This window comes from Enterobacter cloacae complex sp. SHL001 (genome assembly GCF_049236825.1).
GTDB lineage: Bacteria > Pseudomonadota > Gammaproteobacteria > Enterobacterales > Enterobacteriaceae > Enterobacter > Enterobacter hormaechei_C.
On the sequence record NZ_JBMKIP010000011.1, the window covers coordinates 1 to 56382 of the forward strand.

General features: G+C 51.1%; 56 protein-coding genes and 2 tRNA genes (1 of these 58 only partly in view). 39 read left to right on the forward strand and 19 right to left on the reverse strand.

The genetic code is table 11. The annotated features are described in order from the left end of the window. The first annotated feature begins 223 nt into the window (after window positions 1-223). Window positions 224-1027, forward strand: a complete 804-nt coding sequence (gene dkgB, locus ACOTYH_RS20280; RefSeq protein WP_058689024.1) for a 2,5-didehydrogluconate reductase DkgB — start codon at window positions 224-226, stop codon at window positions 1025-1027. Window positions 1028-1057: 30 nt separating this feature from the next. On the opposite strand, the gene yafC is transcribed toward dkgB, so the two are convergent. Beyond that, entirely contained in the window at window positions 1058-1963 is a 906-nt protein-coding gene (yafC, locus tag ACOTYH_RS20285; protein WP_015571393.1) for a DNA-binding transcriptional regulator YafC, read from the reverse strand. 103 nt (window positions 1964-2066) lie between these two features. Here yafC and ACOTYH_RS20290 point away from each other — a divergent pair, with 103 nt between their 5' ends. From ACOTYH_RS20290 to ACOTYH_RS20300, 3 genes are all read left to right on the forward strand, one after another. Beyond that, window positions 2067-3242 carry an MFS transporter gene (locus ACOTYH_RS20290; RefSeq protein ID WP_047735164.1) on the forward strand — a complete coding sequence of 392 codons (1176 nt, stop codon included), beginning with the start codon at window positions 2067-2069 and terminating at the stop codon, window positions 3240-3242. A 137-nt stretch (window positions 3243-3379) separates the two neighbouring features. Further along, window positions 3380-4180, forward strand: a complete 801-nt coding sequence (locus ACOTYH_RS20295; protein ID WP_058689031.1) for an endonuclease/exonuclease/phosphatase family protein — start codon at window positions 3380-3382, stop codon at window positions 4178-4180. Window positions 4181-4257: 77 nt separating this feature from the next. Then, complete coding sequence (locus ACOTYH_RS20300) at window positions 4258-5031, forward strand: class I SAM-dependent methyltransferase (RefSeq protein ID WP_015571390.1); 774 nt, start codon at window positions 4258-4260, stop codon at window positions 5029-5031. Window positions 5032-5083: 52 nt separating this feature from the next. Here the strand turns inward: ACOTYH_RS20300 and mltD are convergent, their stop codons facing one another. Together mltD and gloB are read right to left on the reverse strand one after the other, a co-directional pair. Then, entirely contained in the window at window positions 5084-6448 is a 1365-nt protein-coding gene (gene mltD / locus ACOTYH_RS20305) for a murein transglycosylase D (RefSeq protein WP_032671409.1), read from the reverse strand. Window positions 6449-6516: 68 nt separating this feature from the next. Further along, window positions 6517-7275, reverse strand: a complete 759-nt coding sequence (gloB, locus tag ACOTYH_RS20310) for a hydroxyacylglutathione hydrolase (RefSeq protein WP_058689026.1) — start codon at window positions 7273-7275, stop codon at window positions 6517-6519. A 32-nt stretch (window positions 7276-7307) separates the two neighbouring features. Here gloB and ACOTYH_RS20315 point away from each other — a divergent pair, with 32 nt between their 5' ends. After that, window positions 7308-8024, forward strand: coding sequence for a class I SAM-dependent methyltransferase (locus tag ACOTYH_RS20315; protein WP_017383714.1), 717 nt, complete (start codon window positions 7308-7310; stop codon window positions 8022-8024). Here the strand turns inward: ACOTYH_RS20315 and rnhA are convergent, their stop codons facing one another. Then, window positions 8025-8603 carry a ribonuclease HI gene (rnhA, locus tag ACOTYH_RS20320; RefSeq protein WP_160840538.1) on the reverse strand — a complete coding sequence of 193 codons (579 nt, stop codon included), beginning with the start codon at window positions 8601-8603 and terminating at the stop codon, window positions 8025-8027. On the opposite strand from rnhA, the gene dnaQ reads away from it, so the two are divergent. The 9 genes from dnaQ to ACOTYH_RS20365 all read left to right on the forward strand — a co-directional run bounded on the left by dnaQ (window position 8557) and on the right by ACOTYH_RS20365 (window position 17659). Further along, window positions 8557-9288, forward strand: a complete 732-nt coding sequence (gene dnaQ, locus ACOTYH_RS20325; protein ID WP_003863237.1) for a DNA polymerase III subunit epsilon — start codon at window positions 8557-8559, stop codon at window positions 9286-9288. The genes rnhA and dnaQ overlap by 47 nt on opposite strands. Before the next feature lie 132 nt (window positions 9289-9420). Beyond that, window positions 9421-9497, forward strand: a tRNA-Asp gene (locus tag ACOTYH_RS20330). A gap of 387 nt (window positions 9498-9884) precedes the next feature. Continuing rightward, window positions 9885-10604 carry a FadR/GntR family transcriptional regulator gene (locus ACOTYH_RS20335; RefSeq protein WP_109937688.1) on the forward strand — a complete coding sequence of 240 codons (720 nt, stop codon included), beginning with the start codon at window positions 9885-9887 and terminating at the stop codon, window positions 10602-10604. Next, window positions 10601-11614, forward strand: coding sequence for an ABC transporter ATP-binding protein (locus tag ACOTYH_RS20340; RefSeq protein WP_109937687.1), 1014 nt, complete (start codon window positions 10601-10603; stop codon window positions 11612-11614). Before ACOTYH_RS20335 ends, ACOTYH_RS20340 begins: the two co-directional genes overlap by 4 nt. Beyond that, complete coding sequence (locus ACOTYH_RS20345) at window positions 11611-12693, forward strand: ABC transporter ATP-binding protein (RefSeq protein WP_032652644.1); 1083 nt, start codon at window positions 11611-11613, stop codon at window positions 12691-12693. Before ACOTYH_RS20340 ends, ACOTYH_RS20345 begins: the two co-directional genes overlap by 4 nt. Window positions 12694-12695: 2 nt before the next feature. Continuing rightward, window positions 12696-14210 carry an ABC transporter substrate-binding protein gene (locus tag ACOTYH_RS20350; RefSeq protein ID WP_421637877.1) on the forward strand — a complete coding sequence of 505 codons (1515 nt, stop codon included), beginning with the start codon at window positions 12696-12698 and terminating at the stop codon, window positions 14208-14210. An 18-nt stretch (window positions 14211-14228) separates the two neighbouring features. After that, the gene (locus ACOTYH_RS20355) at window positions 14229-15170 is read left to right on the forward strand and encodes an ABC transporter permease (protein ID WP_111962041.1); all 942 of its coding nucleotides are present in this window, start codon (window positions 14229-14231) and stop codon (window positions 15168-15170) included. Window positions 15171-15172: 2 nt separating this feature from the next. Beyond that, window positions 15173-16048: an ABC transporter permease gene (locus ACOTYH_RS20360; RefSeq protein WP_032671407.1), complete on the forward strand. Its 876-nt coding sequence runs from the start codon at window positions 15173-15175 to the stop codon at window positions 16046-16048. Between the two features lie 9 nt (window positions 16049-16057). Beyond that, window positions 16058-17659: a gamma-glutamyltransferase family protein gene (locus ACOTYH_RS20365; RefSeq protein ID WP_023295960.1), complete on the forward strand. Its 1602-nt coding sequence runs from the start codon at window positions 16058-16060 to the stop codon at window positions 17657-17659. 85 nt (window positions 17660-17744) lie between these two features. Here ACOTYH_RS20365 and ACOTYH_RS20370 read toward each other — a convergent pair whose 3' ends face one another. Beyond that, window positions 17745-18515, reverse strand: coding sequence for an amidohydrolase (locus tag ACOTYH_RS20370; RefSeq protein WP_032671406.1), 771 nt, complete (start codon window positions 18513-18515; stop codon window positions 17745-17747). 107 nt (window positions 18516-18622) lie between these two features. Beyond that, a complete protein-coding gene (gene fadE, locus ACOTYH_RS20375) occupies window positions 18623-21067 on the reverse strand; it encodes an acyl-CoA dehydrogenase FadE (protein WP_015571378.1) in 2445 nt (814 codons plus the stop codon). 239 nt (window positions 21068-21306) lie between these two features. On the opposite strand from fadE, the gene lpcA reads away from it, so the two are divergent. Together lpcA and ACOTYH_RS20385 are read left to right on the forward strand one after the other, a co-directional pair. After that, a complete protein-coding gene (lpcA, locus tag ACOTYH_RS20380; RefSeq protein ID WP_003863232.1) occupies window positions 21307-21885 on the forward strand; it encodes a D-sedoheptulose 7-phosphate isomerase in 579 nt (192 codons plus the stop codon). Between the two features lie 48 nt (window positions 21886-21933). Continuing rightward, window positions 21934-22701, forward strand: coding sequence for a class II glutamine amidotransferase (locus ACOTYH_RS20385; protein ID WP_017383120.1), 768 nt, complete (start codon window positions 21934-21936; stop codon window positions 22699-22701). Here ACOTYH_RS20385 and dpaA read toward each other — a convergent pair. Next, window positions 22672-23412 (reverse strand): peptidoglycan meso-diaminopimelic acid protein amidase, encoded by a 741-nt coding sequence (dpaA, locus tag ACOTYH_RS20390; RefSeq protein ID WP_006810008.1) that lies wholly within the window; start codon window positions 23410-23412, stop codon window positions 22672-22674. The genes ACOTYH_RS20385 and dpaA overlap by 30 nt on opposite strands. 300 nt (window positions 23413-23712) lie before the next feature. Between dpaA and ACOTYH_RS20395 the strand changes: the two genes are divergently transcribed. The 8 genes from ACOTYH_RS20395 (at window position 23713) to dinB (ending at window position 30918) form a co-directional block, all read left to right on the forward strand. Then, window positions 23713-25056 (forward strand): Na(+)-translocating NADH-quinone reductase subunit A, encoded by a 1344-nt coding sequence (locus ACOTYH_RS20395; RefSeq protein WP_368740807.1) that lies wholly within the window; start codon window positions 23713-23715, stop codon window positions 25054-25056. Between the two features lie 2 nt (window positions 25057-25058). After that, on the forward strand, window positions 25059-26294 hold the full coding sequence (locus ACOTYH_RS20400) for an NADH:ubiquinone reductase (Na(+)-transporting) subunit B (RefSeq protein ID WP_047057928.1): 1236 nt from the start codon (window positions 25059-25061) through the stop codon (window positions 26292-26294). Beyond that, entirely contained in the window at window positions 26287-27081 is a 795-nt protein-coding gene (locus ACOTYH_RS20405) for a Na(+)-translocating NADH-quinone reductase subunit C (protein WP_017383124.1), read from the forward strand. The genes ACOTYH_RS20400 and ACOTYH_RS20405 overlap by 8 nt, the downstream gene beginning before the upstream one ends. After that, window positions 27074-27712, forward strand: coding sequence for an NADH:ubiquinone reductase (Na(+)-transporting) subunit D (locus ACOTYH_RS20410; protein ID WP_003863219.1), 639 nt, complete (start codon window positions 27074-27076; stop codon window positions 27710-27712). The genes ACOTYH_RS20405 and ACOTYH_RS20410 overlap by 8 nt, the downstream gene beginning before the upstream one ends. 6 nt (window positions 27713-27718) lie before the next feature. Then, window positions 27719-28315: an NADH:ubiquinone reductase (Na(+)-transporting) subunit E gene (gene nqrE, locus ACOTYH_RS20415; protein WP_003863217.1), complete on the forward strand. Its 597-nt coding sequence runs from the start codon at window positions 27719-27721 to the stop codon at window positions 28313-28315. 10 nt (window positions 28316-28325) lie between these two features. Then, complete coding sequence (gene nqrF / locus ACOTYH_RS20420; protein WP_015571374.1) at window positions 28326-29549, forward strand: NADH:ubiquinone reductase (Na(+)-transporting) subunit F; 1224 nt, start codon at window positions 28326-28328, stop codon at window positions 29547-29549. 2 nt (window positions 29550-29551) lie between these two features. Then, the gene (nqrM, locus tag ACOTYH_RS20425; protein ID WP_032647342.1) at window positions 29552-29752 is read left to right on the forward strand and encodes a (Na+)-NQR maturation NqrM; all 201 of its coding nucleotides are present in this window, start codon (window positions 29552-29554) and stop codon (window positions 29750-29752) included. A 107-nt stretch (window positions 29753-29859) separates the two neighbouring features. After that, a complete protein-coding gene (dinB, locus tag ACOTYH_RS20430) occupies window positions 29860-30918 on the forward strand; it encodes a DNA polymerase IV (RefSeq protein WP_060460079.1) in 1059 nt (352 codons plus the stop codon). Between the two features lie 55 nt (window positions 30919-30973). On the opposite strand, the gene pepD is transcribed toward dinB, so the two are convergent. Further along, the gene (gene pepD, locus ACOTYH_RS20435; protein ID WP_023295966.1) at window positions 30974-32431 is read right to left on the reverse strand and encodes a cytosol nonspecific dipeptidase; all 1458 of its coding nucleotides are present in this window, start codon (window positions 32429-32431) and stop codon (window positions 30974-30976) included. A gap of 258 nt (window positions 32432-32689) precedes the next feature. Here pepD and gpt point away from each other — a divergent pair, with 258 nt between their 5' ends. From gpt to crl, 3 genes are all read left to right on the forward strand, one after another. Beyond that, window positions 32690-33148, forward strand: coding sequence for a xanthine phosphoribosyltransferase (gene gpt, locus ACOTYH_RS20440; protein ID WP_003863205.1), 459 nt, complete (start codon window positions 32690-32692; stop codon window positions 33146-33148). Between the two features lie 104 nt (window positions 33149-33252). Next, window positions 33253-34497: an esterase FrsA gene (gene frsA, locus ACOTYH_RS20445; RefSeq protein WP_032652658.1), complete on the forward strand. Its 1245-nt coding sequence runs from the start codon at window positions 33253-33255 to the stop codon at window positions 34495-34497. Between the two features lie 56 nt (window positions 34498-34553). Next, entirely contained in the window at window positions 34554-34955 is a 402-nt protein-coding gene (gene crl, locus ACOTYH_RS20450) for a sigma factor-binding protein Crl (RefSeq protein ID WP_006809999.1), read from the forward strand. Between the two features lie 131 nt (window positions 34956-35086). Here crl and phoE read toward each other — a convergent pair whose 3' ends face one another. Beyond that, window positions 35087-36139 carry a phosphoporin PhoE gene (gene phoE / locus ACOTYH_RS20455; protein WP_017383128.1) on the reverse strand — a complete coding sequence of 351 codons (1053 nt, stop codon included), beginning with the start codon at window positions 36137-36139 and terminating at the stop codon, window positions 35087-35089. Window positions 36140-36444: 305 nt separating this feature from the next. On the opposite strand from phoE, the gene proB reads away from it, so the two are divergent. The 6 genes from proB (at window position 36445) to ACOTYH_RS20485 (ending at window position 42188) form a co-directional block, all read left to right on the forward strand. Beyond that, complete coding sequence (gene proB, locus ACOTYH_RS20460; protein ID WP_015571369.1) at window positions 36445-37548, forward strand: glutamate 5-kinase; 1104 nt, start codon at window positions 36445-36447, stop codon at window positions 37546-37548. Between the two features lie 11 nt (window positions 37549-37559). Continuing rightward, a complete protein-coding gene (proA, locus tag ACOTYH_RS20465) occupies window positions 37560-38813 on the forward strand; it encodes a glutamate-5-semialdehyde dehydrogenase (protein ID WP_017694463.1) in 1254 nt (417 codons plus the stop codon). Window positions 38814-38924: 111 nt separating this feature from the next. Then, window positions 38925-39000, forward strand: a tRNA-Thr gene (locus ACOTYH_RS20470). A 283-nt stretch (window positions 39001-39283) separates the two neighbouring features. Next, window positions 39284-40402, forward strand: a complete 1119-nt coding sequence (locus ACOTYH_RS20475; RefSeq protein WP_421637878.1) for a hypothetical protein — start codon at window positions 39284-39286, stop codon at window positions 40400-40402. Then, window positions 40399-41511 (forward strand): hypothetical protein, encoded by a 1113-nt coding sequence (locus ACOTYH_RS20480; protein WP_371895285.1) that lies wholly within the window; start codon window positions 40399-40401, stop codon window positions 41509-41511. Before ACOTYH_RS20475 ends, ACOTYH_RS20480 begins: the two co-directional genes overlap by 4 nt. Continuing rightward, window positions 41508-42188 (forward strand): hypothetical protein, encoded by a 681-nt coding sequence (locus ACOTYH_RS20485; protein ID WP_371895283.1) that lies wholly within the window; start codon window positions 41508-41510, stop codon window positions 42186-42188. Before ACOTYH_RS20480 ends, ACOTYH_RS20485 begins: the two co-directional genes overlap by 4 nt. 159 nt (window positions 42189-42347) lie before the next feature. Here the strand turns inward: ACOTYH_RS20485 and ACOTYH_RS20490 are convergent, their stop codons facing one another. After that, the gene (locus ACOTYH_RS20490; RefSeq protein WP_097734174.1) at window positions 42348-42599 is read right to left on the reverse strand and encodes a HigA family addiction module antitoxin; all 252 of its coding nucleotides are present in this window, start codon (window positions 42597-42599) and stop codon (window positions 42348-42350) included. Between the two features lie 739 nt (window positions 42600-43338). Between ACOTYH_RS20490 and ACOTYH_RS20495 the strand changes: the two genes are divergently transcribed. The 6 genes from ACOTYH_RS20495 to ACOTYH_RS20520 all read left to right on the forward strand — a co-directional run bounded on the left by ACOTYH_RS20495 (window position 43339) and on the right by ACOTYH_RS20520 (window position 46997). Then, window positions 43339-43620 carry a hypothetical protein gene (locus ACOTYH_RS20495; RefSeq protein ID WP_371895281.1) on the forward strand — a complete coding sequence of 94 codons (282 nt, stop codon included), beginning with the start codon at window positions 43339-43341 and terminating at the stop codon, window positions 43618-43620. 283 nt (window positions 43621-43903) lie between these two features. Further along, on the forward strand, window positions 43904-44257 hold the full coding sequence (gene traJ, locus ACOTYH_RS20500; protein ID WP_000218774.1) for a conjugal transfer transcriptional regulator TraJ: 354 nt from the start codon (window positions 43904-43906) through the stop codon (window positions 44255-44257). Between the two features lie 81 nt (window positions 44258-44338). Further along, window positions 44339-45133 (forward strand): P-type conjugative transfer protein TrbJ, encoded by a 795-nt coding sequence (gene trbJ, locus ACOTYH_RS20505; RefSeq protein WP_371895279.1) that lies wholly within the window; start codon window positions 44339-44341, stop codon window positions 45131-45133. 11 nt (window positions 45134-45144) lie between these two features. Further along, on the forward strand, window positions 45145-45318 hold the full coding sequence (locus ACOTYH_RS20510; protein ID WP_001575473.1) for a hypothetical protein: 174 nt from the start codon (window positions 45145-45147) through the stop codon (window positions 45316-45318). A 2-nt stretch (window positions 45319-45320) separates the two neighbouring features. Then, entirely contained in the window at window positions 45321-46715 is a 1395-nt protein-coding gene (gene trbL / locus ACOTYH_RS20515) for a P-type conjugative transfer protein TrbL (RefSeq protein WP_371895278.1), read from the forward strand. A gap of 69 nt (window positions 46716-46784) precedes the next feature. Next, the gene (locus tag ACOTYH_RS20520; protein WP_023338107.1) at window positions 46785-46997 is read left to right on the forward strand and encodes a hypothetical protein; all 213 of its coding nucleotides are present in this window, start codon (window positions 46785-46787) and stop codon (window positions 46995-46997) included. A gap of 32 nt (window positions 46998-47029) precedes the next feature. Here ACOTYH_RS20520 and ACOTYH_RS20525 read toward each other — a convergent pair whose 3' ends face one another. The 9 genes from ACOTYH_RS20525 to ACOTYH_RS20565 form a co-directional block, all read right to left on the reverse strand. Then, a complete protein-coding gene (locus tag ACOTYH_RS20525; RefSeq protein WP_421637879.1) occupies window positions 47030-47230 on the reverse strand; it encodes an antitoxin VbhA family protein in 201 nt (66 codons plus the stop codon). A gap of 13 nt (window positions 47231-47243) precedes the next feature. After that, entirely contained in the window at window positions 47244-48191 is a 948-nt protein-coding gene (locus ACOTYH_RS20530; RefSeq protein WP_421637880.1) for a hypothetical protein, read from the reverse strand. Window positions 48192-48201: 10 nt separating this feature from the next. Further along, window positions 48202-49275, reverse strand: a complete 1074-nt coding sequence (locus tag ACOTYH_RS20535) for a site-specific integrase (protein ID WP_000201381.1) — start codon at window positions 49273-49275, stop codon at window positions 48202-48204. Window positions 49276-49567: 292 nt separating this feature from the next. Then, window positions 49568-50314, reverse strand: a complete 747-nt coding sequence (locus tag ACOTYH_RS20540) for an SAM-dependent methyltransferase (protein ID WP_032670521.1) — start codon at window positions 50312-50314, stop codon at window positions 49568-49570. A 10-nt stretch (window positions 50315-50324) separates the two neighbouring features. Continuing rightward, window positions 50325-50582 (reverse strand): YjhX family toxin, encoded by a 258-nt coding sequence (locus tag ACOTYH_RS20545; RefSeq protein WP_003863178.1) that lies wholly within the window; start codon window positions 50580-50582, stop codon window positions 50325-50327. 259 nt (window positions 50583-50841) lie between these two features. Then, the gene (locus ACOTYH_RS20550; protein WP_032671391.1) at window positions 50842-52779 is read right to left on the reverse strand and encodes a putative bifunctional diguanylate cyclase/phosphodiesterase; all 1938 of its coding nucleotides are present in this window, start codon (window positions 52777-52779) and stop codon (window positions 50842-50844) included. A gap of 17 nt (window positions 52780-52796) precedes the next feature. Then, window positions 52797-53291 (reverse strand): molybdopterin-dependent oxidoreductase, encoded by a 495-nt coding sequence (locus tag ACOTYH_RS20555; protein WP_023303170.1) that lies wholly within the window; start codon window positions 53289-53291, stop codon window positions 52797-52799. Between the two features lie 381 nt (window positions 53292-53672). After that, on the reverse strand, window positions 53673-55457 hold the full coding sequence (locus ACOTYH_RS20560; RefSeq protein ID WP_045334514.1) for a diguanylate cyclase: 1785 nt from the start codon (window positions 55455-55457) through the stop codon (window positions 53673-53675). 114 nt (window positions 55458-55571) lie between these two features. Next, a protein-coding gene (locus ACOTYH_RS20565) for an AI-2E family transporter (RefSeq protein ID WP_017383139.1) crosses the window boundary here: on the reverse strand, window positions 55572-56382 show its 3' portion. It continues 299 nt past the right edge of the window; only the last 811 of its 1110 coding nucleotides appear in the window; its start codon lies off the right edge, out of view — the gene reads right to left on this strand; its stop codon occupies window positions 55572-55574.

Below are 56382 nucleotides of genomic sequence, written 5' to 3' on the forward strand. Positions count from 1 at the left end.
GTCGGTTAGAATACCTGCCTGTCACGCAGGGGGTCGCGGGTTCGAGTCCCGTCCGTTCCGCCACTTATTAAAAGCCCTGAGCTAACGCTCAGGGCTTTTTTCTTATCTGTCGTTTGATTGTTGCGAAATTAGCAAAAATCCTCTGCGTTTCACGATCTTTTTCGTCATAACAACTACAGCGATAATTCTCCTCAGTTTATGAACATAACGATTGAGGAATCATATGACTATCCCTGCACTGGGTCTGGGCACTTTCCGCCTGAAAGACGATGTTGTTATTGCATCTGTTAAAACCGCACTCGAGTTGGGCTATCGTGCTATTGATACGGCGCAGATTTATGATAACGAAGCTGCCGTAGGCCAGGCCATCGAAGAGAGTGGCGTACCGCGCGACGAACTTTTCATCACCACTAAAATCTGGATTGAGAATCTCGGCCAAGACAAGCTGATCCCAAGCCTGAAGGAAAGTCTGAAAAAGCTGCGTACTGACTATGTTGATCTGACGCTGATCCACTGGCCATCACCTGACGATGCCGTCTCTGTGGAGGAGTTCATGCTGGCGCTGCTGGAAGCGAAAGAGCAGGGCTTAACGCGTAAAATTGGCATCTCTAACTTCACCATCCCGTTGATGGAAAGGGCCATTGCCGCAGTGGGTAAAGAAAATATTGCCACCAACCAGATTGAACTCTCTCCTTACCTGCAAAACCACAAAGTCGTGGACTGGGCGAAACAGCATGGTATTCACATCACCTCGTACATGACGCTGGCATATGGTAAGGCGCTGAAAGATGAAGTGATTGCACGCATCGCTGAAAAACACAATGCGACAGCCGCACAGGTGATCCTGGCATGGGCGATGGGTGAGGGCTATGCCGTGATCCCGTCTTCAACCAAACGTGAAAACCTGGCAAGTAACCTGTTAGCGCGGGATCTCCAGCTTGATGATGAAGATAAAAACGCGATCGCTGCACTGGAATGCAACGATCGTCTGGTCAGCCCGGAAGGGTTAGCACCAGACTGGGATTAATAAAAGCCCTTCCTCTGTACCCTTAAACCCTCACACAGCTCCTCCGGGAGCTGTTTTTATATGTTCGCTAAGGAAGTCGATAAAAGCGCGTATGCGCGTACTTACCGCTCTGTCACTGTAATACACTGCGCTAAAAGGCATCTCTACAGGTAAGCGTTTGTCAGCCATCAGTTCTACAAGCTGACCCGCAGCTATTTCCTTATCAATCATATAGTCTGATAAACAGGCGATCCCATTTCCTTCAAGACAAAGCTGTTTCAGCGTTTCTCCGCTATTAGACGAAAGTCCGCAAGTGATCTCATGAAGTTGTCCGTCATGACAGGCCACGGGCCAGGTGTTCAGCGAGACAGGTTCCGTAAAGCCTAGGCACAGGTGCTGCTTCAGCTCCTCAACGGTCTCCGGTTTGCCATGCTCTGCAATATATTGCGGTGACGCGATAATTTTGCGGTAGCTGGTGAACAGTGGGCGAGCGCGTAAACTTGAATCCGTCAGGGTTCCCGCGCGGATCGCCACATCAACTTTACGCTCAATCAGGTTAATAAACGTCTCTGAAGAGACCAGGGACAGAGTCATCTCCGGATAACGTTCCCGGAATGGCTTGATTAACGGCATCAGAAAATGAAGCACGACCGGCGTCGCCGCATCAATGCGTAGCAATCCACGCGGAGTGCTACGCGACTCCATTATTTCCGTCTCAGCTGCCGCCATCTCCTGCAAAACGGATTGTACGCGGCGAAAATAACGTTCACCTTCTTCCGTCAGGCTGAGCTGCCGCGTTGTTCTGTTGAGCAGACTTACCCCGAGCTTCATCTCCAGCTTTTTCACCGAGCGGCTGATGGCGGAGTTCGCCTGCCCGAGCTGTTCGGCCGCACGGCTGAAGCTGCCGCTTTCAACAACGGCAACAAAGATAGTCAGTTCTTCCGATGTGGCTTTCATTATTGCATCATCCGCAAAATTCTATTGAGATTCTAACCATTTTTGTTATTTAAACACTGGCGCATACTGCCTGTCATCTTAATCCTGAAGAGACGGAGTATTTATGCCACTGGCGCTTCTTGCCCTGACGATCAGTGCCTTCGCAATTGGCACGACCGAATTTGTTATTGTAGGACTTGTTCCCACTATTGCTGAACAACTCGCCATTTCGCTGCCTTCTGCCGGGCTGCTGGTATCTATTTACGCGTTAGGCGTCGCTGTTGGGGCGCCTGTGCTGACCGCACTGACTGGACGTTTTCCACGTAAACAACTGTTAGTTGCCCTGATGGTGCTCTTCACCGCCGGCAATATTCTGGCGTGGCAGGCTCCGGACTACACCACTCTGGTCATTGCCCGTTTGCTGACTGGCCTCGCGCACGGTGTCTTCTTCTCCATCGGCTCCACGATTGCAACCAGCCTGGTGCCAAAAGAGAAAGCGGCATCAGCCATTGCGATTATGTTTGGCGGCTTAACCGTCGCGCTGGTCACCGGCGTGCCGTTAGGAACGTTTATTGGGCAACATTTTGGCTGGCGAGAAACCTTCCTCGCGGTATCGCTGTTGGGCGTAATTGCTCTGGTAGCCAGCCTGCTACTGGTGCCCTCCAGTATTCCGGGGCGCGCGAGCGCCAGCCTGAGCGATCAGGTTAAGGTTCTGACACACCCGCGCCTGCTGCTGATCTATGCCGTTACGGCTCTGGGTTATGGAGGTGTGTTCACTGCGTTCACTTTCCTTGCACCGATGATGCAGGAACTGGCTGGTTTTTCTCCGGGCGCAGTGAGCTGGATTTTACTGGGCTACGGTATCTCCGTCGCAATCGGCAATATCTGGGGCGGCAAGCTTGCAGATAAGCATGGTGCGGTACCGGCGCTAAAATTTATCTTCGCCGCGCTGGTTGTCCTGCTGATGATTTTCCAGTTCACCGCGTCGATACAATACGCAGCGCTGGTAACTGTGTTGGTTATGGGAATATTCGCGTTTGGTAACGTACCGGGATTGCAGGTCTATGTTGTACAGAAAGCCGAACGCTTTACGCCCAATGCGGTGGATGTCGCATCCGGCCTGAATATCGCCGCATTCAATATCGGTATCGCACTCGGATCGGTTATCGGCGGGCAGACGGTTGAACACGTTGGATTAACCCAAACGCCATGGATTGGTGCGGTAATTGTGCTTGTCGCTTTCCTGCTTATTGGTCTGAGTGGACGGCTTGATAAATCCGCTCGTATCGCGCTTGGATAAGTATCAGTAAGTGCTTGCTTACAAAACTGGAAAGCGGTTTCTCAGTAATTGCGTTGAAAGTGTGACCTAAAATCCCTATAACATTAGAACCAGTCCGTTTTCCGGGCTGGTTCATGTTACAGAGGTCGTTTCCAAAAGTGCGAAAAAATACCTATGCCATGCGTTATGTTGCCGGAATGCCCGCGGAGAGGATCTTGCCTCCGGGGTCGTTTGCGAGCCTGGGTCAGGCATTACCAGCGGGCACGCCATTAAGCAGTGACGAAAAAATTCGCGTACTGGTGTGGAACATCTTTAAACAACAGCGTGCGGAGTGGTTATCCGTACTTAAAAATTTTGGTAAAGATGCGCATCTGGTTCTGTTACAGGAGGCGCAAACCACGCCTGAGCTGGTCAGGTTTGCAACGACAAACTATCTTGCAGCCGATCAGGTGCCTGCCTTTGTTCTGCCACAGCATCCTTCTGGGGTGATGACCCTTTCAGCCGCACATCCGGTCTATTGCTGCCCGCTGCGTGAACGTGAGCCAATCCTGCGTCTGGCAAAATCGGCGCTGGTCACGGTCTATCCGTTGCCCGACACCCGTCTGCTGATGGTGGTAAACATTCATGCGGTGAACTTCAGCCTGGGTGTTGATGTGTACAGTAAGCAGTTACTACCCATTGGCGATCAGATTGCTCATCACAGTGGGCCGATCATTATGGCCGGGGACTTCAATGCCTGGAGCCGTCCGCGTATGAACGCGTTGTACCGCTTCGCGCGTGAAATGTCGCTGCGTGAAGTTCGTTTTAACGATGACCAGCGCAAGAAAGCGTTTGGTCGTCCTCTCGATTTTGTCTTCTATCGGGGTTTAAGCGTGCACGAAGCCTCCGTTCTGGTGACGCGCGCCTCCGATCATAATCCTCTACTAGTTGAATTCAGTCCCGGCAAACCTGATAAATAATGGTGCGTCAGGTCTGCCGTGGGGCAGGCCTGTGCGGGTGCTGCCCTTTATTTTTTAACCCATAAAAGGACAGCAACATGACAACAACACACTCCCATCATGACAACGTCGAAAAACAGTTTGGTTCTCAGGCAAGTGCCTACCTGAGCAGCGCCGTGCACGCCTCTGGCCGCGATCTGGTACGTCTCGGCGAACGGCTCGCCGCGTTTCCTGACGCGCACGTGCTGGACTTAGGCTGCGGGGCTGGGCACGCCAGTTTTACCGCCGCACAGCAGGTTGCTCAGGTGACGGCATATGACTTATCGAGCCAGATGCTGGATGTGGTTGCTGAAGCGGCGAAAGCGAAAGGGCTGAATAACGTCACGACGCGCCAGGGCTACGCTGAATCTTTACCCTTTGAGGATGCGTCGTTTGAGGTTGTGATTAGCCGTTACTCTGCACACCACTGGCATGATGTGGGGCAGGCATTACGGGAAGTGAAACGCGTGCTCAAACCGGGCGGAATCTTCATCATCATGGACGTGATGTCTCCCGGACATCCAGTACGAAATATCTGGCTCCAGACGGTTGAAGCGCTGCGTGATACCTCGCACGTGCAAAACTACTCCAGTGGAGAGTGGCTTACGTTTATCACCGAAGCCGGCTTGATTTCACGCTCATTGATAACCGACCGTTTGCCGCTGGAGTTCACATCATGGATTGCACGGATGCGCACACCCGAGGCATTGACTCAGGCGATCCGATTGTATCAGGAGAGCGCCTCTGCTGACGTGAAGGCGTACTTTGAACTGCATGATGATGGTTCGTTTACCAGCGACACCATTATGGCTGAAGCGCAAAAAGCGGGATAAATAAAAAAGGCACCGAGGGGAATCGGTGCCTTTTTAACAAGCGATCGTACTATCAGGAATCTGGCGTAGCGCTGTTTTTCACAAACAACGTCAGCTGGTCGCCAGGTTGCAGGTTGTCAGTATCGTTGTTCCAGCGCATCACATCTTTGATGTTTACGCCGTGACGCTTAGCAATACTGGACAGCGAGTCGCCTTTACGTACGCGATAGGTAATGCTATCGCTGTTTTTAGCGAGACGCTGTGCACTGCTACCTGCACCTACGGTCAGCGTTTGACCCACTTTCAGACCAGATCCGCGCAGATTATTCCACTGCTGGAGATCTTTCGCATTCACGCCAAGACGTGATGCAATACCTGAAAGCGTATCACCTGAACGCACCTTATAGCTGCGGCTGCTTACAGGCGACGTATCAGCGATCAGCGTGGACTGAACGGCTGCAATTTCACCCGAAGCTAAAGACTCTCGTAACTGTTCCGCATGTTTCTGCGGAACCATCACATAGCCAGGGCCACTAGCGCCCAGCGTGGAGCCTTTAACACCTGCATTAAAGGTTTTAAGCTTACTTACCGACATACCCGTCATATCGGCAACCTGTTGAATATCAACCGGGCTGCTGAGGCGGACACGCGCCAGTGCACGACTTTCGTCTGGTGTTGGCAGTTGTACACCGTAACGTTTGCTGTTCTTGAGAATATCGCCCAGTGCCAGCATTTTCGGTACGTAAATCTTTGTTTCCTGTGGCAGTGAGAGCGACCAGAAGTCTGTGGATTTTCCACGCGCTTTATTCGCTTTCATTGCCTTCAGTACACGACCTTCACCACTGTTATACGCTGCGACGGTCAATAACCAGTCGCCGTCAAACATCTTGTTCAGACGTTGCATCATGTCGAGAGCGGCTGTCGTTGAAGCGACAACATCACGACGCGCATCGTAGTTGCGGGTCTGCTTTAAACCATAATTTCGCCCTGTGCTCGGAATGATCTGCCAGATGCCTGCTGCATTGGCGCCAGACGTCGCGTGCGGGTCAAAAGCGCTCTCCACTATGGGTAGTAGTACCAGTTCCATAGGCATGTTACGTTTCTTAACTTGCCCGGCTATCCAGTACATATACGGCTCTGCCCGTAATGTTACATCGTGGAGATAGCTCTTATTTCTCAAATACTTCTGTTTCTGTTCGCGAATCCGGCTGTTTTCCGGAATTCCCATCTTTAGCTCGTCGCCAATAGAGGCCCACAAGTCTTGTTCCTGCGCGAAGGATGTCCCATCGTCCAACCATCGCGCCTGACTCGTAAACTTCCCTGCTTCCCCTTGACCAGCCGCAGAAAGGCTCTGTGCGTGCTGTTGTACGTTGCTGCCGTTTTGTGACTGGCAACCTACAAGCAGGACAGAGGCGAGTAATATCGCTTTTGCCTTCATGTGTGTGTCAATAGTTGCTTAAAAGACGAGCGATGATAACGGCGAAATTTTGAAAAGGCAACCCGCAATTATCTGAAGTTATCTTTCTTTGACCTTAACCATGCAAATCGCGCTTCAGGTTGTAACAAATTTGTTTCTTGATTAATTTTATTAATTAAATCAACATCATCAGTTCTTAAAAATAAATTTATTTGTCGCTCTTTTTTCAGAATTACGGGGAGTGTTTTTTGGTTTTTTGCACGTAACTCCTTCACTTTCTGGTAATAATCCTGAATCGCCCGATCCTCAGGCAGCACGCTTGCAGCAAACTTCATATTCCCTAATGTATACTCATGTGCGCAACAAATTACGGTGTCGGCTGGCAGCGCATTAATTTTTTGTAAAGATTGATACATCTGTTCTGGCGTGCCTTCAAACAGCCTTCCACAGCCGCCAGAAAACAGCGTGTCGCCACAAAACAGATAAGGTTTGCTGTAGAAACAGAGATGCCCGGAAGTGTGACCTGGCGTAGCAAATACGGAAAACTCCCACCCGAGGATGAGGATACTTTCGCCTTCTTCGACAACTTGCGTCGTACCCTTATCCTGTGTCTCTGCTGGTCCGTAGACGGGTAGATGGGGATAGCGTGCAAGGAGATCGGGAACACCGCCGACATGATCGTGATGGTGATGGGTAAGGAGGATCGCCTCCGGCTGCCAGCCGTTTTCTTTAATCGCGTGCAGGATCGGTGCGGATTCGCCTGGATCAACAATAATGCATCTGCGATCGTCGTCGACTAAAACCCAGATGTAATTGTCCTGAAAGGCGGAAATACTGATAAGATTCATGCATTACCTCTTATAGCGTGGCGGGTGTTTTGATGAAACCGGCAAGGATACCTCAGACTGTCGCACCACCGGAACGTTGGGCAGAGTTGCCCTGGGGTGAATATTATCGCGAGGCCTTAGAACTTCAGCTTAAACCCTGGCTCGCGAAAATGTATGGTTTTCACCTGCTTAAGATTGGCAATCTGAGCGCAGAAATCAATACCGAAAGCTGCGCTATCTCGCATCAGGTTAGCGTATCGCTTAATGGCTCCCCGGTTCAGGTGAAAGCGGATCCGCTGCATTTGCCGTTTGCGGAAAAATCCATTGATGCCTGTCTGCTCGCCCACACGCTGCCCTGGTGCAGCGATCCCCATCGTCTGCTGCGGGAAGCCGACCGCGTTTTGATTGATGACGGCTGGCTGATCCTGAGCGGTTTTAATCCGCTGAGTCTGATGGGGCTACGTAAACTGACGCCTGTTCTGCGTCGCACGCCGCCTTATAACAGCAGGATGTTTACCATGATGCGCCAGCTGGACTGGCTTTCACTGTTAAATTTCGAAGTGCTAAGCTACGGGGGTTTTCAGGTCATCCCCTGGACGCGTAAAGGCGGGGTCTTATTAAGCACCCATTTACCCGCGCTGGGCTGCATGCAATTTATTGTCGCGCGTAAGAGGACGATCCCCCTTACGCTCAACCCGATGAAGCAAAGCAAATCAAAAACGCGGATCCGCCAGACCGTGGGGGCCACGCGGCAGTACAAAAAACCGTGATCAGGATTCAGGTTGATAACCTGCATCCTCATGGGTCGGGTTGGATGCCGCCGCGCGAGCCAGCTCGTCACAGCGTTCGTTTTCAGGATGACCGGCGTGCCCCTTTACCCACTCCCATTTGATTTCGTGCTGACCGAGGGCGGCATCAAGACGCTTCCAGAGATCGACATTCTTGACGGGTTTTTTCTCTGCCGTTTTCCAGCCCCGCTTTTTCCAGTTGTGGATCCATTGGGTAATGCCCTGGCGGACATACTGGCTGTCGGTACTCAGCACCACGTCACAATGTTCTTTTAACGCTTCCAGCGCCACGATGGCCGCCATCAACTCCATGCGGTTGTTGGTGGTCAGGAAATAGCCTTCACTAAATGTTTTTTCATGCTGGCGATAGCGCATAATGGCGCCATAGCCGCCGGGCCCTGGGTTACCGAGACAAGATCCATCGGTGAAAATTTCTACCTGTTTACGCATCTCTGGTAGACTTCCTGTATTTGAAACGTTCAGTAAAACGATAAGTCTGACATAAATGACCGCTATGAGCACTGCAATTACTCGCCAGATTGTTCTTGATACCGAAACCACCGGTATGAACCAGATTGGCGCCCACTACGAAGGGCACAAAATCATTGAGATTGGTGCCGTTGAAGTGGTGAACCGTCGCCTTACGGGCAACAACTTCCACGTTTACCTTAAACCCGATCGGCTGGTGGACCCGGAAGCGTTCGGCGTTCACGGAATTGCCGATGAGTTTTTGCTGGATAAGCCCACCTTTGCCGACGTCGCAGATGAATTTCTCGACTACATCAGAGGTGCGGAACTTGTCATTCATAACGCGTCGTTCGATATCGGCTTTATGGACTATGAGTTCAGCAAGCTCAACCGTGATATTCCGAAGACGAATACGTTCTGTAAAGTCACGGATAGCCTGGCGCTGGCAAGGAAGATGTTCCCCGGCAAGCGTAACAGCCTTGATGCCCTGTGCTCTCGCTATGAGATAGACAACACCAAGCGAACGCTGCACGGCGCGTTGCTCGATGCCCAGATCCTGGCCGATGTCTACCTGACCATGACCGGCGGGCAAACGTCGATGAAATTCAGTATGGAAAATGAATCCCAGCAGACGCGGGATGAAGGGGGAATTCAGCGCATTGTGCGTCAGGCGAATCGCCTGCGGGTTGTTTTAGCCAGTGATGAAGAACTGATGAACCATGAATCTCGTCTCGATTTAGTGCAGAAGAAGGGCGGAAGCTGTCTGTGGCGCACGTGAAAATGTGCTGAAACGTTTGTTAAATCACCGTTTGGGTGAATTTTGCAGCAAACGATTCAAAACCTGAGAAAAAGCGTTGACGAGTTCAGAGGCAAACCGTAATATTCGCCTCGTTCCCCAAACGGGAACAGTGGAGCGGTAGTTCAGTCGGTTAGAATACCTGCCTGTCACGCAGGGGGTCGCGGGTTCGAGTCCCGTCCGTTCCGCCACTATTCAGAAAGCCTGAGTCAGAAATGATTCAGGCTTTCGTCGTTTTATAGTCCCTCGAATATTGTTTATTCCTCTTTTTATTTCCATTAACAAAAAGTTAATAAGTACGGTGCATTTTATTAACAAATGCATGATTTTAGTGCGTTATTTGCACTGTTTTTGTGCGTTTCTTGCCCATTCTCACCTTCGCGCCCATCTTCTTATGTAATAATTATGTAAAATAATTGGTAGGAAATCATTCGGTTACCGATCATTTTTCAGAAAATTAACGAACCATTACGCTATTGGTTCGTTAATTGCTTAATTACTAGCACGTTAAGTTCTGCGTCATATCAATAACTTATTATTAATAAAAATAAAGCAATGATGAAAGCGAGCGAACCAATATGGAAAAGCCTTCACGGTTTTTAGCTAATTCCAGTACCGCGCTTGAGCAGCTGCGCGGGCTTATCAACCAGCACGAGTCAACACCAGGCATTCCGCTGCCCACTGAACGTGAGCTGTCGGACACTCTCGGCGTAGGCCGACGTGAAGTGCGTCGCGCGCTGGACGTGCTGGAAGAGGAAGGGCGTATCTGGCGCAAGCAGGGCAAGGGTACCTTCATTGGTCCATCTGCCCCGGTTGAGCCGTTGGCGCTTCAGGGATTGGTTCAGCAAACCAACCTGCTGGAAGTCATGGAAGCTCGACTACAGCTCGAACCCGGCTTAGCCCGACTTGCGGCACTGCGTGCCACCAGGGAAAACCTCGCGCTCATGCAGCGTATGCTGGAACGCATTAATAAGGTCAGCCCGGATGACCGCGATCTCAACGAACTGTGGGATAGCGCCTTCCACCGCGCCATTGCGGAGGCAGCAGGTAACCGCCTGATGCTTGGGCTTTTTGATGCGATAGATGCCGTCCGCCGGGAGCCTGGCTGGCAGCATTTACGCGAACTTGCCCGCACCCCTGAACGTGTCGATAGCTACAACGACCACCATCACAAAATCATGTCAGCGATTATTCATCGCCAGCCTAATGAAGCAGCTGCCGCGATGCGCGAGCACCTGCTCAGCCTGCAAACCGCCCTGATTCAGGCGATCCACCTTGAGGACGATTTCACGCTATGACGACCATACCCTTTAAGGACGCCACGCCCGTATTGCGGCTGCAAAACCTCAACGTTAAATTCGCGGGCTCGCCGGTGAGCGTGCTCGACGATATCTCGCTGACGGTCAGGGCGGGAGAAACGCTGGCGCTGGTAGGCGAGTCCGGCTGCGGTAAAAGCATCACTTCCCTGGCGCTGATGGGGTTATTACCTGCCAGCGCCAGGATCGTCAGCGGGGAGATGAATTTCCGCCGCCAGGATCTGCGCAAGCTCTCGCCGCGGGAGTATGCCGATCTGCGCGGCAGCGAGCTGGCGATGATATTCCAGGAGCCCATGACCTCGCTCAACCCGGCCTTCACGCTTGGCGATCAGCTCAGTGAAGCGGTGATGCGCCATCAAACGATCTCCCGGGCTGAGGCGATGACGGTTGCGCTACAGATCCTGGAGAAGGTGCAGATCCCGGCCGCAGAGATGCGCCTTAAGGCTTACCCGCATCAGCTTTCCGGCGGTATGCGCCAGCGCGTGATGATAGCGATGGCGCTGATAAACCATCCCAAACTACTCATTGCTGACGAACCCACTACCGCTCTGGACGTGACCATTCAGGCGCAAATTCTCTCCCTGCTCAATACTTTAAAAGAAGAAACGGGCACGGCGGTGCTGATGATCACCCACGATTTAGGCGTGGTGGCCGAAGTCGCGCAGCAGGTGGCGGTGATGTATGCCGGACAGGTAGTGGAGCAGGGGAGTGTTGAAGCCCTGTTTGCCGATCCGCAGCACCCCTATACCATTGGCCTTATGGGTTCCCTTCCTTCTATGGGCGCGCGTAAAGGCCAGCTATCAACTATTCCCGGATCGGTCCCGCTGCCGGAATCCATGCCTCAAGGCTGCCGCTTTGCTACCCGATGTCCCTTCGCGCAGACGCGCTGTCATGCTGAAAAACCACCGCTCACTACGCTCGGTACGGGCCATCAGGTTGCCTGCTTCCGCGTGCCGCTCGAACATCACATTGCCCTGGGAGAGACCGCATGACCATGCCCATTCTTGAAGCCCGCGATCTGAGCAAGCTTTTCCCCGGCCCGAAAAAACTGTTTACGCCGGCCCGCTTTGTCACCGCTGTCGACCGAGTTTCGATGTCGGTGATGCCTGGCGAAACGCTGGCAATTGTCGGCGAGTCGGGGTCCGGGAAATCCACCCTTGGTCGTCTGCTGCTGCGCCTGCTGGGCGCCAGCGAAGGGCGGGTATTTTATCAGGGTGAGGAGATCACCCACGCCTCGGGCGCCCGTCTGAACCAGCTCCGGCGTGAGCTACAGATCATCTTTCAGGATCCCTTCGCCTCGCTGAACCCGCGCATGACGGTGGAGCAAATTGTCGGTGAGCCGCTGTGGCTGCACCAGAACATGAAAAAAACGGATCGCCAGTACCGCGTTTCCGAGCTACTCAGGACGGTCGGCTTGCCCGCGGCCTGGGCCGGGCGTTATCCACACGAATTTTCCGGCGGGCAGCGTCAGCGTATCGGCATTGCGCGCGCGCTGGCGTCAGGCCCAAAGCTGCTGCTGGGTGATGAGCCGGTTTCTGCGCTGGACGTTTCCGTGCAGGCACAGGTGGTTAATTTACTGGAAAGCCTGAAGCACCAGTTGGGGCTAACGATGGTGATCGTCGCCCACGGGCTGGCGGTTATCCGTCATATGAGCGACCGCGTGGCGGTAATGTATCTTGGGCAAATCGTCGAGCTGGCCACCGTCGACGACATCTTCGACGCACCGTTGCATCCTTATACCCAGGCGTTGATTGCCTCAGCGCCGCAAATGCAGCCAGGCGTAGCGCGGGATACGCCGCTGTTGCAGGGTGATTTACCGAACCCGGCTAACCCGCCGTCCGGCTGCCGTTTCCACACCCGTTGCCCCTACGTTACAGATGAATGCCGCCAGATCGAGCCGATTAATCAGGTGCTCGACGGCGGACGTCAGGTTGCCTGCCATCGCTGGCAGGAGATCAATCGCGATCGCAGCGTTATCCAGATCGCACCGCCATCCGCCGCTTTTCTGCGCCGCCGCGCGCTGTTTGAACACGCGGCCACTCACTCCTCCCTTCCTTCAAGGAACTCATGATAATGACAATGCGTAATTCTCTTTTGACCGTACTGGGAAGTGTTATGTTGCTTGGCGCGGCGCTGCCCGCCCATTCTGAAAGCGTGCTGCGAATCGGTCTGGGCGCTGACCCTGACATGCTCGACCCGCATCTGGCGCGCACCTACTATGGCCGTTTCGTGTTTGCCTCTCTCTGCGACAGGCTGGTGGACGTTGATGAGCATTTAAAGGTGGTGCCGGGGCTGGCAAAAGACTGGGCCTGGAGCGAAGACGGTAAAACCCTGACGCTCAACCTGCGTGAAGGCGTGACCTTCCACGACGGTGAAAAATTTGATGCGGCGGCGGCAAAGTACAACCTCGACCGCGCCCTGACTTTAAAAGGCTCCCTGCGTAAAAGTGAAATCTCGTCCGTAGAGTCCGTGGAAGTTACTGGCCCGATGCAGATCGCCCTGCACCTGAAGACCCCCGATGCCGCGTTGCTGATGCAGCTCACCGACCGCGCCGGGGCGATGATGGCTCCGGAAGCGGCGAAAAAGCCCGACTTTGCCGCCCATCCGGTCTGCTCTGGCCCCTATAAGTTCGACAGCCGCGTCTCGCAGGACCGCATCGTTCTGACCCGCTTCGACAACTACTGGAACAAAGACGCCTACCACTTCGACAAAATTATCTACCTGCCGATCCCGGATGCCTCCGTGCGCCTGGCGAACCTGCGCGCGGGCGATCTCGACCTGACCGAAGGCATTGCCGCCAGCGACGTCAAAACCGTCGAAGCCGACAGCAAGCTGGCGCTGGCGAAGGTCACCGGTCTGGGCTATCAGGGGATCACCTTCAATATTAACAATGGCAAGGTGCCGGCCAACGATCCGTTTAAAGATGCCCGCGTGCGCGAGGCGTTTTCTCAGGCAATCGATCGCGATGCGTTAAACCAGGTGGTCTTTGAAGGGCTCTACACCCCGGCAAATCAGGCGTTTTCACCGGTCAGCCCGTACCACGTTAACCTGCCGGTCCCGCCGCGCGACGTCGATAAAGCCAAAGCGCTGCTGAAAGCCGCCGGTGTGACCACGCCGCTGAGCGTCAATCTGCTGGTGCCGAACAACCCAACCTCGCAGCAGGTGGGACAGGTATTGCAGGCGATGGTGGCAGAGGCGGGCTTTAACCTGAACCTGCAAATGACCGAGTTCGCCACGCTGCTGGATCGCCAGCAGAGCGGTGACTACCAGTTGAGCTTCTCCGGCTGGTCGGGGCGCCCGGATCCGGACGGCAGCATTTACGGCTTTATCCACAGTAAAGGCACGCTGAACGACGGTCGCTACAGCAACGCGCAGGTTGATGAATGGCTGACCCAGGCGCGTCAGAGCACCGACCAGGCCGCACGCCAGCCGCTGTACGACAAGGTGGTGAAGCAGCTCCAGACCGACATGCCGATTGCCTACCTCTACTTCGAGCCGCGCATTTTTGGACTGAACAAGAACGTGCAGGGCTTTAAGCCGTACCCGGACGGCATCGTGCGTCTGGCCGGTTTGACGCTGGCAAAATAAACGTCCTGAGGAGAACCCATGCTGGAACTGATTTGCAAACGTCTGCTGCTGGCCGTCCCGACGCTATTGCTGGTGAGCATGATGGTGTTCGGGCTGCAAAAGCTGCTGCCCGGCGACCCGCTGATCGCCATGGCCGGGGAGGAGCGCGATCCGGCGGTCATTGCCCAACTGCGTGCTGAGCTTAATCTGGATGCGCCGATCCCCGTGCAGTATGTCCATTGGCTGACGCGCGCGCTGCAGGGCGATCTGGGCGTCTCCTTGCGCACGCATGAACCGGTTACGCAGCTGATTGCCAGCAAGCTGCCGGTCACGCTGGAGCTCTCTCTGCTGGCGATGATCATCGCGCTGGTGTTTGGCATCAGCATGGGGATCCTTGCGGCGGTGAATAAAAACAGCTGGGTCGATCACGGGGCGAACTTTGTGGCGATCTCGGGGATATCAATTCCGCACTTCTGGCTGGGGATCCTGCTGATTCTGGTCTTTTCGGTGAACTTGCAATGGTTACCTGCGTCCGGTTATGTGCCATTCAGTGAAGATCCGATCCAGAACCTGCGCACGCTGCTGCTGCCCGCGTCCGTGCTCGGAACCGGACTGGCGGCGACGCTGATGCGCCATACCCGTGCGTCGATGATTGCAGTGCTGAAAGCGGATTACATCCGCACCGCGCGCGCTAAGGGGCTGCTGCCGAAAGCAGTGATCCTGAAGCACGCCTTTCGCAACGCGCTGGTGCCTGTAATCACCCTCACTACGCTTCTGTTCGGCGAGCTACTGGGCGGCGCGGTGCTGACCGAGCAGGTCTTCACCATTCCGGGCTTTGGCAAAATGATCGTCGACTCGGTGTTCAATCGTGACTATGCGGTGGTGCAGGGCGTGGTGCTGATCGTGGCGATCGGCTTCCTGATGCTCAATCTGCTGGCCGACGTGCTCTACGTCCTTATCAACCCGAAAATGCGAGGTTAACCATGGCGGAACTGACGACGCAAACCGTTGCCCCCACGCTGCCGCGCGCGCAGAACCGGGTGCTGAAGAAATTCCTCGGCAATAAAAGCGCGGTGATTGGCGCGCTTGTGGTGGGCTTTTTTGTCCTGGTGGCGCTGCTGGCGCCGTGGATCGCCCCTTTCGACCCGGTCAAAGCCAACTTCCTGGCGGTGCGCAAAGCGCCGTCGGCGATGTACTGGTTCGGCACCGACGAGCTGGGGCGTGACATATTATCCCGCATTATTTGGGGGGCGCGCACCTCGCTGATGGCGGGCTGTATGTCGGTCATTATTGCCGTGGTCATCGGCGTGCCGCTGGGGCTGGTGGCGGGCTACTTCCAGAAGATGTGGGACGGCGTGATCTCGCGCTTTATTGAGGCCTTGCTGGCCTGTCCGTTCCTGATCATGGCGATCGCGCTGGGGGCATTTTTGGGCCCAAGCCTGACGAATGCGATGATCGCCATTGGTCTCTCGGCAATGCCGATTTTCGCCCGGCTGACGCGCGGCCAGGTGATCGCCATTCGCAACGAAGAGTATATCGACGGCGCGCGGGCGATTGGCCTGCCGGATCGCTGGATCATCATTAAATATGTCCTGCCAAACGTGATGTCGCCGATCCTCGTGCAGGCCACGCTGGCGATCGCCTCGGCGATTATCGCCGAAGCCAGCCTGTCGTTTTTGGGGCTGGGACAGCAGCCGCCAAATCCGTCCTGGGGCTCCATGCTCAACACCGCGAAAGGGTTTCTGGAGCAGGCTCCGTGGATGTCCATTTTCCCCGGCGTGGCGATTTTCCTTGCCGTGCAGGGCTTTAATCTACTCGGCGACGGGCTGCGCGATGCGCTCGATCCGCGCCACGACTAAGGAGTCATGATGACCAAAGCGCTTGATTTTACGTCCGGTTACGATTCACGCCGCCCGCCGATGCTGGGCCATAACGCGGTTGCCACGTCGCAGCCGCTGGCGGCGCAGGCGGGGATGAAGATGCTGCAACTGGGCGGCAATGCCGTCGATGCAGCCATTGCCACCGCGATGGCGCTGACGGTGGTTGAGCCGACCGGCAACGGGATCGGCAGCGACGCCTTTGCCATCGTCTGGGACGGTGAAAAGCTTCACGGCCTCAACGCATCAGGCCGCTCGCCGGCCAGCTGGCATGCGGATCTGTTTGCCGGAAAAAGCGCAGTGCCGGAAATTGGCTGGGACGCGGTGACCGTGCCGGGAGCGGTATCCGGCTGGGTCGCGCTGGCGGAGCGCTTCGGCACGCTGCCGCTGACCACGCTGGCGCAGCCTGCCATTGACTACGCGCGCAACGGCTTTCCCGTCTCGCCGCTGATTGGTCATCTCTGGCAGCGAGGCTATAGCAAGCTGAAAGATCAGCCGGGCTTCAGCGCCTGCTTCGCGCCGGAAGGCCGCGCCCCGCGCGTGGGGGAAATCTTCCGTAACCCGGCGCAGGCGAACTCGCTGGAGCTGATTGCGAAAACCAACGGCGACGCGTTTTACCGCGGCGAGCTGGCGCAGAAAATTGCCGCCTTTGCCAAAGAACACGGTGCGCATCTGACGGCAGAGGATCTGGCAAACCACCGCGTGGACTGGGTTGACCTGCTGTCGCGCGACTTCGCGGGCGGCTCGGTTCAGGAATTGCCGCCAAACGGTCAGGGGATCGCCACGCTGATTGCGCTCGGCATTCTTGAGCAGTGCGGCATTGAGAAGCACCACCCGGACTCCGTGCAGTCTCTTCATCTCTCCATTGAGGCGATGAAGCTGGCGCTGGCGGATCTCGATCGCTACGTGGCGGACGAAGAACACATGGCCTTCGCGGCGAAAGAACTGCTGAGCGACCATTACCTGAAGTCGCGCGCGGCGCTTATCAACCACGATAAAGCTTCTGATTTTGTGTACGGATCGCCGACGCAGAGCGGGACGGTTTACGTCAGCACCGCGGATGCGAGTGGGATGATGGTCTCGTTTATTCAGTCCAACTATATGGGATTCGGTTCAGGGATCGTGGTGCCGGATACCGGGATCAGCCTGCAAAACCGGGGCTGCGGCTTTGTGCTGGATCCTGCGCACCCGAACGCGCTGGCGGGCAGCAAGCGCCCGTTCCACACCATCATTCCGGGATTTGCGATGGACGGCAACGGCAAGCCGCTGATGTCCTTCGGCGTGATGGGCGGCCCGATGCAGGCGCAGGGGCACATGCAGATGGCGCTGCGCATTATGCTGCACGGGCAAAACCCGCAGGCGGCAATCGATGCACCGCGCTGGCGCGTGGTGCAGGGCAGGGAGGTGATCGTCGAATCAACGTTCGATCGCAATACTATCGCGGCGCTGCGCGAGCGCGGGCATCAGATCGTGGTGGAAGATCCGCTTCAGGATTATAACTTCGGCGGTGCGCAGGTGATTTACCGTATGCCGGAAGGGCACTACGTGGCCGCGACGGAAAGCCGCAAAGACGGGCAGGCGCTGGTGAGTTAATTAACGCCCGGTGGCGCTGCGCTTACCGTGCCTACGCTGTGCTTTTTGTAGGTCGGGTAAGGCGCAGCCGTCACCCGGCTTTTTTTCAACCAATGCTAAACGGATCTGCATCCTGCCAGGCCGGAAACTTCTCCCGATACTCCTTTAACGCCATTAACGAGATCTCAGCGTCAATTCGTGTTGCCTGATGCGGCTCGGCGGTGGCAATAATCTCACCCTGCGGACTTATCACCCGGCTGTCACCGCGATAGTGATGCCCGTTGCCGTCCGTTCCCACGCGGTTACAGCCAACGACATAAGCCTGATTTTCAATCGCGCGCGCGGTCAGTAAAGCCTGCCAGTGCAGGGAGCGTGGGGCGGGCCAGTTGGCGACGTACAACGCCAGGTCATAATCGTTGCGGTTGCGCGACCACACCGGGAAGCGCAGGTCATAGCAGACCAGCGGCAGAATACGCCAGCCGCGCCATTCAAATACCACGCGTTCGCTTCCGGCTTCATAATGTTGATGTTCATCCGCCATGCGGAACAGGTGGCGCTTATCGTAGAAATGGACTTTTCCTTCCGGCTCGACCAGCAGGAAGCGGTTGACCGGTCCGCGCCCGGTCTGGAGTGCGACGCTACCGGCAATCAGCGCATTTGTTTCCTGCGCCCTGGCGTGCATCCAGGCCACCACCTCGTCCTGCGGCATGGACTGTTTTGCTGCCTCCATCGCGAAACCTGTGGTAAACATCTCCGGCAGGACAATCACATCGCGTCCGGTAATCTCTTCCAGCTGGCGATCAAAATGGCGAAGGTTGGCGGGGCCGTCCATCCACACTAAAGGTTGCTGCAAAACAGAAATCTTTAAACCAGGCACGATACAGGCTCCTTAAAAAACACTTTTTGACACTGTAGCACGTCATTACCAGAAAATGTGGCAATAAAAAACCCCGCGCAGGGCGGGGTTTGTGGGAGCAAAAGGCCTTATGCCGCTTCAGGTTTGCGGTGCTTCTCTGGCAGCTTTACCGGCTGTGTCGCCAGCTCTTCAGGTTCGAAATCATCCACATTAATACTGCGCAGACGGCTCTCTTCGGCTTTCACCAGAATCGCAGCTTCGCTGTTGTCGATGATGCCACCCGCCAGCGCCTGTTTTGCCAGCTCATCCAGTCGTGTAAACGGCAGGTTTTTGCCCAGCTGTTTGCAGATCTTCTGGTGAATCGGGTCGGCGGCCATCACGTCAAGCAGCGCCTCTTCCAGCAAACCTACCGGGTTATGCGGGGTAGGTGCCAGATATTGACCCCGACCAATACGAGAGCGGGTTGCGCTTGGTACCTGGAGGATTTTTGCCACTTTGTGATCCAGCTTGTCGGACGGCGCCAGGTGATGACGACCGGTCGGGAAGATCACCGCGCGCAGGGCACCCGCTACGAAGCGGTTCGGGAAGTTCGCCAGCAGATCGTCAATCGCCTGTTCGGCCTGATACATCGCATCCTGCACGCCCCAGTGCACCAGCGGCAGATCCGCTTCCTGACGGCCTTCATCGTCGTAGCGTTTCAGCACCGCAGAGGCCAGGAAGATCTGGCTCAGCACATCACCCAGACGGGCGGAGATGCGTTCGCGACGCTTCAGGCTACCGCCCAGCACCGCCATGGAAACGTCAGACAGCAGAGCCAGGTTGGCGCTCAGACGGTTCAGGTGCTGGTAGTAACGTTTGGTCGCATCGCCGGTTGGCGTCGCGCTGGTCAGCCCGCGCGTCAGGCCCAGCCAGAAGCTGCGCACCTTGTTGCTGCCGACGTGACCGATATGTTTGAACAGCAGTTTGTCGAAGGCATCCACATCATTATTCTGCGCGGCAGCCATCTCTTCCAGCACGTAAGGATGGCAACGAATCGCACCCTGGCCGAAGATCATCATGCTGCGGGTCAGGATGTTTGCCCCTTCCACGGTGATGGCAATCGGCGCACCCTGATAGCCGCGCGCCAGGAAGTTGCCTTCGCCGAGCATGATACCTTTACCGCCTGCGATATCCATTGCATCAATAATTGACTGCTGTGCGCGGTGGGTACAGTGATACTTCACAATCGCTGACAGCACGGCGGGTTTTTCGCCCAGCATAATGCCGTAGGTAATCAGCGAGGCTGCGGCGTCCATCACGTAGGCATTGCCCGCAATACGCGCCAGCGGCTCTTCGATACCTTCCATCTTGCCGATGGAGATTTTGAACTGACGGCGGATATGCGCGTAAGCCCCAATCCCCATCGCCACCGATTTCAGACCGCCTGTTGAGTTCGACGGCAGGGTAATGCCGCGGCCCACAGACAGACATTCCACCAGCATACGCCAGCCCTGCCCGGCCATTTTCGGGCCACCGATGATGTAGTCAATCGGAACAAAGATATCCTGACCGCGGGTAGGACCGTTCTGGAACGGTACGTTCAGCGGGAAGTGACGGCGACCAATTTCAACGCCCGGAGTCGAGGTTGGGATCAGCGCACAGGTAATACCCAGCTCTTCTTCACCGCCCAGCAGTTTTTCCGGGTCAGAGAGTTTGAACGCCAGGCCCAGCACCGTGGCGATAGGTGCTAGGGTGATATAACGTTTGTTCCAGGTCAGGCGCATGCCCAGCACCTGCTGGCCCTGCCATTCGCCCATGCAAACCACGCCGGTATCAGGAATTGCGCCGGCATCGGAGCCTGCCTCCGGGCTGGTCAGCGCGAAGCACGGAATTTCCTGACCACGCGCCAGACGCGGCAGGTAGTGATCTTTCTGCTCTTCTGTACCGTAATGCTGTAACAGCTCGCCCGGGCCTAAGGAGTTTGGCACGCCAACGGTGATCGCCAGGATCCCGGAGACACCCGCCAGTTTTTGCAGTACGCGAGCCTGAGCGTAAGCGGAGAATTCCAGACCGCCGTACTCTTTCTTAATGATCATCGCGAAGAAGCGATGCTCTTTCAGGTATGCCCACAGCTCAGGCGGCAGGTCGGCCATTTCGTGAGTGATGGCAAAGTCGTTTGCCATGCGGCACGCTTCTTCTACCGGACCATCAATAAAGGCTTGTTCTTCGGCGGTCAGACGCGGCTGCGGATAGTTGTGAAGCTTTTTCCAGTCGGGGTTGCCCTGGAACAGATCGCCTTCCCACCAGGTCGTACCGGCGTCAATCGCTTCTTTCTCTGTACGCGACATCGGCGGCATCACTTTACGGAATCCCCTGAACACCGGCGCAGAGATCATTGACTTACGCATCGGCGTCAGGTTGAACGGCAGCAAAATGATGGCCAGGGGAACAAGGACCCAGATATTCCACAGGCCAGCGACGCCAAGTGCAGCCGTCCAGGCCAGAAGAATCAGGCTACTCAGGAATAAACTGACACGGTGATAGAACAACACACCGAGCAGCACAACGGTTGCGAAAATGCTCAAAATCATCATAAAGAAAAGCTCCCTTGCTTGTAGGAGGTCTGACCACTTGTGATGATATGGTTGTAGTTGATGTCATTTCCTTTAGCAATGTGTTTACAAAATAATTACAACCTGGTTCACATTGTTCGCGTTTTAGCCGGCACAAAAAATCAAAACGCCGGACGATTCGCATGGCTTTAGCTTCTCGCTTTTACTGCTATCCGGTACACTCCACTGTGTTATTTCATCAATACTGAAGGATTATCCTCATGTACCAGGATCTTATTCGTAACGAACTGAACGAAGCGGCGGAAACGCTGGCGAATTTTCTGAAAGATGATGCCAATATTCACGCTATTCAGCGCGCGGCGGTCCTGCTTGCCGACAGCTTCAAAGCCGGCGGTAAAGTGCTCTCCTGCGGTAACGGCGGTTCCCACTGTGACGCCATGCACTTCGCCGAAGAGCTGACCGGACGCTATCGCGAAAACCGTCCGGGCTACCCGGCGATTGCGATTTCCGACGTGAGCCACATCTCCTGTGTAGGCAACGACTTCGGTTACGACCATATCTTTTCCCGCTACGTTGAAGCCGTAGGCCGTGAAGGCGACGTGCTGCTGGGTATCTCCACGTCCGGTAACTCTGCTAACGTGATCAAAGCGATCGCCGCCGCGCGTGAGAAGGGCATGAAAGTGATCACCCTTACCGGGAAAGATGGCGGTAAGATGGACGGTACAGCGGACATTGAAATCCGTGTACCACACTTCGGTTATGCGGATCGCGTTCAGGAAATTCACATCAAAGTGATCCACATCCTGATCCAACTGATCGAAAAAGAGATGGTTAAGTAAGACTTCGCTGGGGGGCGCCGGTGCCCCCCGCTGTTGTGGAGGTGATCTATGTGCGAACTGCTCGGGATGAGCGCCAATGTGCCAACCGATATCTGCTTTAGTTTTACCGGGCTGGTTCAGCGCGGTGGAGGAACCGGGCCGCATAAAGACGGCTGGGGTATTACCTTCTACGAAGGCAAAGGATGTCGCACGTTTAAAGATCCACAACCCAGCTTTAACTCACCCATTGCCAGACTGGTGCAGGACTATCCTATTAAATCCTGTTCGGTGATCGCCCATATCCGCCAGGCCAATCGCGGCGAAGTGGCGCTGGAAAATACCCATCCGTTTACCCGTGAACTGTGGGGCCGTAACTGGACCTATGCGCACAACGGGCAGCTTTCGGGCTATAAGTCGCTGGAAACCGGCAATTTCCGTCCTGTCGGTGAAACGGACAGCGAAAAAGCATTTTGCTGGCTGCTGCACAAGCTGACCGAGCGCTACCCCCGTACGCCCGGCAACATGACCGCCGTTTTTAAGTACATAGCGTCACTGGCGTCTGAGTTACGCGAGAAGGGCGTCTTTAATATGCTGCTGTCTGACGGGCGCTACGTGATGGCGTTCTGCTCGACGAATCTGTTCTGGATCACCCGACGTGCGCCGTTTGGCGTCGCCACGCTGCTCGATCAGGATGTGGAAATTGATTTTCAGAAGGAGACCACACCGAACGATGTGGTCACTGTCATTGCAACGCAGCCGCTGACCGGCAACGAAACCTGGCAAAAGATCATGCCAGGCGAGTGGGCGCTATTTTGTCTCGGGGACCGCGTAATTTGACGCCAGCTGCGGCTGAACCACTTCATGGCTGAGCGGTTTACTCACCACGTAACGGCCATTGACGATGGACACCACCGGCGGCTTATGGGTCTGCTCGAAGTAGTCATAGCCCGGTTTTAGCTGTTTCCAGAAATCTGTGTAAACAGAGTACTTATGGCGCGCCATGTTCGCATCCGTCATACGGAACGGATAGATGCTGACCTGAACATTCGGCTGGCCGAAGACCAGTGCGCCCGTGACAAACTGGAAGATTTCATCAATGCCGGAATCCGTCATCGCATAACAACCGACTGACACGCAGGCACCGTGAATCATCAGGTATTTCCCTTCGTAACCGTGCGCACGGTCGAAGGCATTGGGGAAACCGATGTTAATCGCTTTATAGAACCGGCTGTCCGGTTTTAGCTGGTTACGCTGAACGTTGTAAAACCCTTCCGGACTTTTGAAGTCACCCTGGCGCTGTTTCGGCCCCAGCCCGCCAGAATAGTTACAGATTTTGTAGCTATCGAGCAGCTGATACGTCTCGCCCATTTTGACAAACAGATCGAGTGTGCGCTCTTCCTTGAAGATTTGAATATAAACCGGGGATCCCATCAACTGCTGTTTATACTCTTTGCTGACCGGCGTCGTTGAACTATTACTGCCAAGCAGCCCGGCAAACGACATGCACGGTATCAGAAGCATCGCAATGAACAATGCGATTTTACGCATACTACTGGTTCCTTGATAAAACAATGACCAACTTGCCAGAACGGCAAAAGACACCCGAAATCAGACTAATCTGGACAGGAGCGCTCACATTAGCACCGATGGAGATTTTCGCAAGAGCCAACCTTTGCGTTTACAAATTAGTTTTACTTTATAACCCATTCATAATGTCCTGACTCCAGGAACTTTGCGCAATAGCTCGCATTTCGGCGCGCCAGACGGCGGATTTGCTGCCCCTGGCAGGGCCGAAAATGGTACACTCCGGCCTCTCTGGATTGTTGTTCATGGATACCTGCTAACCACATGTTTAGAATCAGAAAAGGACTCGATCTACCAATCTCTGGCGTGCCTGAACAGCACGTCACCACCGGCGCCAGTATTCATCATGTCGCTATTGTAGGTGATGATTACGTGGGCATGCGTCCCGCGATGCTGGTAAAGGAAGGCGATCGCGTAATAAAAGGCCAGGCGCTCTTCGAGGATAAAAAAAATCCTGGCGTTATGTTTACAGCCCCAGCCAGCGGCACCGTTGTCGCCATCCATCGTGGTGAGCGTCGCGTCCTGCAATCGGTTGTTATTCAAATTGAAGGCGATGAGAAACGCGAATTTGCGCGTTTTGACGCCGCCGATCTTGCCACCCTCAGCCACGACGCGGTGCAGACGCAACTGCTGGAGTCGGGACTGTGGACGGCGCTTCGCACGCGCCCCTATAGCAAAACGCCCGTGCCTGGCACTGTGCCGGCCGCTATCTTCGTCACGGCCATCGACACCAACCCGCTCAGCGCAGATCCGCAGCCTCTTATCCTGGCGGAACGCAAAGCTTTCGATGCCGGCCTCACCGTGTTAACGCGCCTGACGCCGGGCAAAGTGCATGTCTGCCAGGCCAGCGGCGGTAAGCTGGGCGGTCATCCGCAAGGGCAGGTAGCCTTTAATGAATTTTCCGGCCCGCATCCTGCCGGGCTGGTGGGAACGCATATTCATTTCCTGGAGCCGGTAAGCCTGACGAAACAGGTCTGGCATCTTAATTATCAGGACGTGATCGCTATCGGTAAGCTGTTCACCACGGGTGAGCTGTGCGCAGAACGCATTATTGCCATCGGCGGCCCTCAGGCAACCCAACCGCGTCTGGTTCGCACGCTGCTTGGGGCGGACCTGACGGCGCTGTTGGCTGGCGAAACGAAAGAGGGTGAAAACCGTATTATTTCCGGTTCGGTGCTGAGCGGCAGGCACGCGACAGGCCCGATGGCCTGGCTGGGTCGTTTCCATCTTCAGGTGAGCGTTGTGCTTGAAGGACGCGAGAAAGAGCTGTTCGGCTGGGTACTGCCTGGCGCAGAAAAATACTCGGTAACACGCACCACGCTCGGCCACTTCCTGCGTCGTAAGCTGTTTAACTTCTCCACCAGCACCAACGGCGGTGAGCGCGCCATGGTTCCGATTGGCAACTACGAACGCGTGATGCCGCTGGATATTCTGCCCACCGTGCTGCTGCGCGATCTCCTGGCCGGCGATACCGACGGTGCCCAGGCTTTGGGCTGTCTGGAGCTGGACGAAGAAGATCTGGCGCTGTGTACCTACGTGTGTCCAGGTAAATACGAATATGGACCCGTATTGCGCGAGGTGTTAACCCGCATTGAGCAGGAAGGATAACCATGGGCTTAAAACACCTCTTTGAAAAAATTGAGCCGCACTTTACCGAAGGGAAGCTCAAAAAGTACTACCCGCTGTATGAAGCGACAACGACCATTTTCTACACGCCGGGTCTGGTGACGAAAGGCGCGGCGCACGTTCGCGACGCCATCGACCTCAAGCGAATGATGATTCTGGTCTGGTTTGCGGTCTTCCCGGCCATGTTCTGGGGGATGTATAACGTTGGGTTGCAAACTATTCCGGCGCTGCACCATATGTACGATGCAGAGCAGCTGGCGCAGGTGATTCAGTCTGACTGGCACTATCGTCTGGCGCAGTCGCTGGGGGTGAGCTTTGCGGCAGATGCCGGCTGGGTCAGCATGATGACGCTGGGCGCTGTCTTTTTCCTCCCTATCTATATGACTGTCTTTATCGTCGGCGGTTTCTGGGAGGTGCTGTTCGCTATTATTCGCAAACATGAGATCAACGAGGGCTTCTTTGTTACCTCTATTCTGTTCGCGCTGATTGTTCCGCCAACGCTGCCGCTCTGGCAGGCGGCGATGGGGATCAGCTTTGGCGTGGTGATTGCCAAGGAGATCTTCGGCGGGACCGGACGCAACTTCCTCAATCCGGCGCTGGCAGGGCGCGCGTTCCTGTTCTTTGCTTATCCGGCGCAAATCTCGGGCGACCTGGTGTGGACGGCAGCAGACGGATTCTCCGGCGCGACGCCACTTTCACAGTGGGCGGCTGGCGGCGGCGAAACGCTGATCAATAATGCAACCGGACAGCCTGTCACCTGGTTTGATGCGTTTATCGGCAATATTCCGGGCTCCATCGGTGAAGTGTCTACCCTGATGATTTTGATCGGCGGGGCCATCATCCTCTTTGGCCGCGTGGCGTCCTGGCGCATTGTCGCAGGCGTCATGCTCGGGATGGTACTCACCGCCACGCTTTTCAACTTCATTGGTTCAGACACAAACCCGATGTTCTCCATGCCGTGGTACTGGCACCTTGTGCTGGGAGGCTTTGCGTTTGGCATGATGTTCATGGCCACCGATCCGGTCTCGGCTTCGTTTACCGACAGAGGTAAATGGTGTTACGGCGCGCTCATTGGGGTGATGTGTGTACTGATTCGCGTGGTCAACCCGGCTTATCCGGAAGGGATGATGTTGGCCATTCTGTTTGCCAATCTGTTTGCGCCGCTGTTCGACTACCTGGTCGTGCGCGCCAACATTAAGCGGAGGAAGGCGCGTGGCTGAGATCAAAAATAACGACAGCATCAGCAAAACGCTGCTGGTGGTGCTGGTACTGTGTCTGGTCTGTTCCATCGTGGTAGCCGGTTCTGCCGTAGGGTTAAAGCCGCTACAGCAGGAGCAACGAGCGCTGGATAAACAGCGTAACATCCTGGCCGTGGCCGGGCTGATGCAGGAAGGCATGACGAAGGATGACGTCGCAGCGGTGTTTGCCGAACGTATTACCGCACGGCTGGTGGATTTAAAAACCGGGGAGTTAATGGATAAAGACCCGGCGAAATACAACCAGGCGCTGGCGCTAAAAGATCCGCAGATGAGCACCACGCTTGACGCCTCGCAGGATCCGGCAGGCATTAAGCGCCGCAGCAATGTCGCGGAGATTTACCTCGTCCGTGACGAGCAAAAGCGCATCCAGGAAATCGTGTTGCCCATCTATGGCAACGGTTTATGGTCAATGATGTACGCCTTTGTGGCGTTGGAAACCGATGGTCGTACGGTGAAAGGCATTACTTATTACGATCAGGGCGAAACACCAGGGCTGGGGGGCGAAGTTGAGAACCCTAACTGGCGGGCACAGTTTGTTGGTAAAAAAGTGCTCGACGACAACGGCCAGCCTGCGCTGAAGGTGGTGAAAGGGGGCGCGCGTCCCGGCGATGAATTTGCCGTTGATGGCCTTTCCGGTGCCACGCTCACCTCTAACGGTGTGCAGCACAGCTTTGATTTCTGGATGGGTGAACTGGGCTTTGGTCCCTTCCTGAAGAATGTACGTGAAGGAGCGCTGAATAATGGCTGATACGGGTGAACTGAAAGAAGTTAAAAAGGTGCTGATTGGCCCGCTGTTAGCCAATAACCCGATAACGCTACAGGTGCTGGGGGTGTGCTCGGCGCTGGCGGTGACCACCAAGCTGGAAACGGCGGTGGTCATGACGCTGGCGGTAACGCTGGTGACAGCGTTTTCCAGCATGTTTATCTCAATGATCCGCCACCACATACCCAACAGCGTGAGGATCATCGTGCAGATGGCGATTATCGCCTCGCTGGTGATCGTGGTCGATCAGCTCCTGCGCGCCTTCGCCTATGAAACCTCGAAGCAGCTTTCGGTGTTTGTCGGCCTGATAATCACCAACTGCATCGTGATGGGGCGTGCTGAAGCCTATGCGATGAAAATGCCACCGCTGGCGAGCTTTATGGACGGTATTGGCAACGGCCTGGGTTACGGCGTGATCCTGTTGACGGTTGGTTTCCTGCGCGAACTTATTGGCAGCGGCAAGCTGTTTGGCATTCCGGTGCTGGATACGGTACAGAACGGCGGCTGGTATCTGCCGAACGGCCTGTTCCTGCTGGCCCCAAGCGCATTTTTCATTATCGGTTTGCTGATCTGGCTGATTCGTACGTTGAAGCCTGAACAGCAGGAAAAGGAGTAACCGACAATGGCTCATTACCTGAGTTTATTTGTGCGCGCGGTGTTTGTTGAAAACATGGCGCTCGCTTTCTTCCTGGGCATGTGTACGTTCCTTGCCGTTTCTAAAAAGGTATCGACGGCATTTGGTCTGGGCGTGGCAGTTACCGTTGTGCTGGGGCTTTCCGTTCCGATTAACAACCTGGTATTCAACTTCGTGCTGCGCGATGGCGCGCTGGTGGAGGGGGTTGATCTTAGCTTCCTGAACTTCATCACCTTTATCGGAGTGATTGCAGCGCTTGTTCAGATCCTGGAGATGATCCTCGATAAATACTTCCCGTCGCTGTACAACGCGCTGGGGATCTTCCTGCCGCTGATCGCCGTGAACTGCGCCATCTTCGGTGGCGTCTCGTTTATGGTTCAGCGCGATTACAACTTCAGTGAATCGGTTGTGTATGGCTTCGGTTCCGGTATCGGCTGGATGCTGGCGATTGTCACCATGGCGGGGATCCGTGAAAAAATGAAATATGCCAACGTACCTGCGGGGCTTCGTGGCTTAGGGATCACCTTTATCACCACCGGCCTGATGGCGTTGGGCTTTATGTCCTTCTCCGGTGTGCAGCTATAAGGGCTAACAGATGGAAATTATTCTTGGCGTGGTGATGTTCACGCTGATAGTACTGGTGCTGTCAGGGCTGATCCTGGCGGCGCGTGCGAAGCTGGTCAATTCCGGGGATGTGATCATTGATATCAATGACGATCCGCAGAATCAGATCCGTACCCCGGCAGGGGATAAGCTGCTTAACACGCTCTCCGGCAACGGGATTTTTGTCTCGTCTGCCTGTGGCGGCGGTGGCTCCTGTGGCCAGTGCCGTGTGACGGTCAAAGAGGGCGGCGGTGATATTCTGCCAACGGAACTGTCGCATATCACGAAGCGTGAAGCGAAAGAGGGATGCCGTCTGGCGTGCCAGGTCGCTGTGCGCCAGAACATGAAGATTGAGCTGCCGGAGGAGATCTTCGGCGTGAAAAAATGGGAGTGCGAAGTTATCTCTAACGATAACAAAGCCACGTTCATCAAAGAGCTCAAGCTGCGTGTCCCTGAAGGGGAGAGCGTCCCGTTCCGTGCGGGTGGGTATATCCAGATTGATTGTCCGGCACACACCGTCGCGTATGCTGACTTCGATGTGCCTGAGGAGTACCGGGCAGACTGGGATAAATTTAACCTCTTCCGCTTTGTTTCCGAGGTAAAAGAGCCCGCGCTTCGCGCCTATTCAATGGCTAACTATCCGGAAGAGAAGGGCATTATTATGCTCAACGTGCGTATCGCCACGCCGCCACCGAATGTGCCTGATGCCCCTCCTGGCGTCATGTCGTCGTATATCTGGTCCCTCAAGCCTGGCGACAAAGTGACGATTTCCGGCCCGTTCGGCGAATTCTTTGCCAAAGATACTGACGCGGAGATGGTCTTTATCGGCGGCGGTGCGGGTATGGCGCCGATGCGTTCGCATATTTTTGACCAGCTCAAACGACTTGGCAGCAAGCGTAAGATCAGCTTCTGGTACGGGGCGCGTTCACTGCGCGAAATGTTCTATGACGATGAGTTTGAACAACTGGCGCGTGATAACCCTAACTTTACCTTCCATGTGGCGCTATCCGATCCGCAGCCGGAAGATAACTGGACAGGCTATACGGGCTTCATCCACAACGTGCTGTATGAAAATTACCTCAAACAGCACCCGGCACCGGAAGACTGCGAGTTCTATATGTGTGGTCCACCAATGATGAACGCCGCCGTGATTAAGATGCTAAAAGATCTTGGCGTGGAAGATGAGAACATCATGCTTGATGATTTCGGAGGCTGATTATGCTGACTTTTCTGGCGACCTTTGCGGTGTTTGTGCTGGTGATCTTCGGCATGTCCTTAGGCTGGATCATCAAGCGTAAAAGCATTCAGGGCAGTTGCGGAGGCATCTCTTCCATCGGAATGGAAAAAGTGTGCGATTGTCCGGAACCGTGCGATGCGCGGAAAAAGCGGATGGCTCGCGAGCAGCAACGCATTCTTTAGTCTTCCAGGTCGGGTAAGGCAACGCCGCCACCCGACAATTCCTGCGCGCACTTCTCAACCCTCATTTGTTTACTGTATACTTATCCAGTAATAAGTGAGGGCTTACTATGCGCAAAATAATCCATGTCGATATGGACTGCTTTTTTGCCGCAGTGGAGATGCGTGACAACCCGGCGCTGCGGGATATTCCGATCGCCATTGGCGGCAGCCGGGTTCAGCGCGGTGTCATCAGCACCGCCAACTATCCTGCTCGCAAATACGGTGTACGCAGCGCCATGCCGACAGCGATGGCGCTGAAACTGTGCCCGCATCTCACTCTTTTGCCCGGACGTTTTGATGCCTATAAAGAAGCATCGAGCCACATTCGGGAGATCTTCTCCCGCTACACCTCACTGATTGAACCGTTATCGCTGGATGAAGCCTATCTGGATGTCACCCACAGCGTGCACTGCCACGGCTCCGCCACCCTCATGGCGCAGGAGATCCGCCAGACTATTTTTAACGAGCTGAACCTGACGGCATCGGCAGGCGTCGCGCCGGTCAAATTTCTCGCCAAAATCGCCTCCGATTTAAATAAGCCCAACGGCCAGTACGTCATCACTCCGGAAGAGGTTCCGGCGTTTTTAAAGACGCTGCCGCTCAGCAAAATCCCCGGCGTGGGCAAAGTCTCCGCCGCGAAGCTGGAAAATATGGGGCTACGCACCTGCGAAGATGTTCAGCGCAGCGATCTGGCGCTGCTGCTTAAGCGTTTTGGCAAGTTTGGCCGCGTACTGTGGGAACGCAGTCAGGGCATTGATGACCGGGATGTGAACAACGAACGGCTGCGTAAATCGGTCGGCGTTGAACGCACACTGAGCGAAGACATCCATGACTGGACCGAGTGTGAATCCATTATTACGGAACAGCTTTATCCTGAGCTTGAACGACGCTTACTGAAGGTCAAACCGGATCTGCTTATTGCCCGACAGGGCATCAAACTGAAATTTAACGATTTTCAGCAGACGACGCAGGAGCACGTCTGGCCACGCCTCAACAAAGAGGATCTTATCGCGACGGCGAAAAAGGCGTGGGAAGAACGGCGGGGCGGACGAGGGGTGAGGCTGGTGGGGCTGCACGTCACCTTGCTGGATCCGCAGCTGGAGCGTCAACTGGTGTTGGGACTGTAGATTACGCTAATCGTAGGCCCGGCAAGCGTAGCGCCACCGGGCATCAAACGGCTAATTACTTAACAGGAATTGCTTTCAGCAGCTCAGTCAGCAGCGTCCAGTAGTGACCGACGCTTTCAATGTGAACCTGCTCATCCGGGGAGTGTGGCCCGGTGATGGTTGGCCCGATGGAGACCATGTCCATATCCGGATACGGTTTCTTGAACAGACCACACTCCAGACCCGCATGAATAACCTGAATATTCGGGGTGCTGTTGAACAGACGCTGATAAGTTTCACGCACCAGTGCCATGACCGGAGAACTTGCATCCGGCTGCCAGCCCGGGTAGCTGCCTTTTGCAGACGTTTTCGCACCGGCCAGGGTGCCCAGAGATTCCAGCATGCTCACAACGTACTCTTTGCCGCTGTCGATCAGGGAACGGATCAGGCAGATGATCTCTGCGCTGTCGTCACCCATGGTCACCACGCCCACGTTCAGGGAGGTTTCCACCACGCCTTTCGCCACGTCAGAGTTGCGAATAACGCCGTTTGGCGTTGCGTTCAGCAGCTGGACGAACGTGTCACGAGACTGTGCGGTCAGCGCGGCTTTATCCGTCGTAACGGACTCCAGCACCACCGTCAGGTTTTTCTCTTTTGCAGACAGTTCGTTTTTCAGGATCTCCAGATACACGCTGGAGAGGTTTTTCAGCTCGTCCGCTTTCGACGCAGGCACCGCCACGGTAGCGAAGGCTTCGCGAGGGATCGCGTTACGCAGAGTACCGCCGTTGAAGTCCACCAGACGCAGATCCAGTTCAGCGGCATGGCCCGCCAGAAAACGCGCCAGCAGTTTGTTGGCGTTGCCCAGGCCCAGGTGAATATCACCGCCGGAGTGACCGCCTTTCAGCCCTTTCAGCGTCAGCTTAAAGGTCTCGAATCCGGCAGGGATCGCTTCGCGGGACAGCGGCAGGGTAGAGATAAAATCGATCCCGCCCGCGCAGCCCATGTAGATCTCACCCTCTTCTTCGGAGTCGGTGTTGATCAGAATGTCCGCTTGCAGCCAGTTTGCCTGGAGACCGAACGCGCCATCCATGCCCGCTTCTTCAGTCATGGTCAGCAGCACTTCCAGCGGACCGTGTTCAACGCTGTCGTCAGCCAGCACGGCCAGCGCGGAAGCCATACCAATACCGTTATCTGCGCCCAGGGTCGTGCCGCGCGCCTTCACCCACTCGCCGTCGATGTACGGCTGAATCGGGTCTTTTGTGAAGTCGTGAACGGTGTCGTTGTTTTTCTGCGGAACCATATCCAGGTGCGCCTGCAATACCACTGGCTTACGGTTTTCCATACCTGCGGTGGCAGGTTTGCGGATAAGAATATTGCCAACCTGGTCGCGCTCAGCGTGCAGACCTTTTTCCTTCGCCCAACCCATAATATGTTCGGCAAGCTGTTCTTCGTGATAGGAAGGGTGCGGAATGGAGCAGATTTTGGCAAAAATATCCCACAGCGGCTGTGGAGATAATTGAGACAGTTCAGACACGATAGGTCTCCTTGTCGTTGCGCTGCAAAACAATGTTGCAGGTCACAGGGTTAGCAGGTTAATCGTTACCACAAGTCAGGCTTGCGAGATGCAACTGAGAATACCACTTTCTCCCGTGGCTGGTAGCATTAAGCATGTAAAAACTCAGGCTCATGGCGCGTAACACTGGTTTTTAGTGCGTCAGATCTCTATAATCTCGCGCAACCTGGTTCACCCTCATTTTTTTAAGCCATATATATACAGGCTGGGACACTTCACATGAGCGAAAAATACGTCGTCACCTGGGACATGTTGCAGATTCACGCACGCAAACTGGCTGCGCGTCTGATGCCTTCCGAACAGTGGAAAGGCATTATTGCCGTCAGCCGTGGCGGTCTGGTACCGGGGGCGCTGCTGGCTCGTGAGCTGGGTATTCGTCATGTCGATACCGTATGTATCTCCAGCTACGATCACGACAACCAGCGCGAACTGAAAGTGCTGAAACGCGCGGAAGGCGACGGTGAAGGCTTTATCGTTATCGACGATTTGGTGGACACCGGCGGTACCGCGGTGGCTATCCGCGAAATGTATCCAAAAGCGCACTTCGTCACGATCTTCGCGAAACCAGCGGGTCGCCCACTGGTTGATGATTACGTCATTGATATCCCGCAGGATACCTGGATTGAACAGCCATGGGATATGGGCGTGGTCTTCGTACCGCCTATCTCTGGCCGTTAATTTCAGTACGTAACTTTACACGCCCGGTTATGCCGGGCGTTGTTCTTTTTACCCTGCCACGCGTTACAATGGTCTTCATATGACGTATCCATGGAGGCAACGCAATGACGCAGGCGAATCTTACCGAAACTCTCTTCAAACCCCGTTTCAAGCACCCTGAAACGTCGACGCTGGTGCGTCGGTTTAATCCGGGGACAATGCCTGCCGTTCAGTCAGCGTTAGACGGTAAGAACGTGCCCCACTGGTATCGAATGATTAACCGCCTGATGTGGATCTGGCGCGGCATCGATCCGCGTGAAATCCTCGACGTGCAGGCGCGTATCGTGATGAGTGAGTCCGAGCGTACCGACGGCGATCTCTACGATACGGTGGTGGGCTACCGTGGTGGAAACTGGATCTACGAATGGTCAAAGCAGGCCATGCTCTGGCAGCAAAAAGCGAGCCAGGAAGAAGACGCCACTTTCAGCGGAAAGCACTGGCTGCATGCGGCAAATCTGTACAGCATCGCTGCATATCCGCATCTTAAAGGCGACGAACTGGCAGAGCAGGCCCAGGCGCTGGCAAACCGGGCTTATGAAGAGGCCGCGCAGCGGTTGCCTGGCCGGATGCGTGAAATTGAGTTCGCCATTCCCGGTGGCAGCCCGGTGACCGGATTTCTGCATATGCCGGAGGGGGAAGGGCCGTTCCCGACGGTTCTAATGTGCGGTGGACTGGACTCGTTACAAATTGACTATTACAGCCTGTATGAGCGCTACTTTGCCCCAAACGGAATCGCCATGCTGACGCTTGATATGCCTTCCATTGGTTTTTCATCCAAATGGAAACTTACGCAAGACTCCAGCCTGCTGCATCAGCATGCATTAAAAGCGCTGGAGAATATCCCTTGGGTTGACCACACCCGGGTTGGCGCGTTTGGCTTCCGCTTTGGCGCTAACGTCGCGGTACGGCTTGCCTACCTTGAATCTTCACGCCTGAAGGCCGTCGCCTGTCTTGGCCCGGTGGTGCATGCTCTGTTAAGCGATCCTGCGCGTCAGGGTAGCGTTCCTGAGATGTATCTGGACGTGCTGGCGAGCCGACTTGGCATGCATGATGCTTCAGACGAAGCGTTGCGCATTGAACTTAATCGTTATTCATTAAAAACGCAGGGCTTACTCGGCCGCCGCTGCCCAACCCCGATGATGTCCGGTTTCTGGAAGAACGATCCGTTTAGCCCGGAAGAAGAGTCACGCTTAATCACGTCGTCATCTTCTGACGGTAAATTGCTGGAGGTACCCTTCAGCCCGGTGTACCAGAATTTTGACAAAGCGCTGAAAGAGATCACACGCTGGATCACGCAGAGATTGTGTTAATAGTTTGCTAAATTTCGTTGGTTTGGTAAAACAGTGCTTCACAAAAGGAGATCGCAATGACGTTACCGAGTGGACACCCGAAAAGTAGACTGATTAAGAAGTTCATGGCTCTTGGCCCGTATATTCGAGAAGAGCAGTGTGAAGAGAATCGCTTTTTTTTCGACTGCCTGGCTGTTTGCGTCAACGTGAAGCCTGCACCCGAAAAACGTGAGTTCTGGGGCTGGTGGATGGAAATGGAAGCACAGGAAAACCGTTTTACCTATAGCTATCAGTTTGGCCTGTTTAATAAAGACGGGCACTGGCAGGCGACGAGCATCAAAGATCAGGAAGTGATCGATCGTCTGGAGCATACGCTAAAAGAATTTCACGGCAAAGCTCGCGACCTGCTGGCAACGCTGGATCTGAAGCTGGAGCCTGCGGACGATTTTTCCAGCGAAGCGGTGAAACTGAGAGCCTGATGATGTCACAGCGCCGGGTGGCGGCTACGCCTTACCCGGCATGAAAAATGTACTATCCCGTACGCCCGGTAAGCACAGCGTCACCGGGCACAAAAAAACCGGCTCAGCGCCGGTTTTTTATTACCACAACATCAGAACTGGTAGGTCATGCCCAGCGCAACGATATCATCGCTGCTTACGCCCAGTTTATTATCGTCATCGATCTGGTTGATCTTATAATCAACAAACGCAGACATATTTTTGTTGAAATAATATGTCGCACCTACGTCGATGTATTTCACGATATCTTCATCGCCGATACCTTCGATATCTTTGCCTTTAGACTGCACGTAACCCAGAGATGGACGCAGACCAAAGTCAAATTGATATTGTGCGACCACTTCGAAGTTTTGCGCTTTATTTGCAAAGCCACCGGAAATAGGGGCCATATTGCGGGTTTCGGAATAGATAGTGGCCAGATAAATATCGTTGGCATCATATTTCAAACCGGTTGCCCAGCCTTCTGCTTTTTTACCTTCGCCGCGTGCCTGAAGGTTTTGATCGTTAGTGCGATCGGAGCTGGCATAGGCACCAATCACAGAAAAATCGCTGCCGCCGAAGTCATAGCTCAGGGAGGTACCGAAGCCGTCACCGTTTTGCTTCTTCACGTCGCGGTTTTCATTTTTGCCCTGGTATTGCAGGGTCATATTCAGGCCGTCAACCAGGCCAAAGAAATCGGTATTACGGTATGTGGCCAGACCGGAGGCGCGTTTCGTCATGAAGTTATCGGTCTGTGCCAGGCCGTCACCGCCGAACTCCGGGAACATATCGGTGTATGCGGCGACGTCATACAGCGCGCCCAGGTTACGGCCGTAATCCAGTGAGCCGAAGTCTTTCAGTTTCAGCCCGGCAAATGCCAGACGTGTTTTTTGAGAAGAGTCGCTCTCAGCTTTGTTACCTGCGAACTCAGCTTCCCAACGTCCGTAGCCGGTCAGCTGATCGTTAATCTGCGTTTCACCCTTAAAGCCGAAACGAACGTAAGTCTGGTCACCATCCTTAGCGTCATCATCACTGATGTAGTGCATTGCTTTTACTTTGCCGTACACGTCCAGTTTATTCCCGTTTTTATTATAAACTTCTGCTGCCTGAACAGATGCGGAAGCAACTACGCCCATTACCACTAATGCCAGAGTGCTCTTTTTCATTTTCAATCCTGATTTTATAAAAACGCGCTAATATTCGCTGAGTAATAAGATTCGACTTATTACCCCGTGAAAAACAGGAAGGGTTTTATCGTTTGTGGGTGAAAGTTTTATGACAAAGTAAGAATATGTCTAAAAAAGTATGTTTTAATTTTTCGGTAATAAAATTGTCAAAATCTGCCGCTACGCTTCCTGATCCCGCGCAACAAAGTGACGGGTCATGCGCTAAGGCAGTTGGCAACGGAGCTGACACCTGTTAAAACGTCTGACTGACATCATTTTCCCTTATTGTTGAACGGCAGAGAATCATGAGTGACAGCCAGACGCTGGTGGTAAAACTCGGTACCAGTGTGTTAACAGGCGGATCGCGCCGCCTGAATCGTGCCCATATCGTTGAGCTTGTACGTCAGTGCGCTCAGTTGCATGCCGCAGGGCATCGTATTGTGATTGTGACTTCCGGGGCGATTGCCGCCGGGCGTGAACACCTGGGCTACCCCGAACTCCCCGCGACGATCGCCTCCAAACAGCTGCTGGCCGCCGTGGGACAAAGCCGACTTATACAGCTCTGGGAACAACTGTTCTCCATCTACGGCATTCACGTCGGGCAGATGCTGCTGACGCGTGCGGATATGGAAGACAGAGAACGTTTCCTGAACGCCCGCGATACGCTGCGTGCGCTGCTGGATAACCATATCGTTCCGGTCATTAACGAAAACGACGCTGTTGCCACAGCTGAAATCAAAGTAGGCGACAACGATAACCTCTCTGCGCTGGCGGCGATCCTGGCAGGGGCCGATAAGCTGCTGCTTCTGACCGATCAGCAGGGGCTGTTTACCGCTGACCCGCGCTCTAATCCACAGGCTGAACTGATCAAAGACGTTCACGGCATTGACGATGCGCTGCGTGCCATTGCGGGTGACAGCGTTTCTGGTCTGGGGACAGGCGGCATGGGCACCAAGCTCCAGGCCGCGGACGTGGCGTGCCGGGCCGGTATCGACACCATCATCGCCGCGGGCAGCCGTCCGGGTGTGATCGGTGATGTGATGGAAGGCATCTCTGTGGGCACTCGCTTCCACGCCCAGGCGTCCCCGCTGGAAAACCGAAAACGCTGGATCTTTGGTGCGCCCCCGGCTGGCGAATTGACCGTGGATGAAGGCGCGACCGCCGCTATTCTGGAAAGAGGAAGCTCGTTACTTCCAAAAGGAATTAAAAGCGTGACAGGCAACTTCTCGCGTGGTGAAGTGATCCGAATCCGTAACCTTGAAGGTCGCGACATCGCTCATGGCGTAAGTCGTTATAACAGCGACGCGCTGCGTCGGATTGCTGGTCACCATTCCCAGCAGATCGACGCCATCCTGGGCTATGAATATGGCCCGGTTGCCGTGCATCGTGACGACATGATTATTCGTTAAGGAGCCAGAACATGCTGGAACAAATGGGCGCAGCCGCGAAAGCCGCCTCTTATAAACTGGCGCTCCTTTCCAGCCGCGAGAAAAATCGCGTGCTGGAAAAAATCGCTGATTATCTGGAATCTCAGTCGCAGGAAATTTTGCTCGCCAACGAGCAGGATCTGCTGGAAGCGCGTCGCAACGGCTTGAGTGAAGCGATGCTCGATCGTCTGGCGCTGACCCCGGCGCGTCTGAAAGGTATTGCCGACGACGTCCGTCAGGTGTGCAACCTCGCCGACCCGGTAGGGCAGGTGATAGACGGTGGGGTGCTCGACAGCGGATTACGCCTTGAGCGTCGCCGCGTGCCGCTTGGCGTCATTGGGGTGATTTACGAAGCGCGTCCAAACGTGACGGTGGATGTCGCCTCCCTGTGCCTGAAGACCGGTAATGCCGCGATCCTGCGTGGCGGGAAGGAGACCTGGCGCACCAACGCCGCGACGGTAAACGTCATTCAGCAGGCGCTGGAGGAGTGTGGTTTACCGGCGGGTGCCGTGCAGGCGATTGAAAGCCCCGACCGTGCGCTGGTCAACGAGATGCTGCGCATGGACAAATACATCGACATGCTGATCCCACGCGGCGGCGCGGGCTTGCACAAGCTGTGCCGTGAGCAATCTACCATTCCGGTGATCACCGGTGGTATTGGCGTATGCCATATCGTAGTGGATGACACCGCGGAGGTAGAACCTGCGCTGAAGATTATCGTCAACGCTAAAACACAGCGTCCAAGCACCTGTAATACGGTAGAAACGCTGCTGGTGCATCAGGGCATCGCCAGTACCTTCCTGCCAGCGCTGAGCAAGCAGATGGCGGAAAGTGGCGTCACGCTGCATGCGGACGAGAAGTCTCTCGCCCTGCTGAAAGACGGTCCGGCGAAGGTCGTTCCGGTTAACGCGGAGCAGTACGACGATGAGTATTTGTCGCTGGATCTGAACGTGAAGGTGGTTGCGGATCTCGATGACGCTATTGCGCACATTCGTGAACACGGAACCCAGCATTCTGACGCGATCCTGACGCGCACCCTGCGCAATGCCGATCGGTTTGTGAATGAAGTGGATTCGTCTGCGGTTTACGTGAATGCCTCGACGCGCTTCACCGATGGCGGCCAGTTTGGTCTGGGCGCGGAGGTGGCTGTGAGCACTCAGAAGCTGCACGCCCGCGGTCCGATGGGGCTGGAAGCACTGACCACCTACAAGTGGATCGGCTACGGTGATGATACGATTCGTGGGTAAATAATCGCGGGTGATGCAAAAATAGCCGTTTGATTCAAAAGGGCATTGACGCATCACCCGGTTAGATCTACTCTTTTGCCCCGTGGTTACGCTCGTAACCGGCCTTTCAGGGCCGATATAGCTCAGTTGGTAGAGCAGCGCATTCGTAATGCGAAGGTCGTAGGTTCGACTCCTATTATCGGCACCATCTTTTCTCGTAAAATCATCAAGATACTATTGCAGTGTTTTGCTTTATTCAACACTAATGTGCAATTTTGCGCGTTGTAGGTGTGGCAAAATTGTGGCAAAAGAGATTAAAAATTTTGCATCCAACTGTTAAACAATGCACATTATAAATATAATAGATAACAGAGTTATCTGATTCCTTCCGTGGTGCATTTTTGCTTTGAATGAATGCAAAAATAATTCCATAAGCAATTATTCTATGTGGATTATTTTAGGAAGAAAACTATGAGTAAAGGTGATTTTACATGGCTGAGACTATCAATATAAGTGAGTTGGCCCATGAAGTGTCCAACGATATATTTTCGTGGTTTAAATGGAAGGAAATCAATCTCTACGATGAAAACTTTTCGTGCCGTAAATCTGAAGAGCATTTTCCCAAAAAAATAGCGAATAGCAGTGAAAGTGATAGTGAAGTAGAATCGGAACAGGCCAATGAAGTTGAGAGTGAAAAAAAGTGTACTCATCCGGTAGACATTGTATTTAAATACAATGATCCATATAGTGGCAAAGATGTGCTTTTTAATACTGATTTAAAAAGCTATGCTGCTAAAAGCATTAGACCAAGCGATGTAAGAGATATGCTCAAGTCAATAGCTAAAACTATTGACTGCGCTTCAATAAGTCCCGAATGGAAAAATAGGTATGGAATCGACTCTATTAAGTATGAAATACGAGGGATGCTTTTCATTTATAATCATGATGGAAAATATCATAGAGATTTCTACAAAGTTTTCAAAACAGAAAAAGTTAATGAAAGAAGAAAGTTAGGCATCAATTTGGCTTCTATAGGATTAAAAAGCAATCAACAAATTCATATCGTAGAGCCTTTGATGATTAGCTACATGACAACAATTATTGCTGATATTGATAGGCTTCATCGAGAAGGAACATTTCCACGCGAAGAATATTCATTCTACTATCCAGAGCTGATAAGAAATAAAACAATAAGTGGTGATAAATATTCAAGGCCGGCGACTATAGAGGCTATAACAGCACCTTATTTAATTATTGAACATGATATGGTGGAAACTAAAGATAGAAGTGGTCAACTAAAAACAACTCAGGCAGGATTCGTTATTTATTACAATCGTCCTGGGAATGATCCTTATGAGTTTGTTTATCTCTTTGATACATTATCCAGATATCAAATTTTAAATGGAGAACATAATATAAGGCTTCGTTTGGCACATTATGAACCCGACCCAGATGTGATCAGTCATTTTGAAAAAGCAAAAGATATTTATATAAGAAGTTGGGGGTATGATGATAATAAAAAGAATATTCTTGACAGAATTTCAATCAAAGAAATTACCCTAATGCAAACTTGTTATAAAACAAAAGAAGTGGCAAGGAGAACGAAATGAGTAATAAAGGAGATTATGGGAACAGAACTGGTGCTATCTATAGTGCAACAGATAAAGCCATGTTTGACGCGCTGCAGCAATATAAAGTAACAAGGGATGATATAAAAGAACTGTATTTTACGAGAGGTGTTATTATTTCCAATAAAACATCTAAAGAAATTTTGGCAGATAATTTTTCAAAATATATTCATGGCTATGAGGATTATGAGTTTCTCTCAAAGATATTAGGCGTTTCAACGCAACGAGAGCGAGTTAAATCCGTTGATTTAATTAGCACTGATATTACTAGTGAAGATATAGAAGAGGCATTAGATAAAGTTAAAGAACATTTATCGGTTACCAGCAATGATATTGTTGATTATAACATAGTTGGAAAAAGCTATAGTTTGAAAATTGAATATAGTGAACCTGATTTTACGAAGTCTGAGTTTAGACAAGTCGTTGATAAAGACGCCGAAATTATTATAGAGAAAAATGCGCAAGGATTTAGCTTGATTGGGCCACACAATAAAAAAATGGAAGTTGTTACATCATTGATATTTGATGCACTTGCAGAAAAACATTCGTCATTAATACGTGATGAAATAAACCTTGAAGATGTAATAGATAAAAGCTTGGTTAGTAAATTATTTGATAAACTAACTACATCAATGGAAGGGTACAGCCTGGTAAGTGTGACCGATGTTTATGTATATAATCCAGATAAGGATGATGGAACAGGTTCTCATATTAAAAAAGCATCTCTATCAGGAACTGGTGTAACTTTATCACAAGAATTGGGTTCATTATATAAAAAAGGTTTTTATATTTGGCGAATTGTTTGGACAGTTACAGATGATAGATATCTCGATTCAGATATCTATGAGATTGAAGCTTTATTTTCAGAACCTGAAACCTGTTCAGATTTTGCATTTTTGGTTAAAGGTTATTATCCTGTGAAAGTTGATAGTACAGACATCACTGATACGCACCATAAAAACCGAGTAAACCTCAGTAAAAGTGAAGAGATGAAGTTCAATAAACTAGTATTAAAAACTGCCAAAGATCTTTTGGAGGAGTTTTCAAAATTAGATGAAAACAGCAAGGATGATGAGGAGGGCGCTATATGATTTCTCGTTACAAATGGCTATTAGTTAACACACCATCTAGATTGGATGATGTTGTGGAAATTTTGCACAAACATAAATTTAGCAATAAAGAGAGTAAAGGTTATATCATTAATAATATTGATAATGAATCATTAAGTGCCACCTTTGTGGAGCGAGTAATTCAACATGAAAAAATTAATAGACCAGATGGTACAGAGGATGACATTAAAATTGAACGCTTTATCTATACGTCATTTAAGATGAAGATTTTTGATAATGATACATATCTCATGCGAGTGGAAAATGCACCGCGGGCTTTAAACGAATTCTTTAGTTTTTGGAAAAAGATTTTCAATGAAAATTTTTATATAGAACCAATCAAAATAGATGTAATGAATACAATATTTTCTATTCTAAATTCTGAATTTAGAAATGTGAAGATAAAGAAAGTAAAAGCTTCTGGTATTAGTATTAATATTACAACTTCTGCTAGCATTGAAGTTGTTTCTTCTCATAATGCTTTGGAAAATTTTCTTTCAGAGTTTGGTAAGCGAGAGTTTAAATTTGATTATGCGAAAGTACAAGCTATTTTCAATGGCTCACTCTGTTCGTTAGATATTAAAACTACAAGTATTTTATCTGATAGTGAGGATGCAATTGAATTTTTAGAAAGGAAATTAATAAGAAACGACGAGTGAGATAGGGCTGTTTAATTGTCTTTAATAATTGGCGGGCTATTACTGTGTAAAAATCACTCCTCCACTTATCTAACTTAAACTAGTTTGAGGATAATGTTTCGCTCGTGATATTTTGAAGGATTTGCTGAAATGATACGAAAAAGCATTTATTTTTTGTTGTTATCCTCTCAGCCATTTAAAATGTGCTCTTTGTAACCTGGTCCAAAAGTCATTATCTGTCTGAAAAATCTTCGCGAGTAATAGTCCTTCGCGTTTATTTATTTTTTTATAATCCATCAAAATATCTTCAATTCTTTTATCCGTGATCTTCATCAAATCTGCCAACTCACGTGAAGACATACCCATTGGTTTCAAAAACTCTTCTAAAAGCATTTCTCCCACGGTTGTTGGTTCCGCAGTTTCTGTCTTCATCCCGGTTACTCATTAGTTTGTTCACCACGTTTTATTCTATCACTCAGATGTGTTCAGTCCAGAAATCTCTGCCATGATTGTTTAGCTAAACATTCCTTTAGAACAGTTTTACTGAACAGTTCAGTAGCTGTTTATACGTCACAATTTCGATATATCCGTTGTGATAAATGATTAATCTTTAAGAGGGCGATCTATATTTAACGGTCGAATAGCGTTTATTTTTAGTCTATTTACAATTTGTTTCATTTTATTTGTTGCTATTTTGTTTAGCTAAACAATTATTATTTCTTACGTATATCCTGTGTATTTATCCACAAATTCTGTTAGTAAGTATGTTCATAACCTGTATTTAATTCTGTGTGTTTATGACATATAAGGGGCGATTTCATGACATATGAGGGGCAAACTATTGACATATGAGGTAGGGCATTTTTTTTAAATTAATTACAAAACAACGGATTAGCTATTGTTTTATTGTTCTCTAACCAGATCTTTAACCATATATATAACCAAAATACTAAAAGACTTATTAAAACCTTATTGCTGTGCAAAAAGTGAACAAAAAAATAGAGCTGGTCCAGTGGTTTTTTATTTCCTCTGGCTGTTGAGGTGTTGACAGAAATATTTCAGGTGATAATTTTTGGGTATTCTCAATTCTTAACGTTGGTTTGCAAAATTTAGCGGCTAAAATTTTAGCGGCTAAAATCCTGAAAATATTTTCTGAGAGATAGGTTCTGCTATGAAACCAGTTATGCCTGAACTTATAACCGTCGAAGAGTTAGCTTTTGCTTTGAAGAAAACAGTAAAAAGTATCCGTAGTGATGCAACTCGGAATCCTAAATGCCTCCCTCCCAGATGCCGTCTTCCTGGCAATAAGCGGCTTTTGTGGCGTAGAGAAGATGTTAAAGAGTGGATAGATAATTCTGTTGAATCAGAGTTGGAAAACCGCGTTTCAATGCAGGGTGCTGAAATGGTTCAAAAGAAACGAGGTAGGCCACCGAAGATAAAACCGAGAGAATAATTATCTTAAAGTTTGGTATTTAAATCAGTTTCCTTTCAGAAAACACATGCATTACACACTTAATATATGAATAAACCTGCAGTAATACATCAAGAAAACACACTGCTTACACCGAAATACACAATGGGTACACAGATATACAACGGCAACAGTGGGGCAGGACATGTAAAGTAGGCCCACCGTAAACGGTGCTTCTACTTTACCTTCCCTTATTCGCAGCTGAGCTGCTCAACGGAGTCCTGCTCTGCGAGGCTGATCGGCTACCGCCTGTATGGAGAATGATATGACCGTTTCTCAGACTAGAAAAAATAGTACACCAATTAAAGTTTATTGTTTGCCAGATGAAAAAGCGCAAATCCAGGAAAATGCAGAAGCATCTGGCTTAAGTGTAGCGAGTTTCATTCGTAAAGTAGCAATGGGTTATCAGGTTGAGTCTATGGTAGATATTGAACAGGTTGTAGAGCTTAGCCGAGTAAATGCTGATCTTGGTCGACTTGGTGGGTTACTTAAACTGTGGTTAGCTAACGATCCACGCACAGTTGATTTTTCACCCTCATTGATAAAAACGTTGCTTGCTAAAATAGAATCAACCAGACAAGAACTAAGAAATATTATGGATAGAATCTTGGATAAATAAATTTATGGTTTCCTAAATATCTGTATTTGTTAAAAGTACGAGTTTTCAATATTAATAATCAGTTAAATTTGAGGTGGGCAAATGAAGTTAATGCTCCGAGTATTTTCATCACTGAGAGGGATTTTAGCAGCTAAAAAATCATTAGCAGCTTCCTTCCTGGCGTCCATCATGGCATTACCGGCGACAGCCGGTATCCCTGTAATCGATGGTACTAATGTGGTGCAGACCACAATCAGCGCAGTCAACAACGTTCAGGCTGTGGCAAAACAGATCCAGCAGTACCAGACGCAGCTGCAGCAGTATGAAAACATGCTCAAAAATACAGTCGCACCTGCAGCCTATATCTGGGATCAGGCCAATTCGACCATCAACAAATTGTTGCAGGCGCAGGACACCCTTAATTACTACAAAAACCAGGCCGGGAGTCTTGATTCATATCTGAAACGTTATCAGGACGTGAATTACTACCGCTCATCACCGTGCTTTAACAGTCATGTTGAATGTACTGCGGATGAAATTAGCGCACTGCGCAAAGCTGAACAGAACAGCTCTGAGGCACGTAAAAAGGCCAATGACGCTGTATTTAAGGCTCTTGACGAACAGCAGGAAACACTGCAAAGCGATGCTGACAACCTTGCAGATTTGCAAACGCAGGCAACCGGCGCACAAGGGCAAATGGAAGCTATTCAGGCCGCTAACCAGCTTGCCAGTGCTCAAACGAACCAGTTGCTGCAAATCCGCTCGCTTCTGGTAGCTCAGCAAAACGCTGCAGCAACACTGGCACAGGCTGAGGCTGATAAAGAAGCCCAACAAATAGTCGCTGATGAAAAAGCGTTAGCTGGCGAGAACACACCAAGCCCGAAGCGAATTTGGTGAGGGAGAGCTGAATGAAAGATAAACTTTTGGTCATTTTTATTCTAATAATTTCATTAATTCTATGCTCTTGCGATAAAAAAGATGAAGATTGTTTATCGACGCCAGAGAATAAATTGAACGAACATAACTACGATAAATGTGCCCTGCGTGGCAATAACAATCCTAGCCCTAAGCGAGAATGGTAATTATGAGAATAGTAAGCAAGCTCACTTTTTTAGGAATGGTTTTTTTGTTTTCTGTAAATGCTTATGCTGGTCAATTAGATAGTAGCGGATTACTTGATACGTTATTAGATAAGTTTCAGCAAGTAGCCAGCACATGGTCATTAGTAATTGGTGATTATGCAAATTGGCTCTTCTGGGGGCTGGTATTAATAAGTATGGTTTGGACATTTGGTATGTTGGCGATGCAAGGGGAAGGTTTAATCAGTGCACTTGCAGAAATAGTTCGTTTTTTTGCCGTGATTGGTTTTTTTTATTATCTTTTAATCAACGGCCCAGCCATATCACAATCTATAATTAACTCAATGAGACAACTTGCAGCAAATGCTTTAGGAACAAGTACTGGTATTTCACCCTCCAGCATAGTGGATATGGCATTTGTGATATTAACAAAGGTCAGTTCAGCAGCATCAATTTGGTCTCCAATGATTTCGACCATTATGATAACCGTCGCGATAATAGTATTAGTAGTAATGGCGCTTATCGCGATAAATATGCTAATAATGTTAGTTTCTGCATGGGTGTTGTGTTATGCAGGAGTTATTGTGCTTGGGTTTGGTGGCTCGAAATGGACTTCTGATATAGCAATAAATTACTTACGCACAGTATTATCGATTGGTATTCAGTTATTTACGATGACATTAATCATTGGGATTGGGCAATCATTTATAGATCAGTATTTTTCTATTATTAAAAATGATATTCCTGATCTTAATAGTCTTATTGTTTTACTTCTGGCGTCAATTATTCTTTTAGTATTGACGAATAAATTACCGTTGTTGTTATCAGGCGTTGTTGGAGGAGCGTCCTTACAAGGGATCGGTGGTTTTGGAGCAGGTATGATTACTGGCGCTGCTACTACTGCAATCAGTGGCGCTGGGGCAATGGCAATGAGTGCTACAGCTCAAGTCAGTGGTGGTGCTTCCGCTCTAAAAGCAGCATTTGAATCTGCACAAGCGGCGATGGCCGAAGAATCTGGTTCTGGTGATAAAGGTGGTTCAGGTGGAGGATTTGGCGGAGGGGAAGATACCGGTTCCGTAGATACTTCTGGAGGACAACCATCAGGCGGTTCCGGTGGTTCTTCTGCAGGGAGTAATACAGGTAGCGTCAGCGGAGGAAGCCAGGGGTTTGCTTCATCATTCTCACGAGCTGGCCGCATGGCTTCTCACATGGCGAGCGGGCTGTCTAACGGAGCTTCGGAGTATCAGATGATGAAGGGAAGTACTAATACTATCCGAAGACAACAGACCGTTGGTGGGGAAATAGCGAATCAAATACGTAAACACACAGCCGATCGTCAGACTAACCACGAACAGGATGAGTTTGAGGGTGATAGTTTAACTGGCAGTAAAAAATCTTGATTTAGGCGCGTCAGTTAGCGCGGTAACGTTAACTGACGCTTCCACTAAACACCTGTAAGGAGGTGGATAATGGCTGATTATAATAGCTTTGTTTTGGAAGGAATAAAAATTATTTTTGCCGATAACAACAAGGAGTTTATTAAAGAGATTTGTGAACCATTGATAAATATTCTATGCATCGAAGAGTATTATTCTGCTACGGGAATTTATAATTATGATGATGCTGATGAGCAAACGGAGTTATTGAAAAAAGCAATTTTTAGTTATAGGAATAATCATTGAGAAGATAGGCTAACATAATGTTAGCCTTTTTCTTATTTTTTCGATTTCTCTATATGGTGATTTAAAATCTCTGCTTTTGCCTCTTCATAAGTTAGCTTACCTCTTATAACTTCATCCTTTATTTTCTGGTAAAATTCTGACCCGCGAGGATCTTTACCTGATAAATATAAGCTAGCCTCTGCTTTCCTAAATGCCTCAATCCTTTTTCTCTTCGAGGTCTCATCCATTTTCATTACTACCTATGTTTTAGTCAGCTGATGAGGTAAATGATATCATTTCGATAACTTCTATTCCTTTAGAATTAATTCTGTAGCATTCGTTTTTCGATTTCCTGATGTATGAAAATGAATCTTTTTTTGTATTGCAATCTGTCTTAGAAAAAGCATCAAGTAAAAGAAAAGACTTCTGATGCTCTGGTATTATCTTTATTGAAAAAACACCAATGAATAATAATGCAATTGCTGTCGATAATAGATCTGCAACTCTTAAGTAGCTATTCGAACACATAAGTATTTTTTTAAACCATATCATTAAAATTAGTTTTGCTCTATTAATATCTTGTGCCATTGTTTTTGCAATGTATAATAGATTCTTTTTATTGGATGAAGTTGATTCTTTATTTGTTTTTTGCATTGCTTTGAACATGGTTACGATACCGAAAGCTAACCCGAAAACTAACAACAAAATAACTTTGAAATCAACCTCTTGGTTTTTTTCAATCGTCTCTCTTAGCATTGCAGAAAAAGGGATGGTCAAAATTGCCGCGTAAAAGCATTGATAAGCAGTAATTCTTCCAAAGTATAAGTATATGAAAATGCTAAGGCCATAAATGGATAGAGATAGAGGAATGGCCATTGCGAAAGCATAACCATAAGATGAGTATATTAAGTATTCCGGTTGAATATCGTAATCAAAATTAATTTTATGTTTTGCATACCACATACAAATTGAAAAAATCAATACTGTTCCAATCCATTTAATGATGCTGTGCTCAATCATTTTATTGACGATTGTTTTTTTGTTGTTATAGGCACAAAAAATGAATGCTACCGAGAGGAATAATCCACAAACTAAGAAGGTTTTATCTTGAAGTAATAATGGGAACTTCATGATTACAATGCAAGCAATCAGCAAATATATAATGGATACAATATTGAAATCAAAATTTGCAATGTGTTTTCTAATGTAACGCATAAGATATCCTTTATTTCAACTTTAACGCTAAATCCTCAGCTTTTGGATGATAATACCGCATTAGCATTCTCGGGTCTTTATGCCCCGTGATTTTTGTCAGCTCGTGCATGGGGAAAATCTCAGCCAAGCGAGAGGTCGCTTCATGCCGGAGATCGTGAAATCTTAAATCTTTGAGGAAGGTGTCATCACATTGAGGTTTAGCTTGTTCATATCTTTCTCTGGCGCGCTTTACAGCTCGATCAAAAGCGCGGGTGATCGCATCGGCACGCATTCCAAAAACCTTGTCATCAGCTTGTTTAGAACGCTCCTTTAGATTGGATAGTACCATAACAGCCTTTGTGGATAAGGGGACATCGCGAGCATTACCATTCTTAGTATCTGGCAGATGTGCAACTCGCCTATCAAGATCGATAAAGCGCCATCGAAGTTCTGCAATTTCGCTACGGCGCATGGCTGTCTCTAACGCCAGAAGAATGATTGCTGGCAATACTAATGAATGTGTTGCGGCAATGATATGTTCGATCTCGTTGGCTAATTCCTTTCCTGACGTAACACCGGTTTGCTCAGAAACTAAAGGCAGCGCTTCCAGGCGTCTGGTCCTTGAGTTCTTGGGTTGGGGTTTGCGAATGGCCTCTACGGGGTTCAGCAGGCTCTCCATGCCCCATTCTTTCCGCGAAACATTGAATACATGAGAAAGTAAGGCCAAACGCCTTAAAACGGTTGCAGGAGCATAAATTTTCAACCATTCATCTCTTAGCTTGGCGACATCGGCACTCCTGATGCTGGCCATATAGTTTTTTGCCAGCTGAGTGCCTTTTAGTATCCGCACCAATGATCGGTCTTGCACTGCTCCTTTTTTGTCGGGAACAATCTCTTTTTCATAGCGCGTTAGGGCTTCATACAATGTCGTAGATTCCGCTTCGCTGCGGCTAAGCCAAACTCCTCTCGCCATTTCTGACTCGATCATTTTGGCCCAAGCATCTGCTTCTACTTTGGTGTTAAAGGTTTTGGTTTGAGAGGGAAAACCACGTTTACGGATTTGAGCTTCCCATTGGTAGTTACCACGTTTGCGTATAGTCGCCATTTCTGTCTGATTCCTAACGAACTGTGGCAATATTGTGGCAAAAAATCTATTTAAATTCGATAGATATTGATTTTACAGGACCAATTTACGCATTCGTAATGCGAAGGTCGTAGGTTCGACTCCTATTATCGGCACCATCTAAATCAAATAGTTACCCTGCATTCCAGTAAATCTCGTTTTGAGACCATGGCAGCAAATGTTGCTAATGGCTGCACATTTTCGCGTCATCGTTTTGTACCTCAAAGAAGTTGATCGGCGGCATAACCCTAAAGGCTATACCGCCAGCGCCATATTATCGCGCCATTAACGCAAACACTCCCCAGCCAAAGTACTCCCGCGTGTACGTCACATGACGTTCAGGCGCTATCGTCAGCTCCGCCCGAACCTCCTGCGCGAAGTCATCGTCTGGGTTTTCCTCCAGCCAGCGACGCATGGTCATCCATTTTGCGGCTTCGTACCTGTCCCAGCCTTCCTGGTCAGCCAGCACCATTTCAACCAGGTCATAGCCCTGTTGATCGAAAGACGCAACCAGACCGGGCAGAGTGAGAAAGTCTGCGATCGACGAGACGCCGCAGGCCTGGGCTGTCTCCTCCGTCGCGGGTACCTGACGCCAGTACGGTTCGCCGATGAGCATTATTCCCCCGGGCTTGAGGCTTTTTGCCAGCAGATCCATCGTCCCGGCTACGCCCCCCGCAATCCAGGTTGCGCCAACGCAGGCCGCCACGTCACATTTTTCATTCGCGACGTAGCCGGCCGCGTCGTTATGAATGAAATGGACGCGTTCGCTGACGCCGAGTTCCTCTGCGCGCCGCGTGGCCTGCGCGGTGAAGAGCGGGCTCATGTCGATGCCGGTACCGGTAATACCGTAATCACGTGCCCAGGTACAAAGCATCTCTCCCGAGCCGCTGCCGAGATCGAGAATGCGTGTGCCTGGCTTCATGCGTAACACGCGGCCCAGCGTCGCGTACTTCTCTGGTGTAAAGGGGTTATGAATGCGGTGTTCGCTTTCGCTAACAGTAAAAATACGTGGGATATCCATCATCCTCTCCTTAACGATTATCAGGCTGAGCGCGAACGTTATTCAGCCCGGTGGTGTTGATCCGATAGGGCTGACCGTTAACGGATTTGATCAGCTTTTTGGTTTTGAGCTTTTTGAAAACGGCGAGCGTGCAGTCAGCCAGCAGTAGCCCTTCGCGGCTATAGCATTCAACGGCGGTGACGCGGCCGGAGGTATCGCGGACGTGCACAATACGGCCACCTTTGGCGAGAACGTGTAAGGTACGTTGTTCCTGACGGGATAAATTCATACTGGAAAACCTGTTTAATCATCATGTGCAAAACGTGCAAACACACAGCGGTGTCCGCATACGATTTCGGCGCATTGATAATCAGTCCGGCCTGGAAAGGTCGGGAAGCTGATTATCGGATGATTACATTCTCCAGCATCAAAGCCTCGGATTGAGTTGATAGGTATTTACGGGGTGAATGATAACACCTGGTTATTGTCAGTGAATACCCAGGGGTGAAAAATGTGATCCCGGTTGGTATCGGGCTGAGGAGAGGGGATCATTCCTGGCCGCTCTTAATTTTGCTGTCGACCTGAGGCTGTGGTTTGCTGAAAAGATATCCCTGCACAAGCTCGCAACCCAGAGCCTGAAGCCGCTCAAGCTGCTCTTCGGTCTCAACGCCCTCGGCAATGACGCCCATATTAAGGCTTTTAGCCATACCGGTAATCAGCTTCACAATATTAAGCGCATCTTCCTGCGTAGATATCGGATTGACAAAAGATTTATCGATCTTGATTTTATCAAAATTCAGTTCGCTGAGTCTGGAGAGCGACGAATAACCCGTGCCAAAATCATCAATAGAAATTCTTACGCCCAGTGAGCGTAGTTTTTTGAGGATCGCAATGGGGTTATTTCTGTCACTGAAGAGGGAAGACTCTGTGACCTCTAACTCAAGACGGTTAGCCGGGAGCCCGGTCTCAGCCAGAACGGACTGCACCGTATTAATAAATGATTTGCTGCCTAACTGAACAGGCGAGACGTTCACGGAGATCCTGGCCGGAACAGCCCAGGAGACCGCTTCCCTACAGGCCAGTTTAAGTACAGTTTTACCTATCTCGTTGATCATGCCTGTTTTTTCAGCGGCGAAAATAAAGCTATCCGGGGAGAGCATCCCCTTGACGGGGTGCATCCAGCGAATAAGCGCTTCATAGCCGTAAATTTCCTTGCTGACGGAATTCACAATAGGCTGGTAATAAACAATAAACTCATCATTCTCTATTGCTCTTGCCATATCATTTTCAAGGGTTCTGCTTTCCTGCAACTTCTGTAGCATTCGCTGGCGGAAGACTTTGATTTGCTGAGAACCTTCTTTCTTGGCTTCATAGAGCGCCAGATCGGCAAATTTATAAAGGTAATCTGAACGTCGTTCATTATCCGATAAAACAATACCCACACAGGTGGCTATTTTGATGAGTTGATTATTAATTGTATAGGGCTTGCTGATGCTATCACTGATTTCTCGCGCGCGTGAAACGGCTGCGGCTTCGGTTAAGCCACTGGAGAGAAACGCAAATTCGTCGCCGCCCAAACGATAAAATGTCTCTGAAAAGCGGCTCAAAGCGTTAAGGCGCGTGGATACCTCACGTAACAGTAAATCGCCAGCATCATGACCGTAGGTATCATTCACCTCTTTGAACCGGTCTAAATCGAATAACATCACCGTGACCGAAATATGTTTTTCCTCAGCCTGTAGATTAAGTTTATTGAGATCATCCCAGAAGAAAAGACGGTTTTTCATGCCGGTAAGGGAGTCATGATAAACATCGTATTCCAGTTTTGTATTCTGGATTTGCAGGGTTTCTTTGGACAGCTGAAGTTCTTCAGCCAGCGTTTTAACCTGTGTATGTGCTTTGAGAATGTTTTTATTTTGATAGATAATCAAAAAGCCCAGTATGAAGCTTAAAATAACCAGTAACAGCGAAAGTGCTGAATAAATATAATACAGAACCTGTATTTTTAGGTTAGTTTCATTGATTGTATTAACATCTTTTGTTAAAGCCGTTGATGAAAGCTGGCTTAGCGGTGCATCCAGTAAATGCATATTTTTCAGATAGAGCTTTAACTCTGAACGGCTCATTTTCTCAAGGTGACCATCCAGATAGTTCAGTATATTTTCCAGGCGTAAGGCGAGCACCTGATGCGCTTTCGCGCTGTTTATATAACGACCCAGGCCGCCCTCTTTCAATAAATCATTCTGGCTCAGCATGATTTCCAGGCGCATGCGAACCTGGTCTACCGTAACGTCATCAGTCTCGGTTGCGTACAGTCCAATCCATGATTCAAATCGGTAATATTCAGATACCAGTTGGGCTACAGACCAGGACTCAGTGTAGTGAGTCAATTTTTGCAACTCCTGCTGACGGTCGTAGACAAGAAAGGCTATATATCCCGTAGTGATAAAAAGAGAAAAAATGATACCAACCAGTATCCTGTTCATTATGTTCTCCTGAACTACTATTCAATCTTCATTTTGCTGACCTGCCAGGCCGATCGCGAGTAATAAATCTGATTATTGAGTTCAGGAAGACTGTCATAAGGGTAGACGATGAATGACGGACCTTTATCGCGGATGCGCATATATTCGCCATTGACCTTTAACGCCAGGATGGCGTTGTATTTCTGGAAGTCGCTGAGAGGGATGACGGTAGTATAATCATTGAGTGCAACCACATTCAGAACAGAACCCTTAGCACCCACATACTCCATGAGTTTGCGCATCGGGATACCCTCAAACTTCGTGCGGCCATTATACCAGGGAGAGGTCGTCTGGAAACTCACCATCCCCAGTTTTTCCAGGCTGGCAATATCAAAAACGGCTTTTCCATTTTCGTTCGTATTTTCTATATTACCGGTAATGGTTAAGATGGGTTTGCCCACAGGCTTTGGCAGTTCGCCAGCCCAGCTTAAACTTTGTACCAAAAAGCAGCACAGCATTAGGATTATTCGCATATTGGCCTCCTCTTTTTAACAGAAGTATAAGAATTATAAGTTATTTATCCTATAAGTTTGTCTATTTTGTTGAACGCCATGGCTTTTTGCAAACGATACTTCATTAAATGTATTAAAATCAAATGGATAATCGTTGTTTGCCCCGTGATTGCAGACCTCTGGCTGGAGCTTACGTTTTTTAAAACATAAAAACTCAGTGTAATTAGCCACCGGGTTTAAAAAATGATCGCTTTGATTATTGATATATTTACGCACCCCCATTTTTTATCAATGGTGGCATCGTTAAGATTGATTTATATGTACAAAGAATGATAACGCACCCTCAATGTGAGGGAATAAGAGAGTGCGCGTACCTCTGACGTCATTTGCACTGAGTTTCGGTTAACCCGTCTCCAGCATACTGAAACTGACGATCCGCGAGCGCCCCAGCTCTTTCGCCCGGTAAAGCGCCACGTCTGCCGCGCGCAGCAGGTCGTCGCTTTGGGCGTGCTGCGGGTAACTGGCTATCCCGATCGACACATCCACCGGGCCAATCTCAGCAAGCCCATAGCGCAGCGACAGCGTATGGACGCCGTTATAAATCTCAGTTGCGCAGGCGTGAGCCGCTTCCTCATCCGCACCCGTTAGCAGCACCAGAAACTCTTCGCCACCAAAGCGGAAGGCCAGGCCGGCATCGTGCACGGCACGCTGAACAATTGTCGCCACGCTCTTAATCACATGATCGCCAGCCTCATGGCCGAAGCGATCGTTAATGCTTTTAAAGTGATCGATGTCGATCATCATGCAGCTCACCGGCTCATCATTGCGCATTGCCTGAGCTATCTGAGTGCGCAGGGTATCTTCCAGGTGGTGACGGTTACGCAAGCCGGTGAGCGGGTCGAATAGCGCTTTTTCCAGCAGGGCATCGCGCAGACGCTGGTTGGCCAGCGCCAGACCCAGGGCTTCCGCCATTAATTCGAGATATGCGCGGGACGGTGCCGTTTCAGGCGTGATGTTTTGAAACGACAGCAAACCAATGGCTTCCCCCTGCGCAATGAGCGGCACGCACAGTGAGCTGTCTTTTTGTGATTCAGGCAGATGCTGGCAACCGATATCCGGCTCGCCGTTGACCGGTGGATGGCTCTGACCACGGCGTATGGCCCAGCATTGATCGGGGTGGAAAGCATTTTTTTCTCCCTGTGGAGATAACCATTCCGCCGCACAGCGCATCTCCCACGGGTTTCGATCCAGGATATACAGACGTCCGGCGATACCCGGCGCAATGTTGGGAGCAAACAGCTCTGCCACCTCAATCACGTCGCTGACGTTCTCGCACCCCTGCAAGCGCTGGGTCATTCGCGCGAGCAGCTCGCGGATGGCCCAGTCTGCGTCGCGTTCTTTTTCAAGCCGCTGCCTTGCCAGCCCGTTCTCGCGGAAAATGCGAATGGCCTGCGCCATATCGCCTATCTCATCGACCTGGTTGAAATTGGGCGTTTCGACGCCGTAATCCTGTGAGGCCAGGCGGTGAACCACATCGCTGAGGCGCACTACCGGGCGCAGCACGCGGTGCTTGAGAATAAAGCCCATCACGAATAAGAAGAGCAGGGCGGTCAGGCCGACCATCACCTCTGAGGCGGTACGCAGCGTTTTCGACGTGTTGGTCGCTGCCTGGACATCGGCAATAATGCGCTTATCCAGCAGCATACGAAAATGGTCAATCTTGCTCTGGGCGCGTTCCGTTTCAAGTTCGTAGATTTTGCCGAAGAGTAACGCAATGGCCTGTTGTTCCTCACCCCGGGCGACGCTGGCAATTGCTGCCTGCTGTTCATCCTGTAGGCCATCAACAATCTTCAGCCCTTCATACAGCAGCGCCAGCTCTTCGCCCGTTGCGCCCGTATCTTTTAACTGTCCCACTTTGTGTTCAATATTCTTCAGTTCACCTTCTTTCGCCTGGTACGCTTTCAGCACATCGGGCTCTTTTTTGATGGCGTAAAGGCGCGCTAAATCGGAGAGCATCCAGGTTTCTGCTTCAATCTCTTCCGTAAGCTGGTCAAAAATTTGTCGTTGCTTAACAGCCTGACGCTCTACGTTGTCGGCATGGGAAGCCATCAGCATGACGATACCGGAGGCAATGGTCAGGCACACCGTGACACCATAGGCCCAGTTTGTGATCGTGGCGATTCGCACCTGTTGGATCCTTCTACGACAAATGTGGAAGAGCGTTCATTTCAGATTATAGAAAACCCCTGATTTATCGCGAAAAAAAAGGCGGCACAGGGCCGCCTGACAAAACGCGTTTCGTTAGAGATCCGGAGGGTTTTTTCCCTCTTCGATAAAGTCTGCGTCCAGCTCCTCGGCGTTGCCTGCGTGGTCGCGGCCGGAGAAGAGGTTCCAGCAGGCGATAAACAGGGCGGCAATCAGCGGCCCAATCACAAAACCATTAATGCCGTACAGCTCCATACCGCCGAGCGTGGTGATCAGTATCAGGTAGTCCGGCATTTTGGTGTCTTTGCCCACCAGCAGCGGACGTAAAAGGTTGTCCACCAGCCCGACGATAATGACAAAAAAGCCCACAATGAACAGACCCTGCCACAGCTGGTGAGTGGCAAACAGGAAGATCGCGGCGGGAACCCAGACGATAGCCGACCCAACGGCGGGCACCAGGGAGAGGAACGCCATCAGCGCTCCCCACAGTACGCTACCGTCAATACCGACGATGGCAAAGGCGATACCGCCAAGCGTACCCTGAACCACCGCTACGACCGCCGTGCCTTTTACCGTGGCTCGCGAGACGCCGACAAACTTAGCGAACAGATGCTGTTTGGCGAAGTCAGACAGCGGCAGCGAGTCGAGGATCTGGCGCACCAGATAGGGCCCGTCTTTGAGCAGGAAAAACAGCAGGTACAGCATAATGCCGAAGCTAATAGCAAAGCCGAACGTCCCTTTACCAATCAGGAACGCGCTTCCCGCCAGATACTGTCCGCCCTGTAACGCGACATCGGAAAGCTTTTTCTGAATCTGCGCGGCGTTGGTCAGGTTGTGATCCGCCAGGAAGCCGCTGGCCCAGTCCGGCAGTCGGTTGAAAATACCGGCGATGACTTCCGGGAACTGC

What these genes read in the sequence shown, in the direction of transcription:
- dkgB (WP_058689024.1), top strand. Translation starts at nt 224, where the DNA reads ATGACTATCCCTGCACTGGGTCTGGGCACTTTCCGCCTGAAAGACGAT.
- yafC (WP_015571393.1), bottom strand. Translation starts at nt 1,963, where the DNA reads ATGAAAGCCACATCGGAAGAACTGACTATCTTTGTTGCCGTTGTTGAA.
- ACOTYH_RS20290 (WP_047735164.1), top strand. Translation starts at nt 2,067, where the DNA reads ATGCCACTGGCGCTTCTTGCCCTGACGATCAGTGCCTTCGCAATTGGC.
- ACOTYH_RS20300 (WP_015571390.1), top strand. Translation starts at nt 4,258, where the DNA reads ATGACAACAACACACTCCCATCATGACAACGTCGAAAAACAGTTTGGT.
- mltD (WP_032671409.1), bottom strand. Translation starts at nt 6,448, where the DNA reads ATGAAGGCAAAAGCGATATTACTCGCCTCTGTCCTGCTTGTAGGTTGC.
- gloB (WP_058689026.1), bottom strand. Translation starts at nt 7,275, where the DNA reads ATGAATCTTATCAGTATTTCCGCCTTTCAGGACAATTACATCTGGGTT.
- ACOTYH_RS20315 (WP_017383714.1), top strand. Translation starts at nt 7,308, where the DNA reads ATGAAACCGGCAAGGATACCTCAGACTGTCGCACCACCGGAACGTTGG.
- dnaQ (WP_003863237.1), top strand. Translation starts at nt 8,557, where the DNA reads ATGAGCACTGCAATTACTCGCCAGATTGTTCTTGATACCGAAACCACC.
- ACOTYH_RS20335 (WP_109937688.1), top strand. Translation starts at nt 9,885, where the DNA reads ATGGAAAAGCCTTCACGGTTTTTAGCTAATTCCAGTACCGCGCTTGAG.
- ACOTYH_RS20340 (WP_109937687.1), top strand. Translation starts at nt 10,601, where the DNA reads ATGACGACCATACCCTTTAAGGACGCCACGCCCGTATTGCGGCTGCAA.
- ACOTYH_RS20345 (WP_032652644.1), top strand. Translation starts at nt 11,611, where the DNA reads ATGACCATGCCCATTCTTGAAGCCCGCGATCTGAGCAAGCTTTTCCCC.
- ACOTYH_RS20350 (WP_421637877.1), top strand. Translation starts at nt 12,696, where the DNA reads ATGACAATGCGTAATTCTCTTTTGACCGTACTGGGAAGTGTTATGTTG.
- ACOTYH_RS20355 (WP_111962041.1), top strand. Translation starts at nt 14,229, where the DNA reads ATGCTGGAACTGATTTGCAAACGTCTGCTGCTGGCCGTCCCGACGCTA.
- ACOTYH_RS20360 (WP_032671407.1), top strand. Translation starts at nt 15,173, where the DNA reads ATGGCGGAACTGACGACGCAAACCGTTGCCCCCACGCTGCCGCGCGCG.
- ACOTYH_RS20365 (WP_023295960.1), top strand. Translation starts at nt 16,058, where the DNA reads ATGACCAAAGCGCTTGATTTTACGTCCGGTTACGATTCACGCCGCCCG.
- fadE (WP_015571378.1), bottom strand. Translation starts at nt 21,067, where the DNA reads ATGATGATTTTGAGCATTTTCGCAACCGTTGTGCTGCTCGGTGTGTTG.
- lpcA (WP_003863232.1), top strand. Translation starts at nt 21,307, where the DNA reads ATGTACCAGGATCTTATTCGTAACGAACTGAACGAAGCGGCGGAAACG.
- ACOTYH_RS20385 (WP_017383120.1), top strand. Translation starts at nt 21,934, where the DNA reads ATGTGCGAACTGCTCGGGATGAGCGCCAATGTGCCAACCGATATCTGC.
- dpaA (WP_006810008.1), bottom strand. Translation starts at nt 23,412, where the DNA reads ATGCGTAAAATCGCATTGTTCATTGCGATGCTTCTGATACCGTGCATG.
- ACOTYH_RS20395 (WP_368740807.1), top strand. Translation starts at nt 23,713, where the DNA reads ATGTTTAGAATCAGAAAAGGACTCGATCTACCAATCTCTGGCGTGCCT.
- ACOTYH_RS20400 (WP_047057928.1), top strand. Translation starts at nt 25,059, where the DNA reads ATGGGCTTAAAACACCTCTTTGAAAAAATTGAGCCGCACTTTACCGAA.
- ACOTYH_RS20410 (WP_003863219.1), top strand. Translation starts at nt 27,074, where the DNA reads ATGGCTGATACGGGTGAACTGAAAGAAGTTAAAAAGGTGCTGATTGGC.
- nqrE (WP_003863217.1), top strand. Translation starts at nt 27,719, where the DNA reads ATGGCTCATTACCTGAGTTTATTTGTGCGCGCGGTGTTTGTTGAAAAC.
- nqrF (WP_015571374.1), top strand. Translation starts at nt 28,326, where the DNA reads ATGGAAATTATTCTTGGCGTGGTGATGTTCACGCTGATAGTACTGGTG.
- nqrM (WP_032647342.1), top strand. Translation starts at nt 29,552, where the DNA reads ATGCTGACTTTTCTGGCGACCTTTGCGGTGTTTGTGCTGGTGATCTTC.
- dinB (WP_060460079.1), top strand. Translation starts at nt 29,860, where the DNA reads ATGCGCAAAATAATCCATGTCGATATGGACTGCTTTTTTGCCGCAGTG.
- gpt (WP_003863205.1), top strand. Translation starts at nt 32,690, where the DNA reads ATGAGCGAAAAATACGTCGTCACCTGGGACATGTTGCAGATTCACGCA.
- frsA (WP_032652658.1), top strand. Translation starts at nt 33,253, where the DNA reads ATGACGCAGGCGAATCTTACCGAAACTCTCTTCAAACCCCGTTTCAAG.
- crl (WP_006809999.1), top strand. Translation starts at nt 34,554, where the DNA reads ATGACGTTACCGAGTGGACACCCGAAAAGTAGACTGATTAAGAAGTTC.
- phoE (WP_017383128.1), bottom strand. Translation starts at nt 36,139, where the DNA reads ATGAAAAAGAGCACTCTGGCATTAGTGGTAATGGGCGTAGTTGCTTCC.
- proB (WP_015571369.1), top strand. Translation starts at nt 36,445, where the DNA reads ATGAGTGACAGCCAGACGCTGGTGGTAAAACTCGGTACCAGTGTGTTA.
- proA (WP_017694463.1), top strand. Translation starts at nt 37,560, where the DNA reads ATGCTGGAACAAATGGGCGCAGCCGCGAAAGCCGCCTCTTATAAACTG.
- ACOTYH_RS20475 (WP_421637878.1), top strand. Translation starts at nt 39,284, where the DNA reads ATGGCTGAGACTATCAATATAAGTGAGTTGGCCCATGAAGTGTCCAAC.
- ACOTYH_RS20480 (WP_371895285.1), top strand. Translation starts at nt 40,399, where the DNA reads ATGAGTAATAAAGGAGATTATGGGAACAGAACTGGTGCTATCTATAGT.
- ACOTYH_RS20485 (WP_371895283.1), top strand. Translation starts at nt 41,508, where the DNA reads ATGATTTCTCGTTACAAATGGCTATTAGTTAACACACCATCTAGATTG.
- ACOTYH_RS20490 (WP_097734174.1), bottom strand. Translation starts at nt 42,599, where the DNA reads ATGAAGACAGAAACTGCGGAACCAACAACCGTGGGAGAAATGCTTTTA.
- ACOTYH_RS20495 (WP_371895281.1), top strand. Translation starts at nt 43,339, where the DNA reads ATGAAACCAGTTATGCCTGAACTTATAACCGTCGAAGAGTTAGCTTTT.
- traJ (WP_000218774.1), top strand. Translation starts at nt 43,904, where the DNA reads ATGACCGTTTCTCAGACTAGAAAAAATAGTACACCAATTAAAGTTTAT.
- trbJ (WP_371895279.1), top strand. Translation starts at nt 44,339, where the DNA reads ATGAAGTTAATGCTCCGAGTATTTTCATCACTGAGAGGGATTTTAGCA.
- ACOTYH_RS20510 (WP_001575473.1), top strand. Translation starts at nt 45,145, where the DNA reads ATGAAAGATAAACTTTTGGTCATTTTTATTCTAATAATTTCATTAATT.
- trbL (WP_371895278.1), top strand. Translation starts at nt 45,321, where the DNA reads ATGAGAATAGTAAGCAAGCTCACTTTTTTAGGAATGGTTTTTTTGTTT.
- ACOTYH_RS20520 (WP_023338107.1), top strand. Translation starts at nt 46,785, where the DNA reads ATGGCTGATTATAATAGCTTTGTTTTGGAAGGAATAAAAATTATTTTT.
- ACOTYH_RS20525 (WP_421637879.1), bottom strand. Translation starts at nt 47,230, where the DNA reads ATGAAAATGGATGAGACCTCGAAGAGAAAAAGGATTGAGGCATTTAGG.
- ACOTYH_RS20530 (WP_421637880.1), bottom strand. Translation starts at nt 48,191, where the DNA reads ATGCGTTACATTAGAAAACACATTGCAAATTTTGATTTCAATATTGTA.
- ACOTYH_RS20535 (WP_000201381.1), bottom strand. Translation starts at nt 49,275, where the DNA reads ATGGCGACTATACGCAAACGTGGTAACTACCAATGGGAAGCTCAAATC.
- ACOTYH_RS20540 (WP_032670521.1), bottom strand. Translation starts at nt 50,314, where the DNA reads ATGGATATCCCACGTATTTTTACTGTTAGCGAAAGCGAACACCGCATT.
- ACOTYH_RS20545 (WP_003863178.1), bottom strand. Translation starts at nt 50,582, where the DNA reads ATGAATTTATCCCGTCAGGAACAACGTACCTTACACGTTCTCGCCAAA.
- ACOTYH_RS20550 (WP_032671391.1), bottom strand. Translation starts at nt 52,779, where the DNA reads ATGAACAGGATACTGGTTGGTATCATTTTTTCTCTTTTTATCACTACG.
- ACOTYH_RS20555 (WP_023303170.1), bottom strand. Translation starts at nt 53,291, where the DNA reads ATGCGAATAATCCTAATGCTGTGCTGCTTTTTGGTACAAAGTTTAAGC.